At 73.5% G+C, this 57,069-nt stretch carries 54 protein-coding genes, 1 tRNA gene and 1 pseudogene (1 of these 56 only partly in view); 46 read left to right on the top strand and 10 right to left on the bottom strand.

The annotated features are described in order from the left end of the window. The 12 genes from ACI6PP_RS03380 to argH form a co-directional block, all read left to right on the top strand. Positions 1-482, top strand: partial view of a TrmH family RNA methyltransferase gene (locus ACI6PP_RS03380; RefSeq protein ID WP_421109190.1) — the 3' portion only. 334 nt of this gene lie to the left of the window's left edge; the window shows 482 of its 816 coding nt (coding positions 335-816); the start codon falls outside the window, past its left edge; it ends in the stop codon at positions 480-482. Between the two features lie 56 nt (positions 483-538). Next, complete coding sequence (locus ACI6PP_RS03375) at positions 539-1,576, top strand: sensor histidine kinase (protein ID WP_421109098.1); 1,038 nt, start codon at positions 539-541, stop codon at positions 1,574-1,576. Between the two features lie 97 nt (positions 1,577-1,673). After that, positions 1,674-2,777 (top strand): phenylalanine--tRNA ligase subunit alpha, encoded by a 1,104-nt coding sequence (gene pheS / locus ACI6PP_RS03370; protein ID WP_421109096.1) that lies wholly within the window; start codon positions 1,674-1,676, stop codon positions 2,775-2,777. After that, the gene (gene pheT, locus ACI6PP_RS03365; RefSeq protein WP_421109094.1) at positions 2,777-5,269 is read left to right on the top strand and encodes a phenylalanine--tRNA ligase subunit beta; all 2,493 of its coding nucleotides are present in this window, start codon (positions 2,777-2,779) and stop codon (positions 5,267-5,269) included. Before pheS ends, pheT begins: the two co-directional genes overlap by 1 nt. 126 nt (positions 5,270-5,395) lie before the next feature. Beyond that, positions 5,396-6,442 (top strand): N-acetyl-gamma-glutamyl-phosphate reductase, encoded by a 1,047-nt coding sequence (gene argC, locus ACI6PP_RS03360; RefSeq protein WP_421109092.1) that lies wholly within the window; start codon positions 5,396-5,398, stop codon positions 6,440-6,442. After that, positions 6,439-7,590, top strand: a complete 1,152-nt coding sequence (gene argJ, locus ACI6PP_RS03355; protein ID WP_421109090.1) for a bifunctional glutamate N-acetyltransferase/amino-acid acetyltransferase ArgJ — start codon at positions 6,439-6,441, stop codon at positions 7,588-7,590. The genes argC and argJ overlap by 4 nt, the downstream gene beginning before the upstream one ends. An 11-nt stretch (positions 7,591-7,601) precedes the next feature. Beyond that, positions 7,602-8,540, top strand: a complete 939-nt coding sequence (gene argB, locus ACI6PP_RS03350) for an acetylglutamate kinase (RefSeq protein ID WP_421109088.1) — start codon at positions 7,602-7,604, stop codon at positions 8,538-8,540. Further along, on the top strand, positions 8,537-9,736 hold the full coding sequence (locus ACI6PP_RS03345) for an acetylornithine transaminase (RefSeq protein WP_421109086.1): 1,200 nt from the start codon (positions 8,537-8,539) through the stop codon (positions 9,734-9,736). Before argB ends, ACI6PP_RS03345 begins: the two co-directional genes overlap by 4 nt. Continuing rightward, complete coding sequence (gene argF, locus ACI6PP_RS03340) at positions 9,733-10,656, top strand: ornithine carbamoyltransferase (RefSeq protein WP_421109084.1); 924 nt, start codon at positions 9,733-9,735, stop codon at positions 10,654-10,656. The genes ACI6PP_RS03345 and argF overlap by 4 nt, the downstream gene beginning before the upstream one ends. Then, on the top strand, positions 10,653-11,189 hold the full coding sequence (locus tag ACI6PP_RS03335) for an arginine repressor (RefSeq protein ID WP_421109082.1): 537 nt from the start codon (positions 10,653-10,655) through the stop codon (positions 11,187-11,189). Before argF ends, ACI6PP_RS03335 begins: the two co-directional genes overlap by 4 nt. After that, positions 11,186-12,391, top strand: coding sequence for an argininosuccinate synthase (locus ACI6PP_RS03330; protein WP_421109080.1), 1,206 nt, complete (start codon positions 11,186-11,188; stop codon positions 12,389-12,391). Before ACI6PP_RS03335 ends, ACI6PP_RS03330 begins: the two co-directional genes overlap by 4 nt. After that, on the top strand, positions 12,388-13,809 hold the full coding sequence (gene argH, locus ACI6PP_RS03325) for an argininosuccinate lyase (protein ID WP_421109078.1): 1,422 nt from the start codon (positions 12,388-12,390) through the stop codon (positions 13,807-13,809). The genes ACI6PP_RS03330 and argH overlap by 4 nt, the downstream gene beginning before the upstream one ends. A 330-nt stretch (positions 13,810-14,139) precedes the next feature. Here argH and ACI6PP_RS03320 read toward each other — a convergent pair whose 3' ends face one another. Beyond that, positions 14,140-14,808, bottom strand: a complete 669-nt coding sequence (locus ACI6PP_RS03320; protein ID WP_421109076.1) for a response regulator — start codon at positions 14,806-14,808, stop codon at positions 14,140-14,142. After that, positions 14,801-16,402 carry a sensor histidine kinase gene (locus tag ACI6PP_RS03315; protein WP_421109074.1) on the bottom strand — a complete coding sequence of 534 codons (1,602 nt, stop codon included), beginning with the start codon at positions 16,400-16,402 and terminating at the stop codon, positions 14,801-14,803. The genes ACI6PP_RS03320 and ACI6PP_RS03315 overlap by 8 nt, the downstream gene beginning before the upstream one ends. Before the next feature lie 85 nt (positions 16,403-16,487). Here ACI6PP_RS03315 and ACI6PP_RS03310 point away from each other — a divergent pair, with 85 nt between their 5' ends. The 24 genes from ACI6PP_RS03310 to ACI6PP_RS03195 all read left to right on the top strand — a co-directional run bounded on the left by ACI6PP_RS03310 (position 16,488) and on the right by ACI6PP_RS03195 (position 38,813). After that, positions 16,488-17,486 (top strand): Bug family tripartite tricarboxylate transporter substrate binding protein, encoded by a 999-nt coding sequence (locus ACI6PP_RS03310; protein WP_421109072.1) that lies wholly within the window; start codon positions 16,488-16,490, stop codon positions 17,484-17,486. Next, entirely contained in the window at positions 17,483-18,007 is a 525-nt protein-coding gene (locus ACI6PP_RS03305) for a tripartite tricarboxylate transporter TctB family protein (protein ID WP_421109070.1), read from the top strand. Before ACI6PP_RS03310 ends, ACI6PP_RS03305 begins: the two co-directional genes overlap by 4 nt. After that, on the top strand, positions 18,007-19,530 hold the full coding sequence (locus tag ACI6PP_RS03300) for a tripartite tricarboxylate transporter permease (protein ID WP_421109068.1): 1,524 nt from the start codon (positions 18,007-18,009) through the stop codon (positions 19,528-19,530). The genes ACI6PP_RS03305 and ACI6PP_RS03300 overlap by 1 nt, the downstream gene beginning before the upstream one ends. After that, positions 19,527-19,931, top strand: a complete 405-nt coding sequence (locus tag ACI6PP_RS03295; protein WP_421109066.1) for a universal stress protein — start codon at positions 19,527-19,529, stop codon at positions 19,929-19,931. Before ACI6PP_RS03300 ends, ACI6PP_RS03295 begins: the two co-directional genes overlap by 4 nt. Before the next feature lie 187 nt (positions 19,932-20,118). After that, a complete protein-coding gene (locus ACI6PP_RS03290) occupies positions 20,119-21,168 on the top strand; it encodes an HAD-IIA family hydrolase (RefSeq protein ID WP_421109064.1) in 1,050 nt (349 codons plus the stop codon). A 7-nt stretch (positions 21,169-21,175) separates the two neighbouring features. Next, positions 21,176-21,352 carry a hypothetical protein gene (locus tag ACI6PP_RS03285; protein WP_421109063.1) on the top strand — a complete coding sequence of 59 codons (177 nt, stop codon included), beginning with the start codon at positions 21,176-21,178 and terminating at the stop codon, positions 21,350-21,352. After that, complete coding sequence (locus tag ACI6PP_RS03280) at positions 21,349-22,176, top strand: TlyA family RNA methyltransferase (RefSeq protein WP_421109062.1); 828 nt, start codon at positions 21,349-21,351, stop codon at positions 22,174-22,176. Before ACI6PP_RS03285 ends, ACI6PP_RS03280 begins: the two co-directional genes overlap by 4 nt. After that, on the top strand, positions 22,173-23,129 hold the full coding sequence (locus tag ACI6PP_RS03275; protein ID WP_421109060.1) for an NAD kinase: 957 nt from the start codon (positions 22,173-22,175) through the stop codon (positions 23,127-23,129). Before ACI6PP_RS03280 ends, ACI6PP_RS03275 begins: the two co-directional genes overlap by 4 nt. A gap of 4 nt (positions 23,130-23,133) precedes the next feature. Continuing rightward, entirely contained in the window at positions 23,134-24,858 is a 1,725-nt protein-coding gene (recN, locus tag ACI6PP_RS03270; RefSeq protein WP_421109058.1) for a DNA repair protein RecN, read from the top strand. A 66-nt stretch (positions 24,859-24,924) separates the two neighbouring features. Beyond that, complete coding sequence (gene steA, locus ACI6PP_RS03265) at positions 24,925-26,109, top strand: putative cytokinetic ring protein SteA (RefSeq protein ID WP_421109056.1); 1,185 nt, start codon at positions 24,925-24,927, stop codon at positions 26,107-26,109. After that, complete coding sequence (locus ACI6PP_RS03260) at positions 26,106-27,011, top strand: copper transporter (protein WP_421109055.1); 906 nt, start codon at positions 26,106-26,108, stop codon at positions 27,009-27,011. Before steA ends, ACI6PP_RS03260 begins: the two co-directional genes overlap by 4 nt. 136 nt (positions 27,012-27,147) lie before the next feature. Then, positions 27,148-28,836, top strand: a complete 1,689-nt coding sequence (locus tag ACI6PP_RS03255; RefSeq protein ID WP_476712919.1) for a CTP synthase — start codon at positions 27,148-27,150, stop codon at positions 28,834-28,836. Further along, positions 28,833-29,462 (top strand): NUDIX domain-containing protein, encoded by a 630-nt coding sequence (locus ACI6PP_RS03250; protein WP_421109052.1) that lies wholly within the window; start codon positions 28,833-28,835, stop codon positions 29,460-29,462. Before ACI6PP_RS03255 ends, ACI6PP_RS03250 begins: the two co-directional genes overlap by 4 nt. Before the next feature lie 219 nt (positions 29,463-29,681). Then, positions 29,682-30,797 carry an alanine dehydrogenase gene (ald, locus tag ACI6PP_RS03245; protein ID WP_421109050.1) on the top strand — a complete coding sequence of 372 codons (1,116 nt, stop codon included), beginning with the start codon at positions 29,682-29,684 and terminating at the stop codon, positions 30,795-30,797. Further along, the gene (gene xerD, locus ACI6PP_RS03240) at positions 30,794-31,759 is read left to right on the top strand and encodes a site-specific tyrosine recombinase XerD (RefSeq protein WP_421109189.1); all 966 of its coding nucleotides are present in this window, start codon (positions 30,794-30,796) and stop codon (positions 31,757-31,759) included. The genes ald and xerD overlap by 4 nt, the downstream gene beginning before the upstream one ends. A gap of 134 nt (positions 31,760-31,893) precedes the next feature. Then, complete coding sequence (locus ACI6PP_RS03235; RefSeq protein ID WP_421109049.1) at positions 31,894-32,787, top strand: ParA family protein; 894 nt, start codon at positions 31,894-31,896, stop codon at positions 32,785-32,787. After that, complete coding sequence (locus ACI6PP_RS03230) at positions 32,772-33,104, top strand: hypothetical protein (RefSeq protein WP_421109047.1); 333 nt, start codon at positions 32,772-32,774, stop codon at positions 33,102-33,104. The genes ACI6PP_RS03235 and ACI6PP_RS03230 overlap by 16 nt, the downstream gene beginning before the upstream one ends. 62 nt (positions 33,105-33,166) lie before the next feature. Continuing rightward, complete coding sequence (locus ACI6PP_RS03225) at positions 33,167-34,009, top strand: segregation and condensation protein A (RefSeq protein WP_421109187.1); 843 nt, start codon at positions 33,167-33,169, stop codon at positions 34,007-34,009. Continuing rightward, on the top strand, positions 34,006-34,680 hold the full coding sequence (gene scpB / locus ACI6PP_RS03220) for an SMC-Scp complex subunit ScpB (RefSeq protein WP_421109045.1): 675 nt from the start codon (positions 34,006-34,008) through the stop codon (positions 34,678-34,680). The genes ACI6PP_RS03225 and scpB overlap by 4 nt, the downstream gene beginning before the upstream one ends. Continuing rightward, the gene (locus ACI6PP_RS03215; protein WP_421109044.1) at positions 34,677-35,414 is read left to right on the top strand and encodes a pseudouridine synthase; all 738 of its coding nucleotides are present in this window, start codon (positions 34,677-34,679) and stop codon (positions 35,412-35,414) included. The genes scpB and ACI6PP_RS03215 overlap by 4 nt, the downstream gene beginning before the upstream one ends. Beyond that, positions 35,411-36,481, top strand: a complete 1,071-nt coding sequence (locus tag ACI6PP_RS03210) for a prephenate dehydrogenase (protein WP_421109042.1) — start codon at positions 35,411-35,413, stop codon at positions 36,479-36,481. The genes ACI6PP_RS03215 and ACI6PP_RS03210 overlap by 4 nt, the downstream gene beginning before the upstream one ends. Before the next feature lie 20 nt (positions 36,482-36,501). Beyond that, positions 36,502-37,170, top strand: a complete 669-nt coding sequence (gene cmk / locus ACI6PP_RS03205; RefSeq protein WP_421109040.1) for a (d)CMP kinase — start codon at positions 36,502-36,504, stop codon at positions 37,168-37,170. A 61-nt stretch (positions 37,171-37,231) separates the two neighbouring features. Continuing rightward, complete coding sequence (gene der / locus ACI6PP_RS03200; RefSeq protein ID WP_421109038.1) at positions 37,232-38,650, top strand: ribosome biogenesis GTPase Der; 1,419 nt, start codon at positions 37,232-37,234, stop codon at positions 38,648-38,650. An 89-nt stretch (positions 38,651-38,739) separates the two neighbouring features. Next, positions 38,740-38,813 (top strand) — tRNA-Pro (locus tag ACI6PP_RS03195). 93 nt (positions 38,814-38,906) lie between these two features. Here ACI6PP_RS03195 and ACI6PP_RS03190 read toward each other — a convergent pair. Further along, a complete protein-coding gene (locus ACI6PP_RS03190; RefSeq protein ID WP_421109036.1) occupies positions 38,907-39,668 on the bottom strand; it encodes a hypothetical protein in 762 nt (253 codons plus the stop codon). A gap of 270 nt (positions 39,669-39,938) precedes the next feature. Here ACI6PP_RS03190 and ACI6PP_RS03185 point away from each other — a divergent pair, with 270 nt between their 5' ends. Together ACI6PP_RS03185 and ACI6PP_RS03180 are read left to right on the top strand one after the other, a co-directional pair. Beyond that, on the top strand, positions 39,939-40,439 hold the full coding sequence (locus ACI6PP_RS03185) for a DinB family protein (protein WP_421109034.1): 501 nt from the start codon (positions 39,939-39,941) through the stop codon (positions 40,437-40,439). Between the two features lies 1 nt (position 40,440). Further along, a complete protein-coding gene (locus ACI6PP_RS03180; protein WP_421109032.1) occupies positions 40,441-41,460 on the top strand; it encodes a zinc-dependent alcohol dehydrogenase in 1,020 nt (339 codons plus the stop codon). 11 nt (positions 41,461-41,471) lie between these two features. Here the strand turns inward: ACI6PP_RS03180 and ACI6PP_RS03175 are convergent, their stop codons facing one another. Further along, entirely contained in the window at positions 41,472-42,371 is a 900-nt protein-coding gene (locus ACI6PP_RS03175) for an SCO6745 family protein (protein ID WP_421109030.1), read from the bottom strand. Between the two features lie 182 nt (positions 42,372-42,553). Between ACI6PP_RS03175 and ACI6PP_RS03170 the strand changes: the two genes are divergently transcribed. After that, the gene (locus ACI6PP_RS03170) at positions 42,554-43,528 is read left to right on the top strand and encodes an AraC family transcriptional regulator (RefSeq protein WP_421109028.1); all 975 of its coding nucleotides are present in this window, start codon (positions 42,554-42,556) and stop codon (positions 43,526-43,528) included. Between the two features lie 128 nt (positions 43,529-43,656). Next, a complete protein-coding gene (locus ACI6PP_RS03165) occupies positions 43,657-45,144 on the top strand; it encodes an aldehyde dehydrogenase (RefSeq protein WP_421109026.1) in 1,488 nt (495 codons plus the stop codon). 1 nt (position 45,145) lies between these two features. Here the strand turns inward: ACI6PP_RS03165 and ACI6PP_RS03160 are convergent, their stop codons facing one another. Then, complete coding sequence (locus ACI6PP_RS03160; RefSeq protein ID WP_421109024.1) at positions 45,146-45,877, bottom strand: hypothetical protein; 732 nt, start codon at positions 45,875-45,877, stop codon at positions 45,146-45,148. Between the two features lie 74 nt (positions 45,878-45,951). Between ACI6PP_RS03160 and ACI6PP_RS03155 the strand changes: the two genes are divergently transcribed. Together ACI6PP_RS03155 and ACI6PP_RS03150 are read left to right on the top strand one after the other, a co-directional pair. Next, the gene (locus ACI6PP_RS03155) at positions 45,952-46,920 is read left to right on the top strand and encodes an FhaA domain-containing protein (protein ID WP_421109022.1); all 969 of its coding nucleotides are present in this window, start codon (positions 45,952-45,954) and stop codon (positions 46,918-46,920) included. A 64-nt stretch (positions 46,921-46,984) separates the two neighbouring features. Then, positions 46,985-48,529, top strand: coding sequence for a serine/threonine-protein kinase (locus tag ACI6PP_RS03150; protein WP_421109020.1), 1,545 nt, complete (start codon positions 46,985-46,987; stop codon positions 48,527-48,529). Here ACI6PP_RS03150 and ACI6PP_RS03145 read toward each other — a convergent pair. Beyond that, a complete protein-coding gene (locus ACI6PP_RS03145) occupies positions 48,526-49,158 on the bottom strand; it encodes a YitT family protein (protein ID WP_421109018.1) in 633 nt (210 codons plus the stop codon). The two genes, ACI6PP_RS03150 and ACI6PP_RS03145, sit on opposite strands and share 4 nt — an antisense overlap. Between ACI6PP_RS03145 and ACI6PP_RS03140 the strand changes: the two are divergent. Then, positions 49,138-50,525, top strand: a pseudogene (locus ACI6PP_RS03140) (EAL domain-containing protein). The gene ACI6PP_RS03145 and the pseudogene ACI6PP_RS03140 overlap by 21 nt on opposite strands. Here ACI6PP_RS03140 and ACI6PP_RS03135 read toward each other — a convergent pair. Next, entirely contained in the window at positions 50,512-51,210 is a 699-nt protein-coding gene (locus tag ACI6PP_RS03135; RefSeq protein ID WP_421109017.1) for a GntR family transcriptional regulator, read from the bottom strand. The pseudogene ACI6PP_RS03140 and the gene ACI6PP_RS03135 overlap by 14 nt on opposite strands. Before the next feature lie 134 nt (positions 51,211-51,344). Here ACI6PP_RS03135 and ACI6PP_RS03130 point away from each other — a divergent pair, with 134 nt between their 5' ends. Genes ACI6PP_RS03130 through ACI6PP_RS03120 form a run of 3 tightly spaced genes read left to right on the top strand, consistent with a single transcriptional unit; the run spans position 51,345 to position 54,760 of the window. Continuing rightward, positions 51,345-52,262 carry an ABC transporter substrate-binding protein gene (locus tag ACI6PP_RS03130; protein ID WP_421109015.1) on the top strand — a complete coding sequence of 306 codons (918 nt, stop codon included), beginning with the start codon at positions 51,345-51,347 and terminating at the stop codon, positions 52,260-52,262. A gap of 21 nt (positions 52,263-52,283) precedes the next feature. After that, complete coding sequence (locus tag ACI6PP_RS03125) at positions 52,284-53,303, top strand: ornithine cyclodeaminase family protein (protein WP_421109013.1); 1,020 nt, start codon at positions 52,284-52,286, stop codon at positions 53,301-53,303. After that, complete coding sequence (locus tag ACI6PP_RS03120; RefSeq protein ID WP_421109011.1) at positions 53,300-54,760, top strand: aromatic amino acid lyase; 1,461 nt, start codon at positions 53,300-53,302, stop codon at positions 54,758-54,760. The genes ACI6PP_RS03125 and ACI6PP_RS03120 overlap by 4 nt, the downstream gene beginning before the upstream one ends. A 28-nt stretch (positions 54,761-54,788) precedes the next feature. On the opposite strand, the gene ACI6PP_RS03115 is transcribed toward ACI6PP_RS03120, so the two are convergent. The 3 genes from ACI6PP_RS03115 to ACI6PP_RS03105 form a co-directional block, all read right to left on the bottom strand. Further along, complete coding sequence (locus ACI6PP_RS03115; RefSeq protein WP_421109009.1) at positions 54,789-55,508, bottom strand: ferredoxin reductase; 720 nt, start codon at positions 55,506-55,508, stop codon at positions 54,789-54,791. Beyond that, positions 55,505-56,104, bottom strand: coding sequence for a sulfite oxidase-like oxidoreductase (locus tag ACI6PP_RS03110; RefSeq protein WP_421109007.1), 600 nt, complete (start codon positions 56,102-56,104; stop codon positions 55,505-55,507). The genes ACI6PP_RS03115 and ACI6PP_RS03110 overlap by 4 nt, the downstream gene beginning before the upstream one ends. Positions 56,105-56,156: 52 nt before the next feature. Then, positions 56,157-57,069: glycoside hydrolase domain-containing protein (locus tag ACI6PP_RS03105; protein ID WP_421109005.1), on the bottom strand; the 913-nt coding region annotated here is incomplete at its 5' end.

Genomic DNA, 57,069 nt, shown 5'->3' with positions numbered 1-57,069 from the left:
TGGACGCCCGCCCCCGGCTGGTCGTGGTGTGCGCGGACGTCCGCGACCCCGGCAACGCCGGCACCGTGCTGCGGTGCGCCGACGCCGCGGGTGCCGACGCCGTCGTGCTCGCGGGCCACAGCGTCGACCCGCACAACCCCAAGGCGGTACGGGCCAGCGCCGGCAGCCTGTTCCACCTCCCGGTCGCAGTGGCGCCCGACGTGCCCGCGGCGCTGTCGGCCCTGCGCGAGCTCGGCCTCGGCGTGCTCGCCGCCGACGGCACCGGCGACGTCGGGCTGCACGAGCCCGGCACCGACGAGATCCTCGCCCGCCCCACGGCCTGGCTGCTCGGCAACGAGGCGTGGGGCCTGCCCGACGACGTGCGCGCGCTCGCCGACCACGTCGTCGCGGTGCCGATCTACGGCCGGGCCGAGAGCCTCAACCTCGCCACCGCCGCCGCCGTGTGCCTCTACGCGTCCGCGAGGGCCCAGCGCGTCCGGTGATCCCGCGGATCGTCGCCGACAGGACGAACGTGACTGATCCCACTATCGTGACGGCCATGCCGTACCTCGACCAGTTCCCGGACGGCGTGGTGGTCGCCGGGGCGGACGGCGTCGTCGAGGGCGTCAACGACATGGCCTGCCGGATGCTCGGTGCCCGTCGCGAGGACCTCGTCGGCCGCCATGTGCGCGACGCGGTGCCGCTCGGCGACCTCCAGGGCAACCAGTGGTTCGACTGCACCAAGCCCTACGACGGCTTCGCGTCCCGTACCGCGCTCGCCGAGCAGAGCTGGTTCACCCCCGGCGGCACCGAGCTGCTCATGACCGGCTCGCTCGTGCGCGACGTGCCGCTCGGCGAGGTCGGACGGCTGGTGCTGAGCCTGCGCACGGCTCGGGCCCGCGCCCGACGCGACCGCGAGCGATCCGACCTCGTCGCCACCGTCGCGCACGAGCTGCGCTCGCCGCTGACGGGCGTCAAGGGATTCACCTCGACGCTGCTCAAGAAGTGGTCCCGATTCTCCGACGAGCAGCGCCAGCTGATGCTCGAGACCGTCGACAGCGACGCCGACCGGCTCAGCCGCCTCATCACCGAGCTGCTCGACGCGGCCCGGATCGACTCCGGACGCCTCACGCTGCGACCGGCCCTGGTCGACCTGCCCGTGCTGGTGCAGCGTGTGCTCGACAACATCGCCGCGGGCGGTGCCACGAGCGGCACGGTGAGCGTCGACGACGGCGTGCCCGACGTGTGGGCCGACTCCGACCGACTCACGCAGGTGGTCACCAACCTCGTCGAGAACGCGCTGCGTCACGGCCACGGCCTGGGCGAGGTGGCCGTGCGGGTGCCGACCGACGGACGCGGCGGGGCCGTCCTCACCGTCACGGACCACGGCCCGGGCATCGACCCCGACATCCGCAGCCGCGTCTTCACCCGGTTCTGGAAGTCCGGCGAGCGCGGCGGCAGCGGCCTCGGGCTGTTCATCGTCAAGGGCATCGTCGACGGCCACGACGGCGAGGTCGCCATCGGCGAGGCCGACGGCGGCGGCGCGCGCATCGACGTCTGGCTCCCCGTCAACGAGCCCGACACGATGCGCGACTGACGCCGCCCGATACCCGGTCGCCCGCGGGGCGGTCGGCTTCCTAGACTTGGCGGGTCGCCGCGACGCAGGTGGCACCCGCGAGCCGAGGAAGGCGTGCATGTCCGGCCCCAACACCGACTACGACCCCGTCGAGGTCACCCCGCTCAAGGCCGACGAGGTCGAGGCGATGCGTGACGCCGCGCTGGCCGCCGTCGCCGCCGCGTCCGACCTCGACGAGCTCAAGGCCGCCCGCACCGACCACGTCGGCGACCGCTCGCCGCTGGCCCTGGCCAACCGCGAGATCGGCGCGCTGCCCCCGCAGGCCCGCAAGGACGCCGGCAAGCGCGTCGGACAGGCGCGGGGCGCCGTCAGCAAGGCCCTCGCCGAGCGCACCACGGTGCTGGAGGCCGAGCACGAGCAGCGCATCCTCGTCGAGGAGGCCGTGGACGTCACGCTCCCCACCGACCGCCGCCCGCGCGGGTCGCGTCACCCGCTGCGCACCGTCGAGGAGCGCGTCGCCGACATCTTCGTCGCGATGGGCTGGGAGGTCGCCGAGGGCCCCGAGGTCGAGGCCGAGTGGCTCAACTTCGACGCGCTCAACCTCGGCCCCGACCACCCCGCGCGCACGATGCAGGACACCTTCTGGCTCTCGCCCGCGAGCGCCGCCCGCGTGCTGCGCACCCACACGTCGCCGGTGCAGGCCCGCACCCTGCTCGACCGCGAGCCGCCCGTCTTCGTCGTCTGCCCCGGGCGCGTGTTCCGCACCGACGAGCTCGACGCCACCCACACCCCGGTTTTCCGCCAGGTCGAGGGCATGGCCGTCGGGGAGGGCCTGAGCATGGCCCACCTGAAGGGCACGCTCGACCACTTCGCGCGCGAGCTGTTCGGCCCGGGCGTCGTCACGCGGTTCCGTCCGTCGTACTTCCCGTTCACCGAGCCGAGCGCGGAGGTCGACTTCCTCTGCCCGGTGTGCGGTGGCGAGGAGCCGGCCCTCTCGACGTGCCGCACCTGCCGCGGCGAGGCCTGGATCGAGTGGGGCGGCTGCGGCGTGATGAACCCGCGCGTCCTGATCGCCTGCGGCGTCGACCCCGAGCGGTACTCAGGCTTCGCCTTCGGCATGGGCCTGGACCGCAGCCTGATGCTGATGAGCGGCGTCGCCGACATCCGCGCCATGGTCGACGGAGACGTCCGCTTCCCCGCGCCCTTCGGTTGGGAGATCTGATGCGCGTCCCCGTCAGCTGGCTCCGCGAGCACGTCGCGCTGCCCGACGACCTGTCCGTCGACGACCTCGCCGACCGGCTCACCATGCTCGACCTCAAGCTCGAGGAGGTCGACCGCGTCGGCGGCGACGTCACCGGGCCGCTCGTCGTGGGCCGCGTGCTCACCGCCGAGCCCGAGGAGCACTCCAACGGCAAGACCGTGAACTGGTGCCGCGTCGACGTCGGTCCTGAGCACAACGACGAGAACGGCGCCCGCGGCATCGTCTGCGGCGCCCACAACTTCGGCCCCGGCGACCTCGTGGTGGTCAGCCTGCCCGGCACCGTCCTGCCCGGCGGCTTCGCGATCGCCGCGCGCAAGACGTACGGCCACGTGTCGGACGGCATGATCTGCTCCACCCGCGAGCTCGACCTCGGCGACGACCACGACGGCATCCTGGTGCTCGCCCCCGGCTCGGCCGAGCCCGGCGACGACGTGCCGACGCTGCTCGGCCTGCGCGAGGACGTCCTCGACCTCGAGGTCAACCCCGACCGCGCCTACGCGCTGTCGATCCGCGGCGTCGCCCGCGACGCGGCACTGGGCTACGGCGTCCCGTTCACCGACCCGGCCGAGCTCCCCGTGCCCGACGCGACGGGCGAGGCGTGGCCCGTCGCCGTCGAGGCACCCGACGCGTGCCCGGTCTTCGTGGCGCGCACCGTGACGGGTCTCGACGCGTCGCGTCCCACGCCGTCGTGGATGTCGCGCCGCCTGCAGCTCGCCGGCATGCGTCCGATCTCCCTGGCCGTCGACGTCACCAACTACGTGATGCTCGAGCTGGGCCAGCCGATCCACGGGTACGACCGCGACCACCTGCAGGGCGGCATCGTCGTCCGCCGGGCCACCGAGGGCGAGAAGCTCACCACGCTCGACGGCCAGGTCCGCGACGTCTCGGCCGACGACCTGCTCATCTGCGACGACTCGGGCCCGATCGGCCTGGCCGGCGTGATGGGTGGCGAGCACACCGAGCTGAGCGGCACCACGACCTCCGTCGTCGTCGAGGCCGCGCACTTCGCCCCGTCGGGCATCGCGCGCACCGCACGCCTGCACCGGCTGCCGTCCGAGGCCTCCAAGCGCTTCGAGCGCGGTGTCGACCCCGCGCTGCCGCGGTTCGCCGCGCAGCGCGTCGTGGACCTCCTCGTCGAGCACGGCGGCGCCACTGCCGAGCCGGGGGAGACCGTCGTCGGCTCCGCGCCGTCGATGCCCACCATCGAGCTGAACCCGGTGCTGCCCGCCGCCGTCACCGGCATCGCCGTCAAGGGCGAGGACGCCGCCGACGCGCTGCGCGCCAACGGCTGCGCCGTCGAGGGCTCGGGCACCGACGGGCTCCTGTCGGTCGTGCCGCCCACCTGGCGCCCCGACCTCACCGACCCCTACGACCTGGTCGAGGAGGTGCTGCGCGTCGTCGGGTACGACCGGGTGCCGTCGGTCCTTCCCGTGGCCCCGTCGGGACGCGGGCTCACCCGTCGCCAGCGCCTGCGCCGTCTGGCCGGCAGGGGCCTGGCCGGCGCCGGGCTCACCGAGGCGATGGTGTTCCCGTTCCTCGGCACCGCCGACCTCGACCTGCTCGGTCTGCCCGCCGACGACTCGCGCCGCGACCTCGTGCTGCTCGAGAACCCGCTGTCGGCGCAGGAGCCGGGGCTCGTCTCCACGCTGCTGCCCGGGCTGCTCCACGCCGCCGCCCGCAACGTCAGCCGCGGCCAGGAGCAGGTGGCGCTGTACGAGACGTCGCCGGTGTTCCTCGGCGCGCAGGACGCCGTCGCGCCCGTGTACGGCGTCGACCAGCGCCCCACGCCCGAGCAGGTGGCGGCCCTCGACGCCGCCCTGCCCGCGCAGCCGCTGCACCTCGGCGTCGTCCTGGCCGGCGACCGCGAGCCCGCCGGCTGGTGGGGGCCGGCCCGACCGGTCTCGTGGGCCGACCCGATCGACGTGGTGCGCGAGGTGGCCCGCCTGGCGGGCGTCGAGGTCCAGGCCCGACCGGCCTCGCTGGCGCCCTGGCACCCGGGACGCTGCGCCGAGCTCGTCGTCGACGGCGCGGTCGTCGGCCACGCCGGCGAGCTGCACCCGCGGGTGTGCCGCGCGTTCGACCTCCCGGCACGCAGCGTCGCCGCCGAGGTCGACCTCGACGCGATCCTCGACGCGGCGCCGGGCGGCGTCCGTCCCGAGCCGTACTCGGTGTTCCCGGTGGCCAAGGAGGACGTGGCGCTCGTCGTCGACGCCTCGGTGGCCGCCGTCGACGTCGCCGCGGCGCTGACGGCCGGCGGGGGAGACCTGCTGGAGTCCGTGCGCCTGTTCGACGTCTACACCGGCCACCCCGTGCCTGAGGGCCAGAAGTCGCTGGCGTTTGCGCTGCGCCTCCGCGCCCCCGACCGCACCCTCTCCGACGAGGAGATCACCGCGACCCGCGAGGCCGCCGTCGCCGAGGCCGTCCGCACCACCGGCGCCGTCCAGCGCACCTGACCCGCCTGCACCTCCCGTCGAGGTCCGGGTTGTCCAACGCTTCAGTGCTGATGCGTCGAACAGCTCGGACCTCAACACGCCGGGGCCGGCACGGGTTTGCATAGTCATTCACAACCCTGAAATACTATGCAGATGACGGACTCACAGACAGTGATGGTCGCGGTCGCGGGAGCGAGCGGGTACGCCGGCGGCGAGGTGCTGCGGCTGCTGCTCGGGCACCCGGGCGTCGAGATCGGCACGCTGACCGCCGGGTCGAGCGCCGGGACGACGCTGGGCGAGCACCACCCGCACCTGGTGCCGCTGGCCGAGCGCGTGCTGGCCGAGACCACGCCCGAGACGCTGGCCGGCCACGACGTCGTCTTCCTCGGGCTGCCGCACGGCGCGTCCGCGCAGGTCACCGCCGACCTCGGCCCCGACGTCCTCGTCATCGACTGCGGCGCCGACTTCCGGCTCCGGAGCGCCGAGGACTGGACCCAGTTCTACGGCGGCGAGCACGCCGGCACCTGGCCCTACGGGCTGCCCGAGCTGCCCGGCGGACGCGAGGCGCTCGCCGGTGCCCGCCGCATCGCGGTGCCCGGCTGCTTCCCGACGGTGTCCACCCTCTCGCTGCTCCCGGCCGTCCGCGACGACCTCGTGACGGGCGACGTCACCGTCGTCGCCGCCACCGGCACGTCGGGCGCCGGACGGGCGCTCAAGCCGAACCTGATGGGCGCCGAGGTGATGGGCCAGCTCAGCGCCTACGGCGTGGGCGGCGTGCACCGGCACACCCCCGAGATCGAGCAGAACCTGCGCGTCGCCGGCGCCGCGAACCCACGCGTGTCGTTCACGCCCGTGCTCGCGCCCACCGCACGCGGCATCCTGGCCACCTGCACCGTGCCGCTGAACCCCGGCGTCGGCGCGGCCGACGTGCGCGCCTCCTACGAGAAGGCCTACGCCGACGAGCCGTTCGTGCACCTGCTGCCCGAGGGCCGCTGGCCGCAGACGCAGTCGACCATCGGCGCCAACACCGTCCACGTCCAGGCAGTCGTCGACCCGCGCACCGACCGCCTCGTCGCGGTCGGCGCGATCGACAACCTCACCAAGGGCACCGCGGGCGGAGCCATCCAGTCGATGAACCTCGCCCTGGGCCTGCCCGAGGTCACCGGTCTGCCCGTCGCGGGGATCGCGCCGTGAGCGTCACCGCCCCGCAGGGGTTCAGCGCGGCCGGCGTCACCGCGGGCCTCAAGCCGTCGGGCAGCCCCGACGTCGCCGTCGTGGTCAACACCGGCCCGCTCGCGTCCGCGGCCGCCGTCTTCACGTCCAACCGGTGCAAGGCGAACCCGGTGCTCTGGAGCGAGCAGGCGATCGCCTCGGGCGGCGCGCGCGCCGTCGTGCTCAACTCCGGCGGCGCCAACTGCTACACCGGCTCCGAGGGCTTCGCCACCACCCACCGCACCGCCGAGCTCGCCGCCGAGCGACTGGGCGTCGGTGCCGTGGAGGTGCAGGTCTGCTCCACCGGGCTGATCGGACTGCTCAACGACCGCGACGTGCTGCTCGCCGGCGTCGCGAGCGCGCTGGACGCCGCGTCGCCCGAGGGCGGTGACGACGCCGCCCGCGCGATCATGACCACCGACACCGTGGCCAAGACGGCCACCCACGCCGGCGACGGCTGGACGATCGGCGCGATGGCCAAGGGCGCCGGCATGCTCGCGCCCGCGCTGGCCACCATGCTCGTCGTCATCACCACCGACGCCGAGCTGACGTCGGCCCAGCTCGACGAGTCGCTGCGCGCGGCCACCGCACGCACCTTCGACCGGCTCGACTCCGACGGCTGCCAGTCCACCAACGACACCGTGCTGCTCATGGCGTCGGGGTCGTCGGGGACGACGCCCGACCACGCCGCGTTCACCGAGGCGATGACGGGCGTCTGCCACGACCTCGCGATGCAGCTGCTCGCCGACGCCGAGGGCGCCGACCACGAGATCGCGATCGAGGTGGTGAACGCCGCCGACGAGGCCGACGCCGTCGAGGCCGCCCGCTCGGTGGCCCGCAGCAACCTGTTCAAGTGCGCGATCTTCGGCAAGGACCCCAACTGGGGACGCATCCTCGCCTCGGTCGGCACCACCGGTGCGGCCTTCGACCCCGCCGACCTCGACGTCGCGCTGAACGGCGTCTGGGTGTGCCGGCAGAGCGGGCCGGGGGAGTCGCCCGACGGCGTCGACCTCGAGGCGCGCGACGTCACGGTGACCATCGACCTGAAGTCCGGGGACGCGAGCGCGACGGTCTGGACCAACGACCTGACGCACGCCTACGTCCACGAGAACTCCGCGTACTCGAGCTGAGGAAAGCAGACATGACCGACGACGACACCGGGCTCGCCGACTGGAAGAAGGCGACCGAGAAGGCCGTCACGCTCGCCGAGGCGCTGCCCTGGATGAAGCGCTACCACGGCCGCACGATCGTGGTGAAGTACGGCGGCAACGCGATGACCGACGACACCCTCAAGCGGGCGTTCGCCGAGGACATCGTGTTCCTGCGCTACGCCGGGTTCAAGCCCGTCGTCGTGCACGGCGGCGGCCCGCAGATCTCCAGCATGCTCGACCGCGTGGGCATCGAGTCCGAGTTCAAGGGCGGCCTGCGCGTCACCACGCCCGAGGCCATGGAGATCGTGCGCATGGTGCTCGTCGGCCAGGTCGGACGAGAGCTCGTCGGGCTGCTCAACGAGCACGGCCCGCTGGCCGTCGGCCTGTCGGGCGAGGACGCCGGCCTGTTCACCGCCGAGCGCACCAACTCCATCGTCGACGGCGAGGAGGTCGACCTCGGCCTGGTGGGCGAGGTGAAGGGCGTGCGTCCCGAGGCCGTCCGCGACCTGATCGACGCCGGCCGCATCCCCGTCGTGTCGTCGGTGGCACCCGACGACGACGGCCTGGTGCACAACGTCAACGCCGACACCGCCGCCTCGGCGCTGGCCGTGGCTCTCGGTGCCGAGAAGCTGCTCGTGCTCACCGACGTCGAGGGCCTGTACCGCGACTGGCCCGACAGCGACGACGTGATCAAGGAGATCAGCCCGGAGTCGCTGGCCGAGATCATGCCGACGCTGGCGTCGGGCATGGTGCCCAAGATGGGCGCCTGCCTGAGCGCCGTGCAGCAGGGCGTGCCGCGCGCCACCGTCGTCGACGGACGCGAGCCGCACGCCGTCCTGCTGGAGATCTTCACCGACGAGGGCGTGGGCACGCAGGTGCTGCCCGGCGTCGAGACGCTCGTCCGCACCGCCCTGAGGGGGAACGCATGACCGACGACAGCACCGGCCAGGAGTGGACCGGCCGCTACGAGCACGCCGTGATGAACACGTTCGGCCAGCCGGCCCGCGTGCTCGTGCGCGGCGAGGGCGCCCGCGTCTGGGACGCCGACGGCCGCGAGTACCTCGACCTGCTGGGCGGCATCGCCGTCAACGCGCTCGGCCAGGCGCACCCGGCGCTGGTCGAGGCCGTCACGACGCAGCTCTCGACGCTCGGGCACGTCTCGAACTTCTTCGCCACCGAGCCCCAGGTGCGCCTCGCCGAGCGGCTGCTCGGGCTGCTGGGCCAGCAGGGCACCGGCAGCCGCGTGTTCTTCGCCAACTCCGGCGCCGAGGCCAACGAGGCGGCGTTCAAGGTCAGCCGCCGCACCGGCCGCACCCGGATCGTCGCGGCCGAGGGCGCGTTCCACGGCCGCACCCTGGGTGCGCTCGCACTGACGTCCAAGGCCGCCTACCGCGAGCCGTTCGAGCCGCTGCCCGGCGACGTCGTCTGGGTGCCGTACGGCGACGCCGACGCGCTGCGGGCCGCGGTGGACGACACCGTCGCCGCGGTGGTGCTCGAGCCGATCCAGGGCGAGGCCGGCGCGATCGTCCCGCCCGAGGGATACCTGCGGGCCGCACGCGAGGCGTGCACCGCCGCCGGCGCGCTGCTGTGGATCGACGAGGTGCAGTCGGGCATGGGCCGCACCGGCACCTGGTTCGCGCACACCGACGAGGGGATCGTCCCCGACCTGGTGACGCTGGCCAAGGGCCTCGGTGGCGGCATCCCGATCGGCGCGTGCGTGGCGATCGGCGAGGCCGGCTCGATGCTCGGCCCCGGCAACCACGGCACGACGTTCGGTGGCAACCCCGTCGCGGCCGCCGCGGCGCTCGCCGTCATCGACGTGATCGAGGCCGAGGGCCTGCTCGACAACGCCGCGAAGATCGGCGACCGTCTGCGCGACGGGCTCGCCGACCACCCGCTGGTCACCGACGTCAGCGGACGCGGGCTGCTCGTGGGCATCGGACTGTCCGCCGAGATCGGGCCGAAGGTCTACGCCGCCGCGCTGGAGGCCGGGCTCATCGTCAACGCCACCGGCCCGACGCGGCTGCGGTTGGTGCCGCCGCTCGTCCTCACCGAGGCCGACGCCGACCACGCCGTCGCGGTGCTGCGCGACGTCCTCACGCAGGTGGGGGAGTCCGCGTCATGAGGCACCTGCTGCGCGACGACGACCTCACGCCCGCCGAGCAGGCCGAGGTGCTCGACCTCGCGATCGCGCTCAAGGCGGCGCCGTACTCCGAGCGTCCGCTCGAGGGGCCGCGGTCCGTCGCGGTCATGTTCGACAAGCCCTCCACCCGCACCCGGGTGTCGTTCGCGGTCGGCATCGCCGACCTCGGCGGCCAGGCCGTCGTCCTCGACGCGGCCGGCACCCAGCGCGGACGCGGCGAGCCGGTCTACGACACCACCCGGGTGCTGGAGCGCCAGGTGGCCGCGATCGTCTGGCGCACGTTCAAGCAGTCCGACCTCGACGAGATGGCCTCGGAGAGCCGGGTGCCCGTGGTCAACGCGCTCACCGACGACTTCCACCCCTGCCAGCTGCTCGCCGACCTGCAGGCGCTCCGCGAGCACCTCGGCGACCTCGCCGGCGTGACCGTCGCGTACGTGGGCGACGGCGGCAACAACATGGCGCACTCGTGGCTGCTCGCCGGTGCCACCGCCGGGATGCACGTGCGCATCGGCTGCCCCGAGGCGTACGCCCCGCGGGCCGACGTCGTCGCCGACGCCGAGAAGGTGGCGGCCACCACGGGCGGGTCGGTCACGGTCGTGCACGACGCGGTCGAGGCCGTCGCCGGAGCCGCCGCCGTGGCGACCGACACCTGGATCTCGATGGGCCAGGAGGACCAGCGCGAGGCGCGCGTCGCGACCTTCGGGCCGTTCGCCGTGACCGCCGAGCTGATGGCGCACGCCGCCCCCGATGCCGCCGTCATGCACGACCTGCCCGCCTACCGCGGCTACGAGATCGAGGCCGAGCTGCTCGACGGCGACCGCAGCCTGGCGTGGGACGAGGCGGAGAACCGCCTGCACGCCCAGAAGGCGCTGCTCGTCTGGCTCCTGAGGCAGGAGTCGTGACCGTCCCGGCGACGAAGACCGCGCGCCAGCAGCTGATCGTCGACCTGCTGGGGCAGCACCCCGTCCGGTCGCAGGGCGAGCTGGCCGGGCTGCTGGCCGTCCAGGGGCTGCAGGTCACGCAGACCACGCTGTCGCGCGACCTGGTCGAGCTGGACGCCGTGCGCGTCCGTCACCCCACCGGCGGGCTCGTGTACGCCGTGCCGGGCGAGGGCGGCGACCGCACGCCGCGTCCGGGGGGCGAGTCGGCCAGCTCCGGCGCGCGACTGGCACGCCTGTGCAACGAGCTGCTCGTCTCGGCGAAGGGCTCGGCGAACCTGGCCGTGCTCCGCACCCCGCCCGGCGCCGCCCAGTTCTTCGCCTCGGCGATCGACCACGCGGCCCTGGCCAACCTGCTCGGCACCATCGCGGGCGACGACACCGTGCTCGTGATCTGCACCGAGCCCGAGGGCGGCCCCGAGGTCGCCCGCCTGTTCACCGACCTCGCCACCAGCACCGAGGCCACCGGCACCGACGCATCGAAGGAGACACCATGACCGACCGGGTCGTCCTCGCCTACTCCGGCGGACTCGACACGTCCGTCGCGATCGGCTGGCTCGCCGAGGCCACCGGCGCGGAGGTCGTCGCCGTCGCGCTCGACCTCGGCCAGGGCGGCGAGGACCTCGACGACGTCCGTCAGCGCGCGCTCGACTGCGGCGCGGTGGAGGCGGTCGTCGTCGACGCCAAGGACGAGTTCGCGTCCGACTACTGCATCCCCGCGGTGCAGTCGAACGCGCTCTACATGGACCGCTACCCGCTGGTCTCGGCGCTCTCGCGGCCGCTGATCGTCAAGCACCTGGTGGCCGCCGCCCGCGAGCACGGGGCGAGCATCGTCAGCCACGGCTGCACCGGCAAGGGCAACGACCAGGTCCGGTTCGAGGTGGGCACGGCCGCCCTCGCACCCGACCTGACGGTCATCGCGCCCGTCCGCGACTACGCCTGGACGCGCGAGAAGGCGATCGTCTTCGCCGAGACCAACGGCCTGCCGATCGACGTCAGCAAGAAGTCGCCGTACTCGATCGACCAGAACGTGTGGGGGCGTGCGGTCGAGACGGGGTTCCTGGAGGACATCTGGAACGCGCCGGTCGAGGCGCTGTACTCGTACACGCAGGACCCCGGGCAGCCCCGCGAGCCCGACGAGGTGTCGCTGGTGTTCGAGGCCGGCGTCCCCGTCTCCATCGACGGCGAGCCCGTCACCCCGCTGCAGGCGATCGAGCGGCTCAACCACCGGGCGGGCGCCCAGGGCGTCGGCCGGCTCGACATCGTCGAGGACCGGCTCGTCGGCATCAAGAGCCGCGAGGTCTACGAGGCGCCCGGCGCGATGGCGCTGATCGAGGCGCACCGCGAGCTGGAGAACGTCACCGTCGAGCGCGACCTGGCCCGCTTCAAGCGCGGCGTCGACCAACGCTGGGGTGAGCTCGCCTACGACGGGCTGTGGTTCAGCCCGCTCAAGCGCGCTCTCGACGAGTTCGTCGCGTCGTCGCAGGAGCACGTCACCGGCGAGATCCGGATGACGCTGCACGGCGGCCAGGCCGTCGTCACCGGACGGCGCTCGCCGGCCAGCCTGTACGACTTCAACCTGGCGACGTACGACGCGGGCGACTCGTTCGACCAGAGCCAGGCCAAGGGCTTCATCGAGCTGTTCGGCATGTCGAGCGTGCTCGCCAACAAGCGCGACGCGAAGCTGGCCGGCGCATGAGCGCGCCCGAGGAGTCGACGCGCCTGTGGGGCGGACGGTTCGCGAGCGGGCCGTCGCCCGAGCTCGTCGAGCTGTCGCGCTCGACGCACTTCGACTGGCGTCTCGCGCCGTACGACCTCACCGGCTCGCGGGCGCACGCCCGGGTGCTCGCCGCGGCGGGCCTGCTGGCCGAGGACGACCTGACGGCGCTGCTCGCCGGCATCGACGACCTCGCCGCCGCGGTCGCGTCCGGTGCGTTCGTGGCGCAGCCCGACGACGAGGACGTCCACACCGCGCTCGAGCGCGGCCTGCTGGAGCTGCTCGGTCCCGAGCTCGGCGGACGGCTGCGTGCCGGCCGGTCGCGCAACGACCAGGTGGCGACGCTGTTCAAGATGTACCTGCGCGACCACGCGCGCCTGGTGGGCGGGCTCGTCGCCGACCTGGTGGCCGCGCTCGCGGCGCAGGCGCGCCAGCACCTCGGCGTCGCGATGCCGGGCCGCACGCACCTGCAGCACGCGCAGCCCGTCCTGCTGTCGCACCACCTGCTGGCCCACGCGTGGCCGCTGGTGCGCGACCTGCAGCGCCTGCGCGACTGGGACGCCCGCGTCGCGGCGGACTCGCCGTACGGGTCTGGCGCGCTCGCGGGATCGTCGCTCGGCCTCGACCCCGAGCAGGTGGCGTCCGACCTCGGCTTCACCGGCTCGGTGGCCAACTCCATCGACGGCACCGCGGCACGCGACTTCGTCGCCGAGTTCGCGTTCGTCACCGCGATGATCGGCGTGGACGTCTCGCGGTTCGCCGAGGAGGTCATCGTCTGGGCGACCAAGGAGTTCGGCTTCGTGCGCCTGCACGACGGCTACTCCACCGGGTCGAGCATCATGCCGCAGAAGAAGAACCCCGACATCGCCGAGCTCGCGCGCGGCAAGGCCGGGCGCGTGGTGGGCAACCTCGCGGGGCTGATGACGACGCTCAAGGCGCTGCCGCTCGCGTACAACCGCGACCTGCAGGAGGACAAGGAGCCGGTGTTCGACTCGATCGACACCCTCGAGGTGCTGCTCCCGGCCTTCACCGGCATGGTCGCGACGCTCGAGTTCGACACCGCGCGCCTCGAGTCCCTGGCCCCGCAGGGCTTCTCGCTCGCGACCGACATCGCCGAGTGGCTCGTCCGCCAGGGCGTGCCGTTCCGGGTGGCGCACGAGCTGGCCGGCGCCTGCGTCCAGCGCTGCGAGGACACCGGCAAGGAGCTCGACGAGCTCACCGACGACGAGCTGGCCACCATCTCGCCGTCCCTGACGCCGGCGGTGCGCGAGGTGCTCACCGTCGAGGGCTCCATCTCGTCCCGCGACTCCCGCGGCGGCACCGCACTCGTCCGCGTCACCGAGCAGCTGGACGAGCTGGAGGCGGCGCTCTCGGCGCTCCGTCCCCCGCCCGCCGTCTGACCCCTCCCGCCCCTCCCGCCGAGTGGCGCAAAAGCCGTCCCGAGTGGCGCAAGTTCGGGCGCGACACGCGCTCAACACCCCGAACTTGCGCCACTCGGCGAACCTTCTGCGCCACTCGGCGTTCGGTCCGCGCCGGTGGGTGGAAGGGCGCGGCGAGGACGGGTGGTGCCAGGGGGCTCGCCGCTGCCGTCCGGGCGCCGTCGGCCGGTTCGCCCCATATGCACCGAGTGGCGCAAAACCTGGCTCGAGTGGCGCAAAGTCGGGCGCGACACGCGTCGAGTACCCCGAATCTGCGCCACTCGGCACCTCCGTGAGCGGGACCGGAGAGGGTCAGCGGGGGGAGTAGCGGCGCTCGGGGCGGCCGGTGCGGCCGTAGCGGAGGCGGACCTGGGCGCGGCCGGAGGTCACCAGGTGCTCGAGGTACCGGCGGGCGCTGACGCGGGACAGGCCGACGTGCTCGCCGCACTCGGCGGCCGACAGGTCGCCGTGCTCGCGCAGGGCGGCGACGACGAGGTCCTGGGTCTCGGTGCTCAGGCCCTTGGGCGGCTCGGCCGCCGACGCCCGCCCGGCGGGGGCGGCGCCGAAGAGGGCGTCGACGGCCCCCTGGTCGGTCGGGCCGGACGCGAGGGCCTCGCGGCGACGCGCGAGCTCGCCGAGGCGGGAGGCGAGGTCCTCGAACTCGAACGGCTTGATCAGGTAGGCCGCGGCGCCGCCGTGCAGGGCGGCGCGGACGGTGTCGGCCTCGCGGGCGGCCGTCACCACCACCACCTCCGCGGTGCTGCCGGACGCGCGGAGCCGGCGCAGCACCTCCACCCCGCTCATGTCGGGCAGGTGCACGTCGAGCAGCACGACGTCGGGCTCGAGCGACGCGACGGCCTCCAGCGCCTCGGTGCCGGTGCGAACGCTGGCCACCACCTCGTGGTCGGGCACCCGGGCCACGAACCGGGCGTGGATCGCCGCCACCATGAAGTCGTCCTCCACCACCACGACGTCAGCCACGGGCGACCTCCCGGTACGGCACGAGCGCGGTGAACACGGCGCCGTGGTCGTTCTCGGCGACCACGCTGCCGCCCCGCCGCTCGCACACCATCTGCACCAGGGTGAGGCCGATGCCGCGCCCGGCGTCGACCGCCTCCTTGGTGGAGTACCCGCGCTCGAACAGCGCGGACGGGTCGTCGGGCAGCCCGGCACCCTCGTCACGCACGACGACGCGCACCACCGCGCCATCGTCGTCGAGCCGCACCTCGACGCGCGACCCACCGGCGGCGCGCGTCGCATCCACCGCGTTGTCGACGAGGTTGCCCACCACGGTGGTGACGTCGGACGCCAGCCCGCTGTCGAGCCGGCCCAGCCGCGACCCGGGCGCGACGGCCAGCTCGAGCCCGGCCTCCAGCACCGCGCTGGTCTTGGCGACGATCAGCGCCGCGACGGTCGGGTCGGCGATCATCTGCGTGACGGCGTCGTTGATCTCCGCGCGCTGGCGGCTGAGCGTGCCGATGAACCGTCCCACCTCGTCGTACTCCTCGAGCTGCACCAGCCCGTGGATGGTGTGCAGCCGGTTGGCGAACTCGTGCGTCTGCGAGCGCAGCGCGTCGGTCACGCTGCGGGTCGCGTCGAGCTGGCTCTGAAGGGCCAGCAGCTCGGTGCGGTCGCGCAGCGTGGTGACGGTACCGACCTCGTCGCCCGTGGCGCTGCTCGCCCGCTGCCGGTTGAGGACGACGGCGCGTCCGCCCACCACCACGACGCGGTCGGGCGACGAGCTGTCGTCGGTGAGCGCGTCGCGGACGGCGACGGGCAGGTCGAGGTCGACGAGCGGACGACCCACCGCGTCGGCGGGCAGGTCGAGCAGGTCGCGGGCGCTGTCGTTGAGCACGCTGACGACGCCCTCGGGGTTCACCGCCACCACCCCCTCGCGGATGCTGTGCAGCAGGGCCTCGCGGTGCTCGGCGAGCGTCGCGATCTCCGACGGCTCCAGCCCGCGGGTGCGTCGTCGGATCAGCGCCGACAGCGCGATCGAGCCCGCCAGGCCGAGCAGCGCGCCGAGCCCGAGGAAGACGAGCAGGTCGCCGGCCGACGCGCGCACCTGCTGGTTCAGCGACGGGTAGTCCTCGGCCACCACGGCGACGCCGAGCAGCGTCCCGTCCGACACGCTCAGCACCGGGGCGTGCGCCGCCACGGCGCGCTCGCCCGCGTACTGAAGGTCGCCGCTCCAGCCGCGGCCCTCCAGGGCGTCGCTCTCGCCGCGGTCGGGGGTCGTGCCCACCAGCGTCGGGTCCGACGAGGCCACCACGCGTCCCCGCGGGTCGGTGACGTAGCTGACGGTGGCCGTCGACAGGTCGACGGCGTTCACCAGGCTCGGGGCGAGCGTGAGGGCGGCGTCCGAGGCGCCGACGCGGTCGCGCACCACGGCGCTGGTCGCCAGACGCTCCGCGCTCGCCCGCATCGCCTGGCCCCGCACCTCGCGGAAGTCGACCTGCGCGGTGCGGATCGAGTACGCGAACACCGCCAGCAGGACGAGCGCCAGCACCCCGACCTGCAGCAGCAGGAACTGCCGCGCGAGCGTCGGCCGCCACCACCGTCGCCATGTTCGCAACGACCACAACCTCCACTGCGTGCACAAGCGTGACGCCGAACACGTCACCAGGGCATCGTCGCACCTGCCGACCTTGGAGGAACGCATGCCATCAGCCTGGACACCCACCCGGGTGCTCACCCGTCTCGTCGTGATCGCGGTCGCGGCCACGACGCTCGCCGCGTGCGGGGTCACCCGCGGAGACCCGAGCCGCGACCTCGAGATGCTCATCCCCAACAGCCCCGGCGGCGGCTACGACCTCACCGGTCGCACCGCGGTGCGGATCATGGAGGAGGACGACATCACCGGCGGCAGCTTCGAGGTGCGCAACCTCATCGGCGCCGGCGGCTCGGTCGCCATGGCCCGCCTGATGAACGAGGAGGGCAACACCAGCACGATCATGACGGTCGGGCTCGGCGTCGTCGGCTCCCTGTACTCCTTCGGCGCCGACTACCGGCTCCAGGACGCCACCCCCGTGGCGCAGCTGATCGAGGAGCAGGAGGGCGTCTTCGTCCCGGCCGACTCCCCGTTCCGCACCGTGCAGGACTTCGTCGACGCCTGGAAGGCCGACCCGTCGTCGGTCAAGGTCGGCGGCGGCTCGTCGCCGGGCGGCCCGGACCACCTGTTCCCGATGCAGCTGGCGAGCACGCTCGAGATCGACCCCCGCGACGTCTCGTACACGACGTACGACGGTGGCGGACCGCTGACGTCCGGGCTGCTCGGCGAGAAGATCGACGTGGGCTTCTCCGGCCCCGGCGAGCTCGCCGGCCAGGTCGCCTCGGGCGAGCTGCGCGTGCTCGCGATGTCGGGCGCCGAGCGCTCGCCCGTCGACGAGCTCGCCGAGGTTCCCACCCTCCAGGAGTCGGGCATCGACCTCGTCTTCACCAACTGGCGCGGCGTGCTGGCCCCTCCGGGGATCAGCGACGAGCGTCGCGACCAGTACATCGACTACCTCTCCGACATGCGTGACACCCCGGAGTGGCGCGAGGCCCTCGAGCGCAACGGCTGGACCGACCGGTTCCGCACGGGCGACGAGTACGAGGCCTTCCTGACCGAGCAGGACGAACGGGTGTCCTCCACCCTCGAGGAGCTGGGACTGCTGTGAGCACCGAGACCACACCACCACGCACCGACGCGCCGGAGGACCGCGGCATCGACCGCGGCCAGCTGGCCGTCGCCGGCGGCATCGCCGTCGTGGGCGCCTACGTCCTGTTGGACGCCGCCCGCCTGAACGTGGGCTTCGCCGACCCGGTCGGACCGAAGTTCTTCCCGTACTGCATCGGCACCGTGCTCATCGTGCTCGGCGTGCTGCTGGCCGTCGCGACGCTGCGCGGTGACGAGCCCGAGGCCGAGGGCGGCGAGGACGTCGACCTCAGCCAGAAGACCGACTGGCAGACCGTGCTGCGGCTGCTCGCGGTCTTCGCGGCCAACATCGTCCTGGTCGACCTGCTCGGCTGGGCGATCACCGGCGGCCTGCTGTTCGCCGGGGCCGCCTGGGCGCTCGGCAGCCGGACGATCCTGCGCGACCTCGTCGTCGGCCTCGTCCTGTCGGTCGGCAGCTGGTACTTCTTCTACGTCGTGCTGGGCATCCCGCTCACGCCCGGCGTCCTGGACGGGGTGCTCTGATGGACACCCTCTCCCTGCTCGGCGGCGGCTTCGCCGAGGCGCTGACCCCGATGAACCTGCTGTTCGCCGCGATCGGCGTCTTCCTCGGCACGTTCGTCGGCGTCCTCCCGGGCATCGGCCCGGCCATGGCGGTGGCGCTGCTGCTCCCCGTCACCTACGGGCTCGGCCCCACGCAGGCGTTCATCATGTTCGCCGGCATCTACTACGGCGGCATGTACGGCGGCTCGACCACCTCGATCCTGCTGAACACGCCGGGGGAGTCGTCGTCGGTGATGACGGCCATCGAGGGCAACAAGATGGCCAAGGCCGGACGCGCCTCGCAGGCGCTCGCCACCGCGGCCATCGGCTCGTTCATCGCCGGCACCATCGGCACGCTGCTCGTCGCCTTCGCGGCCCCGGCGCTCGCCGGCATCGCCGTCAAGCTCGGTGCGCCGTCGTACTTCGCCGTGATGGTGATGGCCATGGTGCTCGTCACCGCGGTGCTCGGGGCGTCCAAGCTGCGCGGCTTCATCGCGCTGTTCATCGGCCTGGCCATCGGCATCGTCGGCATCGACCTCTCGACGGCGCAGCCGCGCCTGACCTTCGGCCTGCCGCTGCTGGCCGACGGCCTGGACATCGTCGTCGTCGCGGTGGGCATCTTCGCGCTCGGCGAGACGCTGTGGGTCGCCGCGCACCTGCGACGGGCCCCGGCCGAGATCATCCCCGTCGGTCAGCCGTTCATGGGCAAGGCCGACTGGAAGCGCTCGTTCGGTCCGTGGATGCGCGGCACCGCGCTGGGCTTCCCGTTCGGCGCGATCCCCGCCGGTGGCGCCGAGACGCCGACGTTCCTGTCGTACGTCCTGGAGCGCAAGCTCTCGCGCAACTCCGGTGAGTTCGGCAAGGGCGCGATCGAGGGCGTCGCGGGTCCGGAGGCGGCCAACAACGCGTCGGCCGCGGGCACGTTCGTCCCGCTGCTCGCCCTCGGCCTGCCCGTCACGGCCACCGCGACGATCATGCTGGCCGCGATGCAGGGCTACGGCATCCAGCCCGGTCCGCAGCTGCTCACCACCAACGGCGACCTGGTCTGGACGCTGCTCGCCAGCCTGCTGATCGGCAACTTCCTGCTGCTGGTGCTCAACCTCCCGCTGGCGCCGGTCTGGGCCAAGCTGCTGCAGGTTCCGCGGCCGTACCTCTACGCGGGCATCCTGTTCTTCGCCTCGCTGGGCGCCTACTCGGTGAACCAGCAGGCGTTCGACATCGGTCTGCTGCTGGTCTTCGGCCTGCTCGGGTTCGCGATGCGACGCTTCGCGATCCCCGTCCTGCCGCTGATCCTGGGCGTCATCCTCGGCCCCCTGATGGAGGTCAAGCTGCGCGAGGCCATGCAGCTGTCTGGCGGCGACGTCTCGGCGCTGTGGAGCGAGCCCCTCGCGGTCGCGGTGTACGTCATCCTGGCCCTGATCCTGCTGGCCCCGCTCCTGATGCGGGGCCGGGGCGGCGCGTCCGGCACGCAGTCGGACGCCGAACGAGAGAAGATCGACGCATGAGCATCGTGGTGGGCTACACGCCCGACGAGTACGGCAAGGCAGCACTGAGCTACGGCGTGGCCGAGGCGGGCCTGCGAGGGGAGAAGCTGGTCGTGGTCAACGGCACGCGCGGCGACTCCTACGTCGACACCGCCTTCGCGACGTCCGAGCACATGGTGGCCCTGGAGTCGCAGATGGCCGAGCTGGGGGTCGAGCACGAGGTGCGCCAGGTGGTCGGCGCCGACGTCGCCGACGGCATCCTCGACGTGTCCAAGGAGGTGAACGCGTCGCTGCTCGTCATCGGGCTCCGTCGCCGCAGCCCCGTGGGGAAGCTCTTCATGGGCAGCGTCGCCCAGCGCCTCATCCTCGACGCCACCTGCCCCGTCTTCGCCGTCAAGGCCGACGGCGCCGAGTCGGTCTGACCTGAGGCGCTGGCATCCCGCCTGGCTGCGTTGCAGTCGGCTTCGACGAACAAGACCAGTTCGCCTTCGCCGACGCGCCTGGCCATCCGGGCGCCAGGACCTCAGGTGATAGTCGACGAACGGTCCGTCGGCGCCCATCCCTAGGGTGGACGCCGACGGACCGTTCCACGTTCTCCGAGGAGTCGCAGTGCAGCAGCCGGGGTCGCCCCGCCAGGTCCACGCGCTCGAGAGCTCGGACGGGCCGCTGGCCGACGCCTACGACGTGACGATGCTCGACCTCGACGGGGTCGTCTACCGCGGCGAGGCCGCGGTCGCCGGGGCCGTCGAAGCCCTCGAGGTCGCGCGGGCCAGCACCACGCTCGCCTACGTCACCAACAACGCGTCGCGTCCGCCGCAGGCCGTGGCGCACAAGCTGCGCGGCCTGGGCGTGCCCGCCGAGGACGGCGACGTCGTCACGTCCGCGCAGGCGGCGGCGCGCATGGTCAGCGAGGTCGTGCCGGCGGGGTCCACGGTCCTGGTGGTCGGCGGCGAGGGGCTCGAGGCGGCGCTCGCCGAGCTCGGTCTGAGGTCCACCCGCAGCCTCGACGACGGGCCCGCGGCCGTCGTCCAGGGGTTCCACCCGACGATCGGGTGGGAGCTGCTGGCCGAGGGCACCTACGCGGTCGCGTCCGGCCTGCCCTGGATCGCCAGCAACACCGACATGACCGTCCCCACCGCGCGCGGGGTCGCGCCGGGCAACGGCACGCTCGTGGCGGCCATCGCCACCGCCACCGGACGCACGCCCGACGTCGCCGGCAAGCCGCGGGCGCCGCTGTTCGACGAGACGGTCCTGCGGGTCGGCGGCCGCCACCCCCTGATGGTCGGCGACCGGCTCGACACCGACATCGAGGGCGCCAACGTCGTGGGCGCCGACAGCCTGTTCGTCCTGACGGGGGTCAGCACGCTCGCCGACGCGGTCGCCGCCGACCCGGTCCGTCGCCCCACCTACGTCTCGGCCGACCTCGCCGGTCTGCTGCACGCCCACCCCGAGGTCGCCGGCGGCCAGGACGGCTCGGTCACGTGCGGGGGAGTGCGCGTCGCGCCGGACGGCTCTGTCGACGTGGGCGACGCCGCGGGTGCGCCCGGCGCCACCTGCCTGCTCCGCGCCGCGCTCACCTGGGGCTGGGCGCAGGCCGACGCGGGTTCGTCCCCAGACCTCGGCCCGGCGCACGACGCGCTCGCCGCGTTGCTGGGATGATCGCCCCATGAGCGACGAGAGCACCGGTGACCCGCGCGTCGACGCGGTGTTGGAGAGCCTGCAGCAGCTGGCCGACCTCCCCGTCGACGCGCACGCGCAGGTCTACGACCAGATCCACGGCGAGCTGCGCGCCGTCCTGACCCACGCGGGCGACGAGGGGCCCCCGGCCCCGCAGGCACCGTGACCCGACGCCTGAGGCTCGACGCCGAGCTGGTGCGCCGCGGCATGGCCCGCTCGCGCGACCACGCCGCCGAGCTGATCGCCGCCGGACGCGTGAGCGTCAACGGCACCCCCGCGAGCAAGCCCGCCACCGGGGTCTCCACCGACCAGGCCGTGCTGGTGCGCGAGGACGTCGACGACCCCGGCTGGGCGTCGCGGGGCGCCCACAAGCTGCTGGGCGCGCTCGAGGTGCTGGAGCCGCTCGGGCTCGCCCCCGTCGAGGGACGCCGGGTTTTGGACGCCGGCGCCTCCACCGGCGGCTTCACCGACGTGCTGCTGCGGCGGGGCGCCGAGCGCGTCGTCGCGGTCGACGTGGGGTACGGCCAGCTCGTCTGGTCGCTGCAGCAGGACCCCCGCGTCCAGGTGCACGACCGCACCAACGTCCGCGAGATCGACGTCGACACCATCGGGGGACCGGTCGACCTCGTCGTGTCCGACCTGTCGTTCATCTCGCTGCGCGTGGTTCTTCCGGCGCTGACGTCGGTGGTGCGCCCCGGCGGCGACCTGGTGCTCATGGTCAAGCCGCAGTTCGAGGTCGGCCGCGAGCGGTTGGGCAAGAAGGGCGTGGTCCGCGACCCGGGGCTGCGGGCCGAGGCCGTCGAGCGCGTGTGCGCGGCCGCCGGTGCCCTCGGGTGGGGCACCGCCGGGCTGGCCCCCAGCCCACTGCCCGGGCCGTCGGGCAACGTCGAGTACTTTTGCTGGCTCAGGACCGACGCGGCGACCGCCGGCCCCGACGAGGCCGCAGCCGTCGTCGCTGCCGGACCCGACACCGGAAGGACTCCCGCGTGAGCGAAGCCCGCCGATCCATCCTGATGCTGGTCCACACCGGACGCGAGGCCGCCGCGCGCATCGCGTCCGACTTCGCCCGCCAGGTGGGCGAGGCGGGCATCGAGGTCCGCATCCTGGCCGACTCCGCCGAGGGGCTCAGCCACCACGACGCCGGGTCGCTGCGCGTCGTCGAGGCCGACGACAGCGCGTCCGCCGGCTGCGAGCTCGCCGTGGTCTTCGGCGGCGACGGCAGCATCCTGCGCGGCGCCGAGCTGGCCCGTCCCAACGACACCCCCCTGCTCGGGGTCAACCTCGGGCACGTCGGGTTCCTCGCCGAGGCCGACGTCGACCACCTCAGCCACACCGTCGACCGCGTGGTCGACGGCGACTACGACGTCGAGGAGCGGCTCGCGATCGACGTCTGCGTCAACGTCGACGGCGAGACCGTCGAGCGCAGCTGGGCGCTCAACGAGGCCTCGGTCGAGAAGAGCGCGCGGGAGCGGATGCTCGAGCTCGTCGTCGAGATCGACGACCGCCCGGTCTCGCGCTGGGGCTGCGACGGCGTCGTGTGCGCGACGCCCACCGGCTCCACCGCCTACAACTTCAGCGCCGGTGGCCCCGTGGTGTGGCCCGAGGTCGAGGCCCTGCTCATGGTGCCGATCAGCGCCCACGCCCTGTTCGCGCGGCCGATGGTGGTCTCGCCGAGCTCGGTGCTCGCCGTCGAGGTGCTCCCCGGCACGTCCACCGGCGTGCTCTGGTGCGACGGCCGCCGCACCCTCGACCTCCCGCCCGGCGCGCGCGTCGAGGTGCGGCGCTCTCACCAGCCGGTGCGCCTCGCCCGGCTGCACCAGGCGCCGTTCGCCGACCGCCTCGTCCGCAAGTTCGACCTCCCCGTCGCCGGCTGGCGCGGTGCCGCCGAGCGCCGCGAGGCCTCCCTCGACGCCGCCGTCGCCGCGATCCCCGAGGAGGTCTAGGCCCATGTGGCAGGAGATCCGGCTCAGCTCGCTGGGCGTCATCGCCGACGCCGAGCTCGAGCTCGGCCCCGGTCTGACCGTCATCACCGGTGAGACGGGCGCCGGCAAGACCATGGTCGTCACCGCGCTCGGCCTGCTGCGCGGCGGACGCGCCGACGCCGGGCTGGTGCGCCACGGCGACGCACGCAGCCGCGTCGAGGCCCGGGTGGGCGTCGACGACGTGCCCGGCGTCGCCCAGCTCGTCGACGACGCCGCCGGCGAGCTCGACGAGGGCAGCGTCATCCTCGGCCGCACGGTCTCGCGCGAGGGTCGCTCGCGCGCCTACGTCGGCGGCGCCACCGTCCCGGCCGGGGTGCTGGGACGCATCAGCGACGAGCTCGTCGCCGTCCACGGCCAGTCCGACCAGCACCGTCTGCTCCGCCCGGCCGCCCAGCGCGGCGCGCTCGACGCGTTCGCCGGCGACGAGGTCGCGCCGCTGCTGGAGCAGTACCGGCCCGCGCACGCCCGCTGGACCGAGGTCACCCGCACGCTCACCGAGCTGGTCACCCAGGCCCGCGAGCGCGCCCAGGAGCTCGACCGCCTCACCTTCGGTCTCGACGAGGTCGCCACCGTCGACCCGCAGGTGGGCGAGGACGCCGACCTCCGCGCCGAGGAGGACCGCCTGGCCCACGGCGAGGGCCTCGCCCTGGCCGCCGACGGGGCGCACGGGCTGCTCTCCGGCGACGACACCACCGGCGAGGCGGCGGTCGACGTCACGTCGCTGCTCGCGTCGGCGCAGAGCCAGCTCGACGCCGTCCGCGCGCACGACCCCGAGCTCGACGCGCTCGCGTCCCGGCTCGGCGAGGCGGGGTTCCTGGTCGCCGACGTCGCCGCCGAGCTGTCGTCCTACGCCCGCTCGGTCGACGTCGACCCGGCCCGGCTGGCCGTCGTGCAGGACCGCCGCGCCGCCCTGGCCGGCCTGCAGCGCAAGTACGGGCCCGGTCTCGACGAGGTGCTGGAGTGGGCGCGCGAGTCCGCCGCCCGCGTCGGCGAGCTGCAGGGCGACGACGACCGCATCGCCGCGCTGGAGGCCGAGCGCGACGACCTCCTCGCCCGGCTCGTCGACCTCGCGCAGCAGCTCACCGCCGCACGTCGTCGCGGCGCCGACAGCCTCTCCACCCGGGTGTCCGACGAGCTCGACGCGCTGGCCATGCCGCACGCGCGCGTCGAGGTCGCCGTCGAGGCACCCGAGGTCCCCGGCGCCGACGACCTCGGGCCCGACGGCGCCGACAAGGTCGAGCTGCTGCTCGCCGCCAACGCCGGGTCGGCCGCCCGGTCGCTCGCCCGCAGCGCCAGCGGGGGAGAGCTGTCGCGGGTCATGCTCGCGCTGGAGGTGGTGGTCGCCGACCGCACCAGCGTCCCCACGTTCGTCTTCGACGAGGTCGACGCCGGCATCGGTGGCAAGGCGGCCGTCGAGGTCGGACGCCGCCTCGCGCGCCTGGCCCGGCACGCCCAGGTGATCGCCGTGACCCACCTGCCGCAGGTGGCGGCGTTCGCCGACCAGCACTACCTGGTGGTCAAGTCCGACGACGGCACCGTCACCACCAGCGGCGTCGCCGCCCTCGACGACGGCGGACGCGTGGCCGAGCTGTCGCGGATGCTCGCCGGGCTCGAGGGCTCGGCCACCGCCGAGGCCCACGCCGCCGAGCTGCTCGAGATGGCCTCGGTCGACCGGGCCGGCGCCGCCTGACACGCCCGGGCTGACGCCCGTCGCGCCTCCCGCGTCACGCCTGTCCCGCGTGGCACAGTGACGGCGATGAAGATTCCGAACCTGCGTCGTCCCGCCGCGCCGGCCGCGGGTGGCACCAGCGGGACCGTGCGCATGGACCGGCGGACCAAGAACCTCACCAAACGGCTCAAGCCCGGTGACATCGCGGTGATCGACCACGTCGACCTCGACCGCGAGAGCGCCGAGGCCCTGGTGCGCTGCGGCGTCGCCGCCGTCGTCAACGCCTCCGCGTCGACCTCCGGCCGCTACCCCAACCTCGGCCCCGAGGTGATCGCCGCCGCGGGCATCCTGCTCGTCGACCGCGTGGGGGCCGGCGTCTTCGGCACCCTGTCCGAGGGCGACAAGGTCGTCATCGACGACGAGGGCACCGTCAGCCGCACCGACGGCAGCCGCGTGAGCGGCGACGTGCTCGACGCGCACCGCGTGGCCGCGCTCAAGTCCGACGCGCGCGCCGGCATGACCACCCAGCTCGAGTCGTTCACCGTCAACGCGTCCGAGCACCTGCGCCGCGAGCAGGAGCTGCTCCTCGACGGCGTCGGCGTGCCCGAGCTCACCACCCGCATCGAGGGCCGTCCGGTCGTGCTGGTCACTGCCGGCCACGGCCACGCGCGCGACCTGCGGGCGCTGCGGCACTACATCAAGGAGCACAGGCCCGTGCTCATGGGCGTCGAGGGCGGTGCCGACGTCCTGCTCGAGGCGGGTCTGCAGCCGGACGTCGTCGTCGGCCACCTCGACGGCCTGTCCGACCGCGTGCTGCGCTGCGGCGCCGAGGTCGTCGAGCAGACCGGCCGCACCGGACGCACCACCGACGCCGAGCGACTCGAGCGCCTGGGCGTCGAGGTGCTGCGCTTCGGCGCCGGGGGAGCGGCCGAGGACCTCGCGATGATCCTCGCCGACGACCGCGGCGCCACCGTCATCGTCACCGCCGGCATCCACGCGAACCTGGTGGAGTACCTCGACGGCGGACGCTCGTCGTCGGCCAGCACGTTCCTGGCCCGGCTGCGCGTCGGCTCCAAGCTGATCGACGCCCAGGCCGTCGCCACGATCCACCGCCCGCGGGTCGGGCTGGGCCTGCTGCTGGTGCTGCTCCTCGCGGCCGCCGTCGCCCTCGTCCTCGCCCTGTCCACCACCCCCGTCGGCAGCGACTGGCTGGAGCCCGTGACCTCGGGCGTCGCCTCGCTGGTCGACCGGATCCAGGAGCTCCTCCCGTGATCGACTTCCGGTACCACATCGTCTCCCTCGTCGCGGTCTTCCTCGCGCTGGCCGTGGGCGTCACGCTCGGCGCCGGCCTGCTGGGCGGGGCCCTCGACACCGACCTCGCCTCGGCCGACGACTCCGCCTCGCGCTCGCAGACCGCCGCCGACCAGCAGGTGCGGCAGTTCCAGGACGACTTCGCCGACGGCGTCGCGCCCGCGCTGATCAAGGACCAGCTCTCCGGCGCCGGTGTCACCGTCTTCGTGCTCCCCGGTGCCGACGGCTCGGCCGTCCGCGAGGTCACCGGCGACATCACCGCCGCCGGCGGCAAGGTCACCTCGCAGGTCGCGCTGTCGTCCAAGCTGCTCGACCCGTCGGGCCGCCAGTTCGCCGAGGGCGTCGCCGACCAGTCGCTCAGCGGCGTCGACGGCGTGCCGAGCGGCGGCGAGAGCTACGGACGCGTCGGCACGGCCCTGGCGCGCGCGTTCCTCACCGACGCCGACACCCCGGCCGCGGTCGACGAGTCGGCCACCACGATCGCGTCGGCCTTCACCGAGTCCGGCCTGGCCAAGGCCGAGAAGACCCCCACCGAGCGCGGCACCCTCGCGGTGCTCGTCGCGGGCGACCCCGACGGCTCGGGCACCGGCGACGTCGCCGCGGCCCTGGCCGGCGGCATGGACGAGGCCAGCAAGGGCGTCGTCGTGGCCGGCAACCCCGCCTCGGCCCGTGGCGACGGCGCCGTCGCCGGCGTCCGTGGCGGCGACACCGCCTCCAGCGTCTCCACGGTCGACACCGCCGAGACGCCCGCCGGCGCCGCCGTGACCGTCCTCGCCCTGCGTCAGCAGTCCGACGGCGGAGCGGGCCAGTACGGCGCGGTCGACGCCGCCGACGGCGCCATGCCGGGAGCGACCGGGTCCTGAGGTCCGCGCCGGTCTGTTGGTAGGCTGGAATCCCGTGGAGGGCACTCGCCCTCGGTAGGGCCGGATCATCGGTCGCGCCGTTGCCGTGCGAGTGCTCCAAGCCTTACGACCGCGGGAGCTCTCCTTGGCCGCTTCGGTGCAGACCAATCACCTGTTCGTCACCGGCGGCGTCGCGTCGTCCCTCGGCAAGGGGCTGACCGCCTCGAGCCTGGGACGGCTGCTGAAGTCGCGGGGCCTGAGCGTGACGATGCAGAAGCTCGACCCCTACCTCAACGTGGACCCCGGGACGATGAACCCGTTCCAGCACGGCGAGGTGTTCGTCACCGACGACGGCGCCGAGACCGACCTCGACATCGGTCACTACGAGCGCTTCCTCGACGTCGACCTGGTGGGGCGCGCCAACGTCACGACCGGCCAGGTGTACTCCGAGGTGATCGCGCGCGAGCGCCGTGGCGACTACCTGGGCGACACCGTCCAGGTGATCCCGCACATCACCAACGAGATCAAGGAGCGGATGCTCGCGATGGGCGGCGACGGTGTCGACGTCGTCCTGCACGAGATCGGTGGCACCGTCGGCGACATCGAGTCCCAGCCGTTCCTCGAGGCCGCGCGGCAGGTGCGTCACGACGTCGGCCGCGACAACGTGTTCTTCCTGCACGTCTCGCTCGTGCCGTACATCGGCCCGTCGGGCGAGCTCAAGACCAAGCCCACCCAGCACTCGGTGGCCGCGCTGCGCTCGATCGGCATCCAGCCCGACGCGATCGTCTGCCGCTCCGACCGCTTCATCCCCGCGAGCATCAAGAACAAGATCTCGCTGATGTGCGACGTCGACACCGAGGCCGTCGTCACCGCGCTCGACGCCCCGTCGATCTACGACATCCCCAAGGTGCTGCACTCCGAGGGCCTGGACGCGTACGTCGTCCGCCGCCTGCACCTGCCGTTCCGCGACGTCGACTGGACGCAGTGGGACGAGCTGCTGCAGGAGGTGCACGACCCCGACGAGACCGTCACCGTCGCGCTCGTCGGCAAGTACGTCGACCTGCCCGACGCGTACCTCTCGGTGGTCGAGGCGCTGCGCGCCGGCGGCTTCGCGCACAGCTCGCGCGTGCAGGTGCGCTGGGTGCCGTCCGACGACTGCGCCACCCCGGCCGGTGCGCAGAAGCTGCTCGGCGACGTCGACGCGGTCTGCGTGCCCGGCGGCTTCGGCATCCGGGGCATCGAGGGCAAGCTCGGCGCGCTGACGTACGCCCGCGAGCAGGGCATCCCCACGCTCGGCCTGTGCCTCGGCCTGCAGTGCATGGTGATCGAGTACGCCCGCGTCGTCGCGGGCATCGCCGACGCCAGCTCCACGGAGTTCGACGCGTCCACGACGCACCCGGTGATCGCGACGATGGCCGAGCAGAAGGCGTTCGTCGAGGGAGCCGGCGACCTCGGCGGCACCATGCGCCTCGGTCGCTACCCGGCGCACCTGCTGGAGGGCTCGGTCGTCGCCGAGGCCTACGGCACGACCGACGTCGACGAGCGCCACCGGCACCGCTACGAGGTCAACAACGCCTACCGCGACCAGATCGCGGACGCGGGCCTCGTCTTCAGCGGCACCTCGCCCGACGGCACCCTCGTGGAGTACGTCGAGCTGCCCCGCGACGTGCACCCGTACTACGTGGCCACGCAGGCCCACCCCGAGCTGAAGTCGCGTCCGACCCGCCCGCACCCGCTGTTCGCGGGGCTGGTGGGCGCGGCGCTGGACCGTCAGCGTGAGCTGCGGCTGCCCGTCGACGAGGACGGCTCGTTCCGTCACCGCGCCGCCGTCGACGCTCCCGCGTGAGCACCGACCGGGCGCCGCACCCGAGCCTGCCGGGATTCCTCCCCGCGCCCGGCGAGCAGGTGCGCGACCGCGAGCAGCACTGGCCCGTCGCCGGGTCCAGCCGGTTGTACGACGGGTCGTACATGTCGGTGCGTGAGGACCGGGTGACGGCGCCGGACGGCCACGAGCTGACCCGGCAGGTGGTCGAGCACAAGGGCGCCGTCGGCGTCGTGGTGGTCGACGACGACGACCGCGTGCTGCTGCTCGAGCAGTACCGCCACCCCGTCGCGCACCGGCTGCTCGAGCTGCCCGCCGGCGTCCTCGACGTGCCGGGCGAGTCCCCGCTCGAGGCCGCCAGGCGCGAGCTGGGCGAGGAGACCGACCTCGTCGCCGAGCACTGGGAGCCCCTGGTGCACCGCGCGCACGCGTCGCCCGGCTACACCGCCGAGCGCTGGGAGGTGTTCCTCGCCCGCGGCCTGTCGCTCGTCCCCGACGCCGACCGCACCGTCCGCGAGGGCGAGGAGGCCGACATGGGCGTCGTGTGGGTGCCCTTCGACGACGCCGTCCGCGCCGCCCTCGAGGGCCGCATCGGCGACTGCATGACGATGATCGGCCTCCTCGCCGCCCACGCCCACCGCCTCGCCTGACCCGCCGTCGGAATCCCAGGTTCACCTGGTGTTCCGACGAGACCATGGGGAGTTCTCCGGGGTCCCGTCGGTTTCCCAGGTGAACCTGGGAAACCGACAGCCGTGCGCCCTGGACACAGTGACCGCCGAGCCGGACGGACGTGGACAGGTCGTCAGGCGACAGGGGGCGAGAGTCGGCCTACGGTGGACGGACAGCCGTCACCGAGCACAGGAGTCCCCATGCGCGTCGCCGTCCCCCGCGAGGTCAAGAACCACGAGTACCGGGTGGCGATCACGCCCGCCGGCGTGCACGAGCTGGTGCGGGCCGGGCACGAGGTCACCGTCGAGACGGGCGCCGGCACCGGCTCGTCGATCACCGACGACGAGCTGAGCGCCGCCGGCGCCAAGATCGCCGACGACGCCGACGCCACCTGGGCGGCCGGCGACCTCGTGCTCAAGGTCAAGGAGCCGGTCGCCGAGGAGTTCCACCGGATGCGCGACGGCCAGGTGCTCTTCACCTACCTGCACCTGGCGGCCTCGCGCGAGTGCACCGACGCGCTGCTCGCCGCGAACGTCACCGGCATCGCGTACGAGACCGTGCAGACCGCGTCCGGCGCGCTCCCGCTGCTCGCGCCGATGAGCGAGGTGGCCGGACGGCTGGCCCCGCAGGCAGGCGCCTACCACCTGATGAGCTCCCAGGGCGGCCGCGGCGTGCTCATGGGCGGCGTGCCCGGGGTGCACGCGGCCGACGTCGTCGTCATCGGCGGCGGGGTGTCGGGCGTCAACGCCGCCACCGTCGCGCTCGGCATGGGCGCCCGCGTCACGCTGCTCGACCTCGACGTCGACAAGCTCCGTCACGTCGACCAGGTGTTCGGCGGACGCATCCAGACCGTCACCTCCAACGCGTTCCAGCTCGAGCAGGCCGTGCTGGGGGCCGACCTGGTGGTCGGCGCCGTGCTGGTGCCGGGCGCCAAGGCCCCGACGCTGGTGAGCAACGACCTGGTGCGCCGGATGAAGCCGGGCAGCGTCCTCGTCGACATCTCGATCGACCAGGGCGGCTGCTTCGAGGACTCCCGCCCCACCACGCACGCCGACCCGACCTACCGCGTGCACGAGTCGGTGTTCTACTGCGTGGCCAACATGCCCGGCGCCGTGCCGCACACCTCCACGCACGCGCTGACCAACGTCACGCTGCCGTACACGATGAAGCTCGCGAACCAGGGCTGGCGCGCGGCGCTCCGGGCCGATGAGAGCCTCCGCAAGGGCCTGAGCACCTATGGTGGGCAGGTCACCAGCCAGCCGGTCGCCGACGCCCTCGGCCTCTCCGCGACCACGCCCGAGGAGATCCTCGCCTGACGTCCACCGCCGCGACGACCACCCGCCCACCGTCCACGCCGGACGCGCTCGGGCGGGCCGTCGAGGACTACCTCGGGCACCTCGGGGTCGAGCGCGGGCTCGCCGCCAACACGCTCAGCTCCTACCGCCGCGACCTGCGCCGCTACCGCTCGTTCCTGCGCTCGCGGGGGATCGAGTCGCCGGACGGCGTCGCCGAGGCCGACGTCACCGACTTCCTCGCGCACCTGCGCGAGGGCGACGAGGACCACCCGCCGCTCGGGGCCAGCAGCGCCGCGCGCACCGTGGTCGCCGCTCGCGGGTTCCACAAGTTCGTGCTCCGCGAGGGCCTGACGACGGTCGACCCGTCGGCGTCGGTGCGCCCGCCCGCGCCGGCCAAGCGGCTGCCCAAGGCGATCAGCGTGGAGCAGGTGGAGGCGCTCCTCACGGCCGCCGCCGCACCCGGCACCGCTCTCGCCGCGCGCGACCGCACCCTGCTCGAGGTGCTCTACGGCACCGGCGCCCGCATCTCGGAGGCCGTGGGCCTCGACGTCGACGACGTCGACCTGGAGTCGGGGTCGGTGCTGCTGCGCGGCAAGGGCAGCAAGCAGCGCGTCGTCCCGCTCGGCTCGTACGCCGCCGACGCGCTCGTCGGCTACCTCGGCGGTGCGCGCGGCGACCTCGCCCAGCCGGGCAGGGAGCGCGCCGCGGTGTTCCTCAATGCCCGCGGCGGGCGCCTGTCGCGCCAGAGCGCCTGGTCGGTGCTCGTGCAGGCCGCCGACCGCGCCGAGCTCGGCGTCGACGTCTCGCCGCACACCCTGCGGCACTCGTTCGCCACGCACCTGCTCGACGGCGGCGCCGACGTCCGCGTCGTCCAGGAGCTGCTCGGGCACGCGTCGGTGACCACCACGCAGGTCTACACGCTGGTCACGATCGAGCGCCTCCGCGAGGTCTACGCGACCAGTCACCCTCGCGCCCTGGGCTGACGCGGCGTGCCGCGCGCGGACGGGTGAGGACCGGGGTCTACAGTCGGTCCCAGCCGGGCGGCGAGTCGACAAATCGACAGCGCAGACGTCGTCGGCGCACCCCGTCCGACCCGCGCGAGAGACACGAGAACCCCATGGACCAGCTCCCGAACGAGGCGTCCGACGGGACGCTCCCCATCGGCCAGGTGCCCGCGATGGGCCCGACGGGCCGCCCGATGCCGGTGATCCCCGAGCCGGGCGCCCCCACCCGTGACCGCGCGCTCGTCCTCGCGCTGTGCAACCAGAAGGGCGGCGTCGGCAAGACCACGACGACGATCAACCTCGGCGCCGCGCTCGCCGAGACCGGACGACGGGTGCTGCTCGTCGACTTCGACCCCCAGGGCTCGCTGACGGTCGGCCTGGGGTTCCACGCCCACGAGCTCGAGCTCAGCGTCTACCACCTGCTGATGGAGCCCGACGTGGCCCTCGGCGACGTGCTGCTCAAGACGCGCACCGACGGCGTCGACCTGCTGCCGTCCAACATCGACCTCTCGGCCGCCGAGATGCGCCTGGTCACCGAGGTGGGCCGTGAGCAGACGCTGGCCCGGGTGCTGCGACAGGCCCGCAGCGAGTACGACGTCATCCTCATCGACTGCCAGCCCTCGCTCGGCCTGCTCGCCGTCAACGCGCTGACGGCCGCCGACGGCGTCATCATCCCGCTCGAGTGCGAGTACTTCGCGCTGCGCGGCGTCGCGCTGCTCAAGGAGACGATCGAGAAGGTCCGCGACCGCACCAACCTCGACCTCCAGATCGTCGGGCTGCTCGGCACCATGTACGACGGCCGCACGCTGCACGGCCGCGAGGTGCTGCAGACGCTCGTCGACGGCTGGGGCGACGCGGTGTTCCACACGGTCATCCGCCGCACGGTCAAGTTCTCCGACGCCACCGTGGCCGGCGAGCCGATCCTGTCCTACGCCACCACGTCGGCCGGCTCGGAGTCGTACCGCCAGCTCGCCAGGGAGGTGCTGGCCCGGTGCCCCGGCGCGTGAGCCTGCCGGGGGCCGACGAGCTGTTCCGCCCCACGGCCGTCCCCGACCCGCCCGCCCCGGCGCCCGTCGCCGAGCCCGCCGCGTCCGAGGAGCCCCGCGTGGGCTCGGGCCGGGTCAAGCACGACGAGAAGATGACGGTCTACGTCACCGCCGACGAGCTGCTGGAGATCGAGCAGACCCGGCTGCTGCTGCGCCGCGCGCTCGGGCAGGGCGTCGACCGCGGACGCCTGGTGCGTGCCGCGATCGCGATGGCGCTCGCCGACTACGAGGAGCAGGGGCTCGACGGCGAGCTGGCGCGCCGCCTGCAGAAGCCGTGACCGCGGTGGCCGACCTCGACGCCTCGGGCGACCTCGCCGTCACCGACGCCGACGGCGTCGCGATCACCCCGCGGGGCTCGTTCGACGTCCACCTCGACGTCTACGAGGGCCCGTTCGACCTGCTGCTCGGGCTGATCTCCAAGCACAAGCTCGACGTCACTGAGGTGTCGCTGTCGACGGTCACCGACGAGTTCATCGCGCACATCAAGGCGATGGGCGCCGACGGCGACCTCGAGCAGACCACCGAGTTCCTGCTGGTCGCGTCCACGCTGCTCGACCTCAAGGCCGCACGCCTGCTGCCGCAGGCCGAGGTGGAGGACGAGGAGGACCTCGCGCTGCTCGAGGCCCGCGACCTGCTGTTCGCGCGGCTGCTGCAGTACCGCGCGTTCAAGCAGGTGGCCGCCGTCGTGGCCGCCCGGCTCGCGTCCGAGCAGCGCCGCTACCCGCGGTCGGTGGGCCTCGACGCCCGCTTCGCGAGCCTGCTGCCCGAGGTGCTGATCAGCATCGGCCCCGAGGAGCTCGCCGCGCTCGCGGCCAAGGCGATGACGCCGCGGCCGGTGCCGGTCCTGTCGCTGGCGCACCTGCACGCGCCGCAGGTGAGCGTGCGCGAGCAGGCCGTGGTGGTCGTCGACCGGCTCCGTGCGGCCGGCACCGTGACGTTCCGGGCGCTCACCGCCGACGCCCCCGACACCCTGACGCGCGTGGCCCGCTTCCTGGCCCTGCTCGAGCTGTTCCGCGAGGGCGTGGTGGGCTTCGACCAGGTGACCCCCCTCGGCGAGCTGACGATCCGCTGGACCGCGTCGGACGAGGTGGGCGAGATCGAGGTCGGCGCGGAGTTCGACGACGACCAGCTGCCCGACGGCCCCGACCCCACCCCCACCGAGGATGCTGAGGGCACCCCATGACCGAGACCCAGAACCCCGACGAGCTCGAGCTCGAGCTGCTGCCGCTCGCACCGGCGCTGGAGGCGGTCCTGATGGTCGCCGACCAGCCGCTCGACCACCTCGTCCTCGCCCAGGCCGTGGGCCACCCGCCCACCGACGTGCAGGAGACGCTCGTCGGGCTCGCCGCCTCGTACGACGAGGACGGCCGCGGCTTCGAGCTGCGCCACGTGGCCGGCGGGTGGCGCTTCTACACGCGCGAGGCGTTCGCGCCCGCGGTCGAGCGCTTCGTCCTCGACGGCCAGCAGGCCCGCCTGACGCAGGCCGCGCTCGAGACCGTCGCGGTGGTCGCGTACCGCCAGCCGGTGAGCCGCGCCCGCGTGTCGGCGATCCGCGGCGTCAACGTCGACGGCGTGATGCGCACGCTCGTCACCCGTGGTCTCGTGGCCGAGGTGGGTCACGACGCCGAGTCCGGCGCCACGCTCTACGGCACCACCGCCTACTTCTGCGAGCGCATGGGGCTGGCGAGCCTGGACGAGCTGCCCGAGATCGCCCCGTTCCTGCCCGCGATGGGCGACGTCGACGACGAGCCCGAGGTGCTGGCCGAGCCGCTGCCCGCCCCCGCCGACGAGATCACCGAGCCGCAGACCACCGAGTCCGAGACCACCGAGCCCCCGCAGGAGCAGCACCCGTGACCGAGATCGAGGGCGGCATCCGCCTGCAGAAGCTGCTGGCCCGGGCGGGCGTCGCGAGCCGCCGGGGGAGCGAGCAGCTGATGGCCGACGGCCGGGTCGAGGTCGACGGCGAGATCGTCACCACCATGGGCGCGCGCGTGCATCCCGAGACCGCCGTGGTGCGCGTGGACGGCAAGCGCCTGCCGCCGCCCGGCGACCACGTCCACGTGGTGCTGCACAAGCCCGTCGGGGTCGTCACCACGATGTCCGACCCGCAGGGTCGACCCACCGTCGGCGACGCGGTCAAGGACGCCGGCACCGGCATGTTCCACGTCGGCCGCCTCGACACCGACACCTCGGGCCTGCTGCTCCTCACCAACCACGGCGACCTCGGTCACCGCCTGGCGCACCCGTCCTACGAGGTGACCAAGCGCTACGTCGCGCTCGTCGACGGCGAGGTGCTGCCCGAGACCGTCCGCCGGGTGTCGGCCGGCATCGAGCTCGACGACGGCTTCGTGCCCGTCGACCGCTTCCGCGTCAAGGCCCAGCACGGCTCGCAGACCCTCGTCGAGCTCGACCTGCACGTGGGACGCAACCGCGTCGTCCGCCGCGTCCTCGACGCTGTGGGCCACCCCGTGCTCGAGCTCACCCGCACCCAGTTCGGGCCGGTCAAGCTCGGCCAGCTCAAGCCGGGCCAGACCCGCGAGCTGCGTGCCGACGAGCTCGGCGCGCTGCTCGACAGCGTCCAGCTGTGAGCCGCGCGACCGTCCTGCGCGGCCCGGTGCTGGTGGTCGGCTGCGGCCTGCTGGGCACCTCGGTCGGCCTGGCCCTGACCCAGGCCGGCGTCGCGGTGCACCTCAGCGACCTGTCCGACGACAACGCCGCCACCGCCGCCGCGCTCGGCGCGGGCACGACGGACGCGCCGTCCGAGGTCGAGCTGGTGGTCGTCGCGGTGCCGCCGGACGCGGTCGGCGACGTCGTCGTCGGCGCCCTGGCCGACTGGCCCGACGCGGTGGTCACCGACGTCGCCAGCGTCAAGGCCGCCCCGCTGCGCCGTGCCGACGCGTCGGGCGTCGACCTGTCGCGCTACGTCGGCGGGCACCCGATGGCCGGCAGCGAGCGCTCCGGGCCCGGTGCCGGCACCGCCGACCTGTTCCGCGGACGGGTGTGGGCCGTCACGCCGCACCCGGCGTCGCGGCACCGCGCCACCGAGACGGTCTTCGAGCTGGCCGTCACCTGCGGCGCGAGCGCCGTCCTCATGGACCCTGTCGACCACGACGCCGCCGTCGCGCGCGTCTCGCACCTGCCGCACCTGCTGTCGGTGGTGACCGCGGCCCAGCTGGGCGACGCGCCCGCCGAGCACCTGGCGCTGGCCGGGCAGGGCCTGCGCGACGTCACCCGCATCGCCGAGAGCGACCCCGCGCTGTGGACCCAGATCGTGCGCGGCAACGCCGAGCCGATCGCCGCGCTGCTCACGTCGGTGCGCGACGACATCGACCGGCTGATCGACGGCCTGTCGTCGCCGGACGACGCGCTGTCGCAGGTGCTCGCCCGCGGCGTGGCGGGCACGTCCAGGCTGCCGGGCAAGCACGGCGCGCCCGAGCGCGTCGACGCCACCGTCTACGTCCGCGTGCCCGACCGACCGGGCGAGCTGGCCCGGCTGTTCGTCGATGCGGAAGAATCGGGCGTCAACATCGAGGACCTGCGCATCGACCACGACGTCGCCCGCCCCGTGGGCGTCGTCGAGGTGGGCGTGCGACCCGACAGCGCCGACGTCCTGGTGGCGTCGCTGTCGGCCAAGGGCTGGTCGGCCCACCGATGAACGAGGGAGAGCAGCAGCACGTGAACGCGATCGTGGTCGCCGTCGACGGACCTTCGGGCTCCGGCAAGTCCAGCACCGCCCGGGGGGTCGCGACCGCCCTGGGCTGGCCGTACCTCGACACCGGGGCGATGTACCGCGCGATGACGTGGGCGGTGCTCGAGTCGGGTGCCGACCTCGACGACGCCGCCGCGATCGCCAAGGCGGCGGCCGACGTCGACGTGGTCGTCGGCACCGATCCGTCCGCACCGGTGGTGCACGCCGACGGCACGGACGTCTCGGGGCCGATCCGCGGCCCCGAGGTCACCGGCGCGGTCAGCGCGGTGAGCGCCGTGGCCGAGATCCGCGAGCGCCTGGTCGCGCAGCAGCGCGCGGTCATCGCCGCGGCCGAGGGCGGCATCGTCGTCGAGGGCCGCGACATCGCGTCCGTCGTGGCCCCGGACGCGCCGGTGAAGGTGTACCTGATCGCGGACGCGGCGGCCCGTGCCGCCCGTCGCACCGCCGAGCAGGGCGGCGACAGCGCCCAGGTGGCGGCCACCGAGGCCGACCTCGCCCGCCGCGACGCGCTCGACTCCGGACGCGCGGCGTCCCCGCTGAAGCAGGCCGACGGCGCCACCGTCGTCGATACCACGCACCTCACCCTCGACGAGGTCGTCGGCGAGATCGTGCGGATGGTGGAGGCCGTGCGCTGAACCCGTAGGATGGGGGTTTGGTCCCCGGTGACGTCTCCCGGGGCGTCTCCTCGCGCACCGCGTGCCGCGGCCGCCGCGTGCGCAGGGAGCCACCACCGTCCAGCGCAGCAGGGAGCACAGCATGACCACCGACGAGCCGACCCAGGTCGGCGCCCAGGCCCAGGGCCGGGTGCCGGTCCTCGCCGTCGTCGGACGGCCCAACGTCGGCAAGTCGACGCTGGTCAACCGCATGATCGGCCGTCGTGAGGCCGTCGTCCAGGACGTCCCGGGCGTGACCCGCGACCGCGTCTCGTACGACGCGATCTGGAACGGCCGCGCCTTCACCGTCGTCGACACCGGCGGCTGGAACCCCGGCGCGAAGGGGCTCGCGCAGTCGATCGCCGCGCAGGCCGAGGTGGCCGTCACGGTCGCCGACGCGGTGCTGTTCGTCGTCGACGCCACCGTCGGGATCACCGACAGCGACGAGGCCGTCGTCAAGGTGCTGCGCCGCGCGCAGAAGCCCGTGGTGCTCGCGGCCAACAAGGTCGACGACGCCCGCGGCGAGGCGATGGCCGCCACGCTGTGGAACCTCGGCCTCGGCGAGCCGATCGCCGTCTCGGCCCTGCACGGCCGGGGGAGCGGCGACATGCTCGACTCGATCCTCGAGGCGCTGCCCGAGCCGCCGCCTGAGGACTGGGACGCACCCGAGGGCCCCCGCCGCATCGCGCTCGTCGGCAAGCCCAACGTCGGCAAGTCCAGCCTGCTGAACAAGCTCGCCGGCTCCGAGCGCGTCGTCGTCGACAGCGTCGCCGGCACCACCGTCGACCCCGTCGACGAGATCATCACCATGGGCGGAGAGCCCTGGACCTTCATCGACACCGCCGGCATCCGCAAGCGGGTCAAGGAGGCCTCGGGGCACGAGTACTACGCCAGCCTGCGCACCGCCGGCGCCATCGAGCGCGCCGAGGTGGCCGTCATGGTGGTCGACTCCAGCGAGTCGATCAGCGAGCAGGACCTGCGCATCATCGGCAACGTCATCGAGGCCGGCCGCGCGCTCGTCATCGCGTTCAACAAGTGGGACCTCGTCGACGACGAGCGCCGCTACTACCTCGACCGCGAGATCGAGCGCGACCTCGTGCAGGTGCAGTGGGCCCCGCGCATCAACATCACGGCCCGCACCGGCTGGCACGTCGACCGCCTCGAGCGCGCCCTGAACGCCGCCCTCGACGGCTGGGAGACACGCGTCCCGACCGGGCTGCTCAACCAGTTCCTCGGCCGCCTGGTGGCCGAGCACCCGCACCCGGTGCGCGGCGGCAAGCAGGCCCGCATCCTGTTCGGCACCCAGGCCCAGGTGGCCCCGCCGACGTTCGTCCTGTTCACCACCGGCAAGCTCGAGGACCAGTACCTGCGGTTCGTCGAGCGTCGCCTGCGCGAGGAGTACGGCTTCGTCGGCACCCCCGTGCACGTGCAGCAGCGTCCGCGCGAGAAGCGCAAGCGCTGACCTGCCGCAGGGCCGGAGCCGATGTCGGTGGTCGGCACCGGCTGCGGTAGGGTTTCACCCGGCTCGCACGACGCACCACGCGGGCCGTTCGGGCTGTGGCGCAGCTTGGTAGCGCACCTGACTGGGGGTCAGGGGGTCGCAGGTTCAAATCCTGTCAGCCCGACCGAACAACACCGCCTCTGGACTGCGACATCGCAGGCCAGGGGCGGCTTCGTTTTGCTGGAAGCTCAGTCCTCTGCGGCCCTATTTGAAGGGTCTATTGCCCGCCCAAGTGGGTGTAGGTAGCCCAGTAGGGTTCATGCAATTCTGGATATGGGAGATCGCGGCGGTCCCTGAGCGGCGCACGGTCCTGGAAGAACGAGTTTATTCCCGTTTCAGTATGTCGGTCCCACCAGAACATGACTCCAACAGGGCCGTCCTGCAACTCGCACACGAATGCGTCTAGCGGGCGATCGCCCGTCAGGTGGGGCGAGAACATTCGATTAGCATAAGGGTGTTGGCTCCCATGTGCTGACAAACCCAAGGCGCGCCACGTGTCGTATCCCGTGAAATCTTTATAGGGAACTATGGTCGCGTTCGGCATCGGCCCCTCGCGATTCAAGAAGTCAACTAGTTCCGTGGGCACGGAGTGGCCGGTCTCAGCAATACGGCACATGAAGTTCTTGACGTAGTAGGCGCAAAGGTCACTCGCCCTCTCGATCCCTCCAGCAAGAACCGAGGCCCAGTCAATCGCCGCCGCTCTGAAATACTCGGGGTTGTCCCAGACAAACGCGGCGAAATCGTCGTAAGCCTGATCGAAGGGCTGGCTGCGAACGTTGTTGCATGTTGCGCACAGGCTCATCGGAAATTTCATAGCGGAAGCCCTTGCCCCGTTGATTCGCGTCGGATGGTCTCCTCCTTCAAAAATGAGGTGACTGCTTTCCTGGAGCATGCGATTCAACTGTGTCTTCTTGAACCTGTGCTCTCGGGTGGTCGCAGGATCGCCGCACCAGATGCAACGGACGAGACCATCGGACATGCAAATAGGTTAGCGGCGCTGCGCGTCGAAGAATCTCTCCGCAGAGCAACCGGGGTCGTTCGTACGGTGGCCGCTACATGGCGTCTGTCCTCCTGTCGGACCTGCGGTCGGTCCCGTCCAGATCCGTCGTCGATTTTTCCCTACGGCCGGCCTCAGCGCACTCAGCGGACACGCCCGTGCGGTGGAGGGATATCGACGGGCCGCGGCATCGGCGACGCTCTGAGCGGGTGGGGACCTCTCCGCCCGCGCCGACCCACAAGGAGCGTGGACATGTCAGACCAGCAGGTGCCCGAGGCCATCCGGACGGCGGTGGACGACGCCGACGTCGCCCTCGGCCGGCTCGACGACGCGCTCGCGCAGATCGACGACGGCGACCTCCACCGCGCCCACCGCGACGGCGGCTGGACGGTGGCCAAGGTCTGCTCGCACATCAACATGTGCTCGATCCTGTGGCTCGGTGACATCAAGCGGCTCGAGTCCGACCCGGACCTGGACTTCTTCTTCCGCGAGGAGGTCGGCCACGACATGGTCGGCTACCCGCCGCCGACGGTCGAGCTCGCCCGCAAGCAGCTCGCCAGCACCCGCCGCACGCTCGCCACCGCCGCGGCCGCCATCTCGCCCGAGGTGCTCGCGCGCACCGTCACGATCCCCGACCTCGGCACCATGACCGTCGAGGAGTGGACGCCGCTGATCATCGGGCACGCCGCCGGTCACACCGACCAGGCGTTCGAGATCATGCGCGACCGCGAGTTCGGGCCGGAGGGGATCTGAGATGCGTGCAGCAGTGCTGACCGGGATCGAGCAGGTCGAGCTGCAGGACCGCCCCGAGCCCGAGGCACGACCCGGCTGGGTCGTGGTGAAGGTCGAGTCGGCCTCCTTGTGCGGGACCGACGTGCACCAGTACGACGGACGCATCGACACGCCGTTCCCGCGGGTGCCGGGCCACGACTTCGCCGGCCGCGTCGAGTCCGTCGGCGAGGGCGTGCCCACCGAGCTGATCGGGCAGCCGTTCGCGGTCAAGCCCTCGCTGCCGTGCGAGGAGTGCGACGTCTGCCGCGCGGGCAAGCTGGCCGACTGCAAGAAGAAGAAGCTGATCGGCCTGTGGTCCGACGGCTGCCTGACCGAGAAGGTCACCGTGCCGCAGGTGAGCCTGGTGCCCCGGCCCGAGGGCGTCGAGGCGTGGCAGGCCTCGCTGCTCGAGCCGCTCGCGGTCGGCCTGAACACCGTCGACCGGCTGAACATCATGCTCGGCGAGACGGTCGTCGTCCTCGGGCAGGGACCGATCGGCCTGGCGCTGACGCGGCTGTGCGCGCTGTCGGGAGCCGGTCGGCTGATCGTCACCGACGCCCGCGAGGCGCCGTTCGAGGTGTCGCGCGCCTACGGCGCGACCGACTGCCTCGACGTGACCAAGACCGACGTGGCGCAGGCCGTCCTCGACCTGACCGACGGCGTGGGCGCCGACATCGTCATCGAGACGTCGGGGTTCCCGTCGTCGTCGGCGATGGTGCTCGAGCTGGTGCGCAAGGAGGGCAAGGTCGCCCACATCGGCTGGGCGAACGACCTGCCGCCGCTGCCCGTCATCCCCATCATGGCCAAAACGCTGACGGTGTTCGGCATCGGCGGCAACGGCGGACGCGGGCAGTACGAGCGCAGCCTGGAGCTGGTGCGCAGCGGCCGGTTCGACCTCGACCCGCTGGTGACGCACCGGTTCTCGCTCGACCAGGTCGTCGAGGCCTTCGACGTCGCGTCGTCGAAGTCCGACGGCGCGATCAAGGTGGTCGTCAGCCCCTAGGGGCCGCGCCGTCAGCCCGCGGCCCGCTTGTAGGGGTCGGGCGGGAACCAGCCCCGCTCGACCACCTGCAAGGCCCACGCGTCGAGGCGCTCGACCACCGGGACGAGGTCGTCGCCGAGCGCGTCGACCACCGGCTGCACCGACCGGTCCGTGGCCCGCTCCAGCTCCTCGCGCAGCTCGACACCGGCCGCGGTGAGCCCGCCGTCCGCGACGAGCCCCCGTGCCTCGAGCGCCGTAATCCCGGCCTCCATGGCCTCGGGGCTCCAGGCCCGCGAGCCGGTGTACGCCAGGGGCTCCCACCCGACCCAGAGCTCGGTGAGCTGGTTGGCCTGGACACCGTCGAGGCCGGCGGCGACCAGCGCGGCCAGGTGCCCGTCGCCGCGGTGCTCGCGCAGGATCGAGCACGCGTGCCACAGCTGTCCCACGAGGTCGTCGGGCCACGGCAGCGAGGTGAGCCCGGCGTGCAGGGCCCGCCCCGTGGGGCTCGCGGCGTCGGTTGCGCGTCGCAGCACCGCGACCACGTCCGCGAGGTCGTCCGGCTCGCCGATGCACTCGCGCAGCGCCTCGATCGAGCCGCGCTCCTTGGCCGCACGCATCTCCGCGACGCCCACCGCCTCCAGGCCGGAGGTGAACACCTCGACGACCAGGCCCGGCTCGAAGACGCCGAACGCCGCGGCGACGACCTGCGGCTCGGCCTCGCCCAGCACGGAGCCGCGGCCGTAGACGTAGCCCTGCAGGAAGTCCAGGCCGAGGCCGGCGTACGCGTCGTACGCGGGCTCGCTCCAGAAGCAGATCGTGGCGAGCGGCTCGATGGCGTCGCGCAGGCTCCGGGCGGGGGTGGTCCAGTCCAGGGAACGGGTCTCCCCGGTGCGGTCGGCGAAGAAGGCGGTGCGGGCCTCGGCGTAGTCCATGGCCAGATGGTGCCCGCGGGGCCCCGTGGACGCCAGGGTCGGGACACGATTGTGCAGTCAACGGCTGACGGGGTGCACAGGCCGGATACCGCAGCAGCGGTCGCCCGGTCCGACCCGCGCCGCGTGGTCCGGTTGGCTAAGGTTCGTGACGAGCGTCACGGTCTCGAGGAGGAAACCCGCAGATGACGACGGAGTACCTCGCTTCCGACCCGGTGATGGCGACGCGCAGCCTGGAGGAGGCCCGGGACGCCGTCACCCGCGTCTATCTGCCGCACGAGCTCGACGGCCCCGAGGACGCGATGGACATGCGCCTCAACGCCACCGAGGACCGCTGCCTGACGCTGGGCTACCTGACGTACCAGGCCGAGACCGAGCTGCGGATGCCCGCGGCCGAGCAGTGGTACCACGTGAACCTCCAGATGACCGGCGCCACGTGGGCGTCGCGCAGCGACGGGACGCGCGAGCACACCCCGGCCCAGCGACGTGGCCTGGTCCTCAACCCCCAGCAGGCCAACACCGTGCGGTGGTCGCCCGACGCCGAGCAGCTGATCCTCAAGGTGTCGCGCAGCAGCCTGGAGTCGCACCTGTCCGACCTGATCGGACGCCCCGTGGTCGACGTCGTCGACTTCGACTTCGGGCTCGACCTGTCCTCCGACGCCGGCGCGGCGCTGCTCCGCGCGGTGGAGTTCCTGGCCACCGAGCTCGAGCGCCCGGGCGGGGTGCGCGACGTGCCGCTGGCCCGCGCCCAGCTCGACGCGTACGTCCTCACGTCGCTGCTGCGCGCGGGGCGCCACCAGTACTCCGACGCGCTCCTCGGCCGCGAGGACGCCAGGCGGCTGGGACGCCTCGCACCGGTCGTGCGCTACGTCGAGGACCACGCCGACGACGAGCTCACCCCCGAGCTGCTCGCGCGCGTCGGCTGCGTCAGCGTCCGCACCCTGCACGCCTCGTTCCAGCAGCACCTGGGCGAGTCGCCCATGGCCTACGTCCGGCGGGTCCGGCTGGGCCGAGTCCGGGCCGAGCTACTCCGCAGCGACCCGCAGGAGTCGCGCGTCACCGACGTCGCGACGCGGTGGGGGTTCTTCCACCAGTCGCGGTTCGCCCAGCAGTACCGCGAGCAGTTCGACGAGCTGCCCAGCGCCACCCTGGCCCGCTGACGCGGGAGCGCTGCGCTGAGCGGACCTCGGTGGGCACGCAGCGGATAGCCCAGGCGACGACGGCCTCCTAGCGTCGGCGGAGGACGTCCGCGCGCCGGCGGCGTCCCCGCCGACGACAGGAGACCGCCGTGTCCGCCAGCACCGCCGAGAGGCTCGAGACCTTCCAGCTGTTCATCGACGGCCGGAGCGTGGACGCGATCTCGGGCCGCACCTTCGAGTCGCAGAACCCGTACGCCGGCGCGCCGTGGGCGACGGTGGCCGACGGCGGCCCCGAGGACGTCGACGTCGCCGTGGCCGCGGCCCGCGCCGCGTTCGACGGCGAGTGGGGCTCCAAGACCGGCTTCGAGCGAGCCGCGATCATGCACAAGGTCGCGGACGCGATCACCGAGAACGCCGAGCGGCTCGCCCTGCTCGAGGTGCGCGACTCGGGCAAGCTGATGCGCGAGATGCGCGGCCAGCTGCTCGGCCTCGGCGGCTGGTACCGGTACTTCGCCGGGCTCGCCGACAAGCTCGAGGGCCGCACCGTGCCGCCGGTGAACCCGAACTACTTCGGCTACACGGTGCGCGAGCCGGTGGGCGTCGTCGGCTGCATCACCCCGTGGAACAGCCCGCTGCTGCTCCTCACGTTCAAGCTCGCCCCGCTGCTCGCGGCGGGGTGCACCGCGGTGGTCAAGCCGTCGGAGCACTCGCCGGCCTCGACGGTCGCCTTCGCCCAGGTGCTGCACGAGGCGGGGCTCCCTGCGGGCGTGCTCAACGTGGTGACGGGCTGGGACCGCTCCACCGGCGAGGCGCTCGCGGGCCACCGCGGCGTCGACAAGGTCGCCTTCACCGGCTCGACGGCCACCGGCGCCAAGGTCGCGCAGGCCGCCGTGGCCAACATCAACAAGATCACCCTCGAGCTCGGCGGCAAGAGCCCGCAGATCGTCTTCGCCGACGCCGACCTCGACGCCGCGGCCAACGGCCTGGTCGCCGGTGTGTTCGCGGCCACCGGCCAGACCTGCATGGCCGGCTCGCGCCTGATCGTGCACGAGAGCGTCAAGGACGAGCTCGTCGCCAAGGTGGTCGAGCGGGCCCGCTCGATCACGCTCGGTGACCCGACCGACGCCGACACCGAGATGGGGCCGGTCGCCAACCGTCCGCAGTACGAGAAGGTGCTGGAGTTCCTGGACGGCGCGCGCGCCGAGGGCGCGACCATCGCCTGCGGTGGCGAGCCCAGCGCCGAGCTCGGTGGGCTGTTCGTCGAGCCGACGGTGGTGCTGGCCGGACCGGAGAACACCATCGTCAAGGAGGAGGTGTTCGGCCCGGTGCTGTCGGCGTACTCGTTCACCGACGAGGACGAGGCCCTGCGCCTGGCCAACGACACCCCCTACGGCCTGGCGGGCGCCGTGTGGACCAAGGACGTGCACCGGGCGCACCGCGTCGCCGCGCGCCTGCGCGCCGGGACCGTGTGGATCAACGCCTACCGCGTCGTCACGCCCAACATGCCGTTCGGCGGGTTCGGGCTGTCGGGCATCGGCCGCGAGAACGGCGTCGAGGCCGTCAACGAGTACCTCGAGAACAAGTCGGTGCTGGTCGAGCTGACGGGCGGCACGCGCGACCCGTTCCAGCTCGGCTGAGTCACCGCAGCCGGTCGAGCCGCTCGCGGACGTCGCGCAGGAGGCGCTGCGGGAACTCCGAGGTGCGACGGCAGCGGTCGACGAGCAGCACGATCTTGTTCAGGCGCGGCCCGGGTGGCTCGGCGGTGCGCGACTCGAGCGCCGGCCGCAGCAGGTTGCGGTCGAACGCGCCGTCGCTCGGCACCTCGATGCCGCGCCACAGCGCGTACGCGCGCTTGAGGTCGCCGTGGGCCACGACGCCGTGGTCGGGGGACAGGGCCACGGCCAGCGCGGCGACGAGCCAGGTGTCGTCGGCCTCGAGGGTGTCCAGGCCGAGCTGCAGCGTGCCGGTGCCGCCCGCGTCCGCGTCCGGCGGGTCGAACTCGACGACCACGGCGAACGTGAGGTCGGGGAAGCGCAGCTCGACCCGGCTGCCGCTGGAGGTCAGCGAGATCCGCTGGCCGGGGGCGGGCGTGCTCGACCCGCCCGACGGCGTCGTCAGCTCGACGATCGCGCCGTTGGCCCGCTGGCCCCGGTGGACGACGGGCTGGTGCGCCGTCGCGGTGACGACGAGCGCCGGGTCGCTCACGTAGGGCAGGCGCACGAAGACGTACGTCGAGCCGTCGATGCGCTCGACCACGAACGGCTCGGCCTCCGGGAGGCTCATGCGGCGGGCGAGCACGAGGCGGGAGCCGGGCTCGAGCGTGGCCGTGCCGGATCGGCGTCCGCCGTCGGACCAGGCGAGGCGCAGCACCGGCGGCAGACCCCCTCGTGGAACGTGTTCCACGCCGGCTCGACCCCACGCGGACTGACGCACAGGATGATGCCATGAACGCCCTGGTGCAGAACCTGTTGATCGTCGCCTGCTTCGTCGCGGTGGTCGTCGTCGCGCTGCGTGTCGCGCAGAGCGTCTTCGGCACCGGCAGCAAGCGCGCCGCCGCCACCGAGGTCGCGGCCAAGCTCGTCGCCTACCCCACCGGCTCGACCGGCGTGCTGCGCCGCCGGTTCGTGCGGGCCCTGGTCGGCCAGCACGTGGTGATGCCCAGCGGCGAGAAGCTGGCCTTCAGCGAGCTGACGGTCCGCGTCGCGCCCGAGGACCTGGAGCGTCTGGACCCCGACGGCGACGTCGACCGCCTCGGCGCGGACGCCGCCAAGCTGTACCTGGCCCACGCCCGGCGCGAGGGCTGGTCGCTGCCGGCCGACATGACGGTGATCGTGGACGTCGACCACGGCCTGCGATCGGGCTGGGTGCCGCCGGCCCGGGGCACCGCCCGGTCGGCGCCGGCGGTCGTGGCCGACGACGAGCCGGCCCCCGCCGAGCATCGCGTGCTCGACTGGGACGTGGTGTCGGGCACCGCCGCGACCCAGCTGCACGCCGTCCCGACGCCGCGGGTGGCGCCGCCGGCACCGACGACCATCGGGTTCCCGCCGGTGCACCACCTGTCCGAGGCCCCGCCGACCGTCGACGTCGCGCCCGAGCTGCGGCTGCAGCGCGGGTCGGACGTGGCCGTGGTGAGCGGCGGCAGCGCCGTGCTGGGACGGCTCGCGGAGAGCCCCGTGCGGTTCGGGGAGTCCGAGGTGTCGTACCGCCACCTCGCCGTCCGGCGCCAGGGGGCGCGGTGGCAGGTCAAGGACCTCGGCAGCACCAACGGCACCACCCTGGACGGCGAGCCGGTGGGGCAGGACGCCTGGACCGACCTGCGCAGCGGCGCGGTGCTGGCCCTGGCCGGCGTGCGCGTCGTGGCCGCCACGGACGCGTTCGGCACGGTCCAGCTCGACTCCGTCACCACCCGCTAGCGACAATGGTGTCGCGCGACCTGCCGTCGCGCCGTCGACCTGCCGGGGGAACAGGAGGATCACCGTGGTCGCAGATCCTCTCGTGACGTCGCAGCGACGGCCCGACGCGATGCCCGCCGAGCTGCGCTTCGAGCTCGGCGGACGCATCGGTGCGGGCAACCACGGCGTGGTGTTCCGCGCCCACGACCGCCAGCTGCGGCGTGACGTGGCCATCAAGCGGTTCTCGCACTTCCTGGCCGACGACCCGCGGGCGATGCGTCGCATCACCCGCGAGGTCGCCACGGTGGCGCGCGTCTCGCACCCGCACGTCATCACCGTCCACGACCTGGTGCACATGGCCGACGGCGACGGCGAGATCACGCCGCACCTGGTGATGGAGCTCGTCGTGGGCACCTCCCTGCGCGACCTGCTGGCCCGGCACGGCCCCAGCCTGCGCTCGGTGAGCGTCGTCCGCGACGTGCTGGAGGGTCTGGCCGCCTGCCACCGCGCCGGCATCCTGCACCTGGACATCAAGCCCGCCAACGTGCTCGTCACCGAGACCGGCGGCGTCAAGATCGTCGACTTCGGCATCGCGAGGGCCGCGTCGGACTCCACGGCGACGGTGTCCGGCACGCCGCACTACATGGCGCCCGAGCAGTACGACGGGCTCACCGACGAGCGCAGCGACATCTACTCGGTGGGCTGCCTGCTGTACGAGTGCCTGACCGGCCGTCCGCCCTTCGAGGGCACGATGGCCTCTCAGCTGATGGCGCACCGCAACCGCCCGCGCCCCGACCCGCGGGTGCTCGCACCCGAGGTCGGCCCCGGCCTGGCCGCGGTCGTCATGCGCGCGATGGCCATCGAACCCGACGCGCGGTACGCCGACGTCGACGCGATGCTCGCCGCGCTGGCGCGACCCGACGCCGCCGCGCCGGCGGTGGCCCCGGAGCCGTCGCCGGACCGGGCGGCACCGGTGGTGCCGGCCGACGTGCGTCCGGTCGACGCCGAGCCCGCCGTCCGCGGGTGGGAGGGGACGGACGTCGGCGTCGTCACCCGCTGGAGCAAGCTCGCCACCCTCGGCGCGGGCCTGGTGCTGAGCGGGTTCGCGGTCGCACTGGTGCCGGGCCTGGTGTGGACCACCACCGGGCTGTCGCCCGGTGCCGACTTCAGGCCGGCGGTGATGCGCGACTCGAGCACGACGGCATGGTGGTTCGCGGCCGTCTCGATCGCGCTGCTGCTGCTCCTGCGCCGCGGCGAGTTCGTCCGGCGGCTGTCCGGGCCACCGCTGGGGGAGCGCCGGGAGTCGGGCGTGGTCGGCCCGCACACCTGGTCGGGCGTGCGCGCCGCCTCGTGGGCGGCGCTCGCCGGATCGCTCCCGATGCTGTTCCCCTGGTACGTCGCGCTGGTGGCCGGAGGCGTCCGTGCCGCGGGCGGCAGCTGGCCGTCCGACGTCTACGGCTCGGGCTGGACGGTCGCCTGGGTGCTGCTGCCGCTGGCGTCCGTCGTCCTCGTCCTGCGCGCGACGACCCGCCTGCGCCCCCGACTCGGCGCCCTGTTCATGTTCGTGGTCTACCTCGGCCTCGCGACCGTCGCCGCGGCGGCGTTCGTCGCCTACCCCGCCGCGTTCTAGGCGGCCGGCACGCGGCGCCGCGTGCCCGAGGTGCCGACGTAGCGGTCGGTCCTGTGGTTCACGGCGAGCACGAGGTTGAGCACGACGACGCCCGCCGCCGACAGCGCCACGCGCTCCGGCGGTGCCACGGTCAGCGAGACCGCGACGATGAGGACGTCGAGGGCCATCTGCACCTTGCCCGCGCTCACGCCGAGTCGTTCCTGCAGGACGAGCACGACGACGTTGAGGCCGCCGAGGCTCGACCCGTGGCGGAACAGCACCAGGATGCCGACGCCGACGAGCAGGTTGCCGCAGGCCACGGCGAACACCGGCGACGACGCGCCCGCGTCCACGACCAGCGGCTGCAGGTAGGTGAGCGCGGACACGGCGCCGACGGCCGCCGCGGTGCGCAGGGTGAAGGCGACGCCCTTGGTCGCGACCGCGAGCAGCAGGAACGGCACCGTGACGACCATCAGCACGACGCCGAGCGAGATGCCGGTCGCCTGGGCCAGGAGCAGCGAGATGCCCGCCGTGCCGCCGGTGACCGCGTCGGCCGACTCCAGCAGCGCCAGGCCCACCGTCGCGAGCAGCACACCGGTGGCCATGCCGAAGAGGTCGTCGAGGGCGGTGTGGTGCGGCTGCGTGGCCATGGACCCATCCTGGGGCCCCTAGCGCACCTTGTGCCAGCGCGGCCCGTTTCGGTGGTCACTCTGCACAATCGAACCGCACGCAGGGCACACCGTGGTCAGCCGACCGGGTTCGACGGCCGAAAACGCCGAACATCGGTAACATTTCAACTACCGACGGCCACGACGAGGGGAGACGACGTGACGCAGGTGGTTCCCGAGGGCCGGCCGCTCGTCGCCGGCCCCGTGCCGAGCGTGCAGCGGTCCGGCGTGGACGCCCTGCTCGAGCTCGTGCGCGCGCAGCTGGGCATGGACGTGGCGTTCGTCAGCGAGCGGGTCGACGACGACCGCCGCTTCCGCAACATCGCCGGCGCGATCGGCCTGCCGGTCGACGTCGGGTTCACCGAGCCGTACGCCGGCACCTACTGCCAGATGATCACCGACGGCGAGCTCGACGCCGTCATCGGCAACAGCCACGAGAACCCGCTGACGCGCCACGCGCCGCACACCGACTCGCTCGGCATCGGCGCGTACGTCGGCGTCCCGATCACCCGTCCTGACGGCGGTGTCTTCGGCACCGTCTGCGTGTACTCGCGCGAGCCCGACGGCGACCTGTCCGAGCGCGACGCCGGCGTGCTGCGTGCCGTCGCCGACGTGCTCGTCGAGCTGATCGCGGTCGAGGACACCGAGGCGGCGCGCCGCCGGGCCACCGAGGACGCGATCGACGGGCTCGAGCGCGACGACGACCTCGTCGTCGACCTCGAGCCGGTGGTCGACCTCGAGACCATGACGGTGGTCGGCGCCGAGGCGCTGTGCCGTCTGCCCGACGGCACGAGCTACGGCCGCTGGCTGTCCGCGGCGCGCGACGTCGGCCTGGCCGTCCAGCTCGAGCACCTCGTGGTGCGCCGGGTGGTGCAGACCCTCGACACCTGGGACGGCTGGCTGAGCGTCGACCTCACCACCGACGCCCTCGCCGATCCCGGGTTCGTCGAGCTGCTCGACGGCGTCGACCTCTCGCGGCTCGTCGTCGAGGTCACCGAGCACGAGCACGTCCTCGACTACGGTCGCGTGCTGGCGGCCACGCAGCCGCTGCGGCGCGAGGGGCTGCGCATCGCCATCGACGACGCCGGCGCGGGGTTCGCGAGCCTGCGGCACGTGCTCATGCTCGAGCCCGACGTGATCAAGCTCGACGCTCGATGATGGACGGCATCGAGGGCGACGAGCACCGACAGACGTTCGTCGAGGCCATCGCCGGCTTCGCCACCCGGATGGACGCCGAGCCGCTCGTCCAGGGCATCGACTCGGCCGAGAAGCTGCAGTGGGCCCAGGAGCTGGGCGTCCGCCTCGGCCAGGGCTCGCACCTGCGCCGCCCGGGCGTCACGACCGGCTGAGCGGGAACCCCAGCTCGTAGCGGTCGGCGGGGAAGACCGCCTCGGCGTGCTCGACCGCCACGCCGCCCGACGTCGCCCGCCGGACCAGGCGCAGCACCGGTCGGCTCTCGTGCATCGCCAGCAGGCGCGCCTCCTCCGGCGTCGGGAGGGCGGCGGTCACCGTCTCCTCGCCCGCGTCGGGCAGCAGGGACAGGCCGTCGAGGTGGTCGTAGAGGCTGCCGGCGAGCGCGTCCGTGCCGGGATCGGCCACCAGGGACGCGGGGAACCAGGCGTGCTCCACCGCGAGCGGGACGTCGTCGCCCAGGCGCAGCCGGTGCACGTGCAGCGTCGTGACCTCGCCGAGGGTCTCGACGACGTGCGCCGGTGCCGGCTCCACGGCGTGGTGCAGCACCGTGGTGGAGGGGGAGAGGTCGTGCGAGCGCAGCGCGTCGGCGAACGACCCCAGCCGCACCGAGAGCCGGAGCGTGTCGGGGGCGCGCAGGTGGCCGCGTCCCTGGTGGCTGACGACCAGACCCTCGCGCGCCAGGGCCGCGAGGGCCTGCCGCACCGTCATCCGCGCCACGCCCCACTGCTCGGCCAGCCGTCGCTCGGAGGGCAGCGCCGCGCCGGGCGTCAGGTCGGCGACGAGCTCGCGCAGGCGGTCGGCGAGCACGGCGTGCTTGGCGTCGGGGGCGGTCAGGCTCACGAGCGTCAGCATGCCCCGGACGGGGCCCGCGGAAACGGCGCCCACGTGGTGGGACCGGTCACGGCCGTGACCGCCAACCTCCTAAAGTTGACTGCCTTGCTCGAGTTCAGTCCAGACGAAGAGGTACCCGCACCATGGCACGTCGACACCTGTCCCTCGCCGGAGCCGTCCTGGCCCTCGGCCTGACCCTGAGCGCGTGCGGCGGAGGCGGGGACGAGGCGTTCTCGTCCGGCGACGGCGACTCCGACACGATCACGCTCGGATCGGCGAACTTCCCCGAGAGCGAGCTGCTGATGGAGATCTACGCCGGCGCCCTGGACGCGAAGGGCGTCGCGACGAGGACGCAGCCGAACATCGGGTCGCGCGAGGTCTACCTCAAGGCGCTCGAGGACGGATCCATCGACCTGATCCCGGAGTACAACGGCGCGCTCCTCGCCGCGCTGCAGAGCGACGTGCCGCAGGGCACCACCTCGCCCGAGGCGGTGTACGACGCGCTGCAGGAGGTGCTGCCCGAGGGCACCCGGACGCTGACGCAGTCGGCCGCGGAGGACAAGGACTCCCTCACGGTCACCGCGGCGACCGCGAAGAAGTACTCGTTGACCACCATGGAGGACCTCGCGCCGGTGTCGAAGGACCTCGTCGTGGGTGCCGGTCCGGAGTTCAGCCAGCGGTTCCAGGGGCTCGAGGGACTCGAGTCGGTCTACGGCATCGAGTTCAAGGAGTTCAAGCCGCTCGACGTCGGCGGCCCGCTGACCGTGTCGGCCCTGCGCGACGGGTCGATCGACGTCGGTAACGTGTTCACCACCGACTCGGCGATCGAGACCGACGAGCTGGTCGTCCTCGAGGACACCAAGAACCTCTACTCCTCGCAGAACATCCTGCCGTTGATCCGCTCGAGCAAGGCCACCCCGGAGGTCGAGAAGGCCTTGGACGCCGTCTCGGCGGCGCTGACCACCGAGAACCTGACGGCCGCGCTGGCCAAGGTGCAGGTCGACAAGGACGCCCCCTCCACCGTGGCGAAGCAGTTCCTCGCCGACAACGACCTGGACTGATCCACCGCACGAGAGGAACCCATGACCGAGGCGGCACCGATGTGGCTGCGCTTCCTGTCCGGACCCGACGTCGACGCGCTCGCGCTCACGTCGGTCGAGGTGGTCGACGCGGTCGAGGCGGTGCTGGCGGCCCACGCGCACGGGCAGACCGTGTTCGAGCCGCGGACGCACCTGGTGCCCGACAACGGCGGCCGCGGGCACTTCAACGTGCTCCGCGGCCACGTGTCGAGCCTGGGCGACCACGGCGTGAGCGGCGTCAAGGTGGTGGGCGACTTCGTGCCCAACTACACGCTGGGGCTGCCCAGCGAGCTGGCGCTGCTGACGCTCTACGACCCGTACACGGGGGTGCCGTTGAGCATCATGGACGCCACCTTCGTCACCGAGGTCCGCACCGGCGCGATGACGGCCGTCGGCGCGCGCCACCTGGCTCGCCCGGACTCCCGGGTGCTCGGGCACGTCGGTGCGCGGGGCACCGCGTTCGCCAACGTCACCCTGCTCGACTCGCTGTTCGACCTCGAGGAGATCCGGGTGACGAGCCGCCGGCCGGAGTCGCGCGAGGCGTTCGCCAACCGGCTCCGTGAGGTGGTCTCGGCCGAGGTCGTCGTCACCGAGGACGTCGCGTCGACCTTCGACGGCGCCGACATCTGCGTCGAGGCCAGCCGGCTGGACACGCCTGCGCCGTTGGTGCGGCGCGAGCAGCTCAAGCCGGGCTCGCTGCTGGTGCCGTACGGCACGGTGAGCGCGCTCGAGCCAGACCTGCTGCAGGGCATCGACAAGGTGGTCGTCGACGACTGGCGCGAGTCGCAGTCGGGACGCTTCGGTGCGCTGCGCTCGCAGGTGGACTCCGGCGAGCTGTCGCAGGAGTCGCTGCACGCGCAGATCGGGCAGGTCGTCGCCGGGGAGCGTCCGGGGCGCGAGTCCGACGACGAGCGGATCCTGTTCTGGCACCGCGGTCTGTCGATCCTCGACGTCGCCGTCGGCGAGCTGATCCTGCGTCGCGCCGAGGCCGCCGACGTCGGGACGATGGTCCGCTACCGGTGAGCGTGCACGTCACGCACGCGGGCGACCTCGACCCGACCGCGGTGCTCGCCGTCTCGCGCGGCGCCTCCCTGGTGCTCGACCACGACGCGCTGCGTCCCGTCGAGGCGGGGCGGGAGCGGCTGCAGCGGGTGCTGGAGGCGGGGCGGCCCGTCTACGGCGCGACCACCGGCGCGGGTGCGCAGAGCAGCGTCGCCCTCGAAGCAGCCGCGAGGGCCGCGCAGTCGGCGTCGATCCTTCTCGCGCGCCAGGTGGGCGGGCCCCCGTGGCTGTCGGTCGCCGAGGTGCGGGCGGTGCTGGCCGTGCGGCTGCGGACGTTCCTGTCCGGCGACTCCGGGGTGGGCTCGGACCTGTGCCGGTGGCTCGTCGACCTGCTCGACGCGGGCGTGGTGCCCGCGGTGCCGCGGACGTCCGCCGGCTCGGCGGGCGAGATCGTGCCGCTCGCCCATGCCTTCGGCCACCTCGCGGGCGACGGGCAGGTGCTCGACGGGGGCGAGGTGGTGTCGGCGGCACCGGTGCTCGCGACGGCGGGTCTGGAGCGTCCGGCGCTCGCGCCCAAGGAGGGCATCGCGCTGCTCGCAGGCGTCCCCGTCTCGACCGCGCTCGCGGTGCTCCGGACGGACGAGGTGCGGCGGCTCGCCGAGGTGGCGCTGACGGTGGCCGCGGCGCAGGTGGCCGTCGTCGGGGCGTCCCGCGACCCCTACGAGCCGTGGACCGCACGAGGCGACGCCGAGCTGGCGGCGGTCCTCGAGCGCTTGTCGTCGGCGGCCGGCCCGGAGCCGGCGCCCCGGCACCTGCAGGCGCCCGTCTCGTTCCGCGTGGCCGGCGTGGTGCTGGCCCAGGTGGAGCGCACGGCCGCCGCGCTGGACGCCGCCGTCGCGCGAGCCCTCGACGGCGTGACCGACTCACCGGCGCTGCGACCCGGGGACGATCCCGCCGCGGTCGGCACGGCAGGATTCCACGGCCTCGACCTCGCGTCGGCGTCGGACGCCGTCACCGCCGCCGTCGTGCACGCCGCCACCACCGGTGCCGCCCGGCTGCACCGCATGCTGGACCCCGTCGTGACCGGTCTGCCGGCGCAGCTGTCGGTCGACCCCGGCCCGCAGGCGGGCCTCGTCGCGGTGCACAAGCGCGCCGTCGGCGTCGTCCGCGGCTGCCAGCCCGTGACCTCGTCGGTGTCGCTCGCCGACGCGACGTCGCTCGGCCAGGAGGACGTCCAGGCGCCCGCGATCGACGCCACCGAGACGACCCGTCGGGCCGTCGACGCCTGGCGTGACGTGCTGGCGTGCGAGCTGCTCGCCGTCCACCAGGCGACCGTCCTCGACCCGTCCCGGCGCGAGGGGATGACGTCGTCCGTCCGGTCGCTGCTGGACGAGGTGGCGGTGGTCCTGCCGCCGGGTGCCGCCGACCGCCCATGGGGGCGCGACGTCGAGGCGCTCGTGGAGCTCCTCGGCCGCTGACCACGGCACGCCCGGGACGGGTGGAGGCTCAGCCCGTCGGCCCGAACCGCTCGGTGCGGACGGCCGAGGGGGAGTGGCCGAGGGCGACGAGGTGGTCGGCGACGGTCTCGACGAAGCCGGTCGGGCCGCAGACCAGGCACAGCGGTGCGTCGGCGGGGGAGAGGCCGGGGACGTCGAAGTCGGCGCGCGTCACGCGTCCGGCCGGGCGCACGGCCCCGGGCGGCGCGACCCGCGTGTGGACCCAGCTGACCGTGACGCCCGCGTCGGGCGTGGACAGCTCGTCGGCGTAGTAGGCGTCGGCCGGGGTGCGCACCGAGCAGACGAGGTGGACGGGCACCGTGCTGCCGGCGGCGGCACGGGCCCGCAGCACGGCGCGCAGGGGGACGACGCCCGAGCCGCCGGCCACCAGCAGAACCGGGGCGACGTCGCGGGGCCGCCAGACGAACCACCGGCCCACGGGCCCGCGCAGCTCGACCTGGTCACCGACCTCCACCGCCTCGGTCAGGTACGGCGACACCTCGCCGTCGTCGACGCGCTGCACGGTCAGCTCGAGCGGCGAGCCGTCCGACGCCAGGGAGTAGCTGCGCTGGGTGCTGTAGCCGTCCTCGGCGGTCAGCCGGACGTCGAGGTGCTGCCCGGCGAGGTGGCCGGGCCAGCCCGGCACGTCGAGGACGAGGGTGCGTGCCGTCGGCGTCTCGTCCCGCAGCCCCACCACGGTCGCGACGCGCCAGGGGATCGCGGTGCTCAATCGCCCTGGTAGCGCTGCTCGCGCCACGGGTCGCCGTAGTCGTGGTAGCCGTTGGTCTCCCAGAAGCCCGGCTCGTCCTCGGTGAGCAGCTGCAGCTCGCGCACCCACTTGGCCGACTTCCAGAAGTACAGGTGCGGCACGAGCAGCCGGGCCGGGCCGCCGTGCTCCGGCGTGAGCGGCCGTCCGTCGTACTCGTGCACCACCCACGCCCGGCCGCCGCGGAGGTCGGCCAGCGGCAGGTTGGTGGTGTAGCCGCCGAACGAGGCGACCTTGACGAACGACGCCTGCGTCTCCACGCCGTCGAGCAGGACGTCGAGGCTGACGCCGCGCCAGGACGTGCCGAACTTCGACCACTTGGTGACGCAGTGGATGTCGACGGTGGGCCGCTCCTGCGGGAGGGCCTGGAACGCCCGACGGTCCCACGTCGTCGTCTCGCCGGTCTCGGTGACCAGCGTCAACGACCACCGCTCGGGGTCGACGTGCGGGCTCGGGCCGGTGGACAGCACCGGGAAGTCGAGCGTGCGGTACTGCCCGGGAGGCAGCGCGGGGTCGCGTCCGCCGGGGCGGCCTCGGAACCCCTTGGAGATGATCGGCACGGCTGCTCCTCGGGTCGGGAGACCCCAGCCTAGGCCCGGGCGGCTAGTCGTCTCACCTGTCGACCGGCAGGTCGCGCGGGGCCGTCCCGAAGGTGCGGTCCGGACGGGTGGACAGCCCGACGTCGACCGTCCCGCCACGCAGCAGCACGGACGCGGGCAGCCACGCGCGCGTCGAGCGCCGGCCGTCCACCCGCACCGAGGTGACGTAGCGGTGGTCGTCGGACGCCCGCGGTGCGCGGATCGTGACGTCCCGGCCGTTGCCGCGGTGCACGGTGGCGCGGCGGAACACCGGGCTCGACAGCAGCGTCTCGGCGGTGCTGGGCTCACGCGGGTAGAGGCCGAGCGAGGCGAAGACGTACCAGGCCGACATGGTGCCGAGGTCGTCGTTGCCGGGCAGGCCGGCCGGGCCGGTGCCGTAGACGAGGTCGGCCATCGCGCGCACCGTCTCCTGGGTCTTCCACGGCTGGCCGAGCGCGGTGTAGAGCCACGGCGTGTGGATGCCCGGCTCGTTGGTGGGGTCGTAGCCGAGCGGGTCGCCGCCGGTGATCCACGAGCCGTCGGGCCGGCGGAAGAACGCATCGAGACGCGACGCCGCCTTCTTGCGTCCGCCCATCAGCGCCGCCAGCCCGGAGACGTCCTGCGGCACCATCCACGTGTAGGTGGCGCTCGAGCCCTGCGCGAAGCCCACGTCGGACGCGGGGTCGAACGGCGTCACCCACGAGCCGTCGGCGTTGCGGGCCTGCTGGTAGCCGGCGGTCGCGGTGGCCCTCGGGTTGAAGGTGTTGCGCCACCAGGTGGCGCGCTCGGACATCCGCGCGGCGACGCCCCGACGTCCCAGCCGCTCGCCCCAGGTGGCCAGGGAGTGGTCGGCGAGCGAGTCCTCCAGCGTCTCGGCGGCACCGCCCCAGCAGCGGCAGTCGTCCTGCGGCGCGTAGTGCAGGCGCAGGTACTCCGCGAGGTTCGGC

Source organism: Solicola agrisoli (assembly GCF_049059935.1).
Taxonomy (GTDB): Bacteria; Actinomycetota; Actinomycetes; order Propionibacteriales; family Nocardioidaceae; genus JAURVT01.
This window is presented reverse-complemented; position numbering and strand designations above follow the sequence as displayed.

Bases quoted from the DNA above. Each gene is read 5' to 3' on its own strand.
- argF (WP_421109084.1), top strand. From the start codon at position 9,733: ATGAGGCACCTGCTGCGCGACGACGACCTCACGCCCGCCGAGCAGGCC.
- ACI6PP_RS03310 (WP_421109072.1), top strand. From the start codon at position 16,488: ATGCCATCAGCCTGGACACCCACCCGGGTGCTCACCCGTCTCGTCGTG.
- argC (WP_421109092.1), top strand. From the start codon at position 5,396: ATGCAGATGACGGACTCACAGACAGTGATGGTCGCGGTCGCGGGAGCG.
- ACI6PP_RS03300 (WP_421109068.1), top strand. From the start codon at position 18,007: ATGGACACCCTCTCCCTGCTCGGCGGCGGCTTCGCCGAGGCGCTGACC.
- pheT (WP_421109094.1), top strand. From the start codon at position 2,777: ATGCGCGTCCCCGTCAGCTGGCTCCGCGAGCACGTCGCGCTGCCCGAC.
- ACI6PP_RS03295 (WP_421109066.1), top strand. From the start codon at position 19,527: ATGAGCATCGTGGTGGGCTACACGCCCGACGAGTACGGCAAGGCAGCA.
- ACI6PP_RS03180 (WP_421109032.1), top strand. From the start codon at position 40,441: ATGCGTGCAGCAGTGCTGACCGGGATCGAGCAGGTCGAGCTGCAGGAC.
- ACI6PP_RS03185 (WP_421109034.1), top strand. From the start codon at position 39,939: ATGTCAGACCAGCAGGTGCCCGAGGCCATCCGGACGGCGGTGGACGAC.
- ACI6PP_RS03125 (WP_421109013.1), top strand. From the start codon at position 52,284: ATGACCGAGGCGGCACCGATGTGGCTGCGCTTCCTGTCCGGACCCGAC.
- argH (WP_421109078.1), top strand. From the start codon at position 12,388: ATGAGCGCGCCCGAGGAGTCGACGCGCCTGTGGGGCGGACGGTTCGCG.
- recN (WP_421109058.1), top strand. From the start codon at position 23,134: ATGTGGCAGGAGATCCGGCTCAGCTCGCTGGGCGTCATCGCCGACGCC.
- pheS (WP_421109096.1), top strand. From the start codon at position 1,674: ATGTCCGGCCCCAACACCGACTACGACCCCGTCGAGGTCACCCCGCTC.
- scpB (WP_421109045.1), top strand. From the start codon at position 34,006: ATGACCGAGACCCAGAACCCCGACGAGCTCGAGCTCGAGCTGCTGCCG.
- ACI6PP_RS03285 (WP_421109063.1), top strand. From the start codon at position 21,176: ATGAGCGACGAGAGCACCGGTGACCCGCGCGTCGACGCGGTGTTGGAG.
- ACI6PP_RS03170 (WP_421109028.1), top strand. From the start codon at position 42,554: ATGACGACGGAGTACCTCGCTTCCGACCCGGTGATGGCGACGCGCAGC.
- ACI6PP_RS03155 (WP_421109022.1), top strand. From the start codon at position 45,952: ATGAACGCCCTGGTGCAGAACCTGTTGATCGTCGCCTGCTTCGTCGCG.
- argB (WP_421109088.1), top strand. From the start codon at position 7,602: ATGACCGACGACGACACCGGGCTCGCCGACTGGAAGAAGGCGACCGAG.
- ACI6PP_RS03235 (WP_421109049.1), top strand. From the start codon at position 31,894: ATGGACCAGCTCCCGAACGAGGCGTCCGACGGGACGCTCCCCATCGGC.
- ACI6PP_RS03175 (WP_421109030.1), bottom strand. From the start codon at position 42,371: ATGGACTACGCCGAGGCCCGCACCGCCTTCTTCGCCGACCGCACCGGG.
- ACI6PP_RS03330 (WP_421109080.1), top strand. From the start codon at position 11,186: ATGACCGACCGGGTCGTCCTCGCCTACTCCGGCGGACTCGACACGTCC.
- ACI6PP_RS03130 (WP_421109015.1), top strand. From the start codon at position 51,345: ATGGCACGTCGACACCTGTCCCTCGCCGGAGCCGTCCTGGCCCTCGGC.
- ACI6PP_RS03345 (WP_421109086.1), top strand. From the start codon at position 8,537: ATGACCGACGACAGCACCGGCCAGGAGTGGACCGGCCGCTACGAGCAC.
- ACI6PP_RS03375 (WP_421109098.1), top strand. From the start codon at position 539: ATGCCGTACCTCGACCAGTTCCCGGACGGCGTGGTGGTCGCCGGGGCG.
- ald (WP_421109050.1), top strand. From the start codon at position 29,682: ATGCGCGTCGCCGTCCCCCGCGAGGTCAAGAACCACGAGTACCGGGTG.
- ACI6PP_RS03145 (WP_421109018.1), bottom strand. From the start codon at position 49,158: ATGGCCACGCAGCCGCACCACACCGCCCTCGACGACCTCTTCGGCATG.
- ACI6PP_RS03190 (WP_421109036.1), bottom strand. From the start codon at position 39,668: ATGTCCGATGGTCTCGTCCGTTGCATCTGGTGCGGCGATCCTGCGACC.
- steA (WP_421109056.1), top strand. From the start codon at position 24,925: ATGAAGATTCCGAACCTGCGTCGTCCCGCCGCGCCGGCCGCGGGTGGC.